Raw genomic sequence first — 57,671 nt, forward strand, 5'->3', positions numbered from 1 at the left:
GAAGACATAACCAAGAATGATGCCGATGACGGTGACTTCGACGAGTCGCGTGTACACGGGATAGATCGGATATTGCGTATGGCTAGCCGCCCAGATCACACTCGGTATCAGGATCGCAATGAAGTTGTTACGGAACAGTTTTTTGAAAAGAATGATGCCTAGAAGTCGGAAGGTAGCCTCCTCCGAAATAGCCGCAACCCATGCCATGAGCGGGAATAATCGAGGTTCAAGCATATTGAGTACCGAATCAGTCGGATCATTGACGGACCACACATCGAATTTTATTTCGCCCGCATAAAATAACACTTGCTGAACGCCGAGAACGAAGAGTGCGAGTAAATAGCCACGCCCCATTCCGTAGTAAACCTCTTGACCGAACCTGTTTTCTTTCCAATCAGGCCATTTATTCTGACCAACGGAGTTCCAAAGTCCAATGCCTGCGACCAAAGAAAGATAGAGCGATATCCCTAGAAGGACTGTGATTACACTCATAAATACAATCGTAAACCATATGGCTATATCACTGTTCATATCGCCGCCCATGGCTCGGAAAGCCGGATACATATTCACATTATTCATGATATAAATGACTAAGAAGATGGTTGTTAAAAGCAGGCCTCTGCTGAATCTGATATGTTTCCTATATATAATGGCAAAAACGATCGCAGCAAGCGTCATCAACAGGCTGAAACCCATGGAAATCCAGGTCATGCGTGAAGCAGAATCGTCTTGTTTGGTAAGCCAATTCAAGTGGGAAGCAGGGAGTTCAAAGCTGACTTGAAAGCCGGTTAGATTCGTTTGGTCGAAATTCACTCGAACCTGAAGCTTAGCTTCACCGATTGGATTGGTGCGTTTTTCGAAGTGAAGCGTCGTTTGTTCTTCGGGTGAATCACTCTCTGCATCGTCTACTAGGCTAAAATCCTCCGGATCAAAGCCCATCTTCCGAAGCTCCAGCTTCGCTAGCGTATCTGCTTTCGTCTTACTTATCGGCGACGATTGCTTTGTCTTTGTGATAGCTAGGTTTTCATGCCAGCCGATGATGTTTGAATTCGTGTAATTCACATCAACTTCAAACTGTCGTTTTGTTGTGGCATCTTGCACACTAACTTGATAATAGTCGATTGGGAACCGTTCCCCGTATTGTTTCGTATAAGCTTCTAGTAACTCTTCCTTTTGAAAATACCCGTTTCGTTCTTTTTTAGACTGATAGACAACATAAGTTTGTGGGTTGTGCAGCTCATAGCGCTGAAGAACGAAGGCTGCCGCACTTTCTGCTGCTTGCTGTTTGGTGATTGTAGGCATGTCCGCTACTGGTGGTTCTTCATCACGTAGTCCATACAACATCGAAACACCGACATAAAGGAGCAGTCCAATACAAGACAAGAAGAGCAGGAAACGATTAAATTTCAGCCTAAGCATAGTCAATTCCCTTCTGAATTCCGGATTCTCGATCATTTCTCAACGTTAACATAGTTTATAAAGAAAGCCAATTTGCTGGTAAAGATTCGGAAACAATTATATAATACCTATCAATTGCTTAGTGACGGAATTTCTACATGATAACGGGGGAACTCTATCGTTATAGCTTGGAGTCCGATTATTTTCTTACATACATGGGAGGCACGATGAGGCACCATGAATAAAAAATGGAATATATGGCAACTAACGCCGCCTCAAATATTGGTTCTTGGCTTCGCTATTATCATTTTCTTAGGAGCGAGTCTCTTGACGCTGCCATTCGCTTCTGCGACAGGACATTCGCTTCCCTTTATAGATGCCTTTTTCACGGCTGTCTCCGCGACCTGTGTTACAGGGCTTGTTGTGGTGGATACGGGAAGTGCTTTTACGATGTTTGGGCAGATTGTCATCGTATCATTGATTCAAGTTGGCGGACTTGGATTTATGACGATGGCGACATTAGTTGCTTTTGCTTTTCGTAAAAAAATCACTTTAAAAGAAAGGCTCGTCTTACAGGAAGCATTCAACCAAGGCAGTATGGAAGGCATTGTCCGTTTGATCCGTAAAGTTATCATCTATTCCTTGTCTATCGAAGCTGTTGCTGCTCTTATCTTTACAATACGGTTTTCATTTGATTTCGGCTTTACTAGAGGCCTCTATTACGGGATCTGGCATGCTGTCTCCATGTTTAACAATGCGGGTTTTGATTTGTTCGGCACCGTGGATGCGCCTTTCGTTTCTCTGACCGGATATGTTGGTGATTTTGTCGTTAATTTTGTTGCGATGATGCTGATTATTCTTGGGGGGATTGGATTCATTGTCATCTCCGATCTGATGGAATTTCGTAATAAGAAGAAGCTTTCTCTGCATTCAAAGGTCGTTCTAAGTATGAGCGGTTTACTTCTTCTAGTAGGTGCACTTGGTATTTTTATATTCGAATTTACAAATATCAGAACTCTAGGTTCCTTAGATTTTGGAGCAAAAGTATTAGGATCCTTTTTTCAATCTGTATCAGCTCGGACAGCAGGGGCTAACACTGTGGACATTGGTGCGCTTCGTCAAGCCTCCCAGTTTCTGCTCATCATCCTTATGTTTATTGGAGCTTCGCCAGGTTCAACCGGTGGCGGGATTAAGACAACTACGTTTACAATTCTGATCAGTGCGATAATCACGATGATTCGTGGAAAAGAAGATATTGTCATTTATCGTTACCGCTTAGCAAAGGATCGTATTCTCAAAGCGATTACGCTAACCATGATGGCTTTATTCTTAGTTATTATCGTCACGATGATTTTATCCACGATACAAGACTCATCATTTATCAAAATATTGTTTGAGGTCACATCCGCATTCGGAACAGTGGGCCTATCAATGGGATTGACGCCAGAATTAACAACGTTTGGGAAAGTGCTTATTTGTATAACGATGTTTGCTGGACGATTAGGGACAATTACACTTGCTTATGCTTTACAGCCGAAACAAGAAAAAGAATTATTTAGATACCCTGAGGGGAAAATTACGATTGGATAGGGGTTAAAGCAAGATGAAGAAGAATCAATACGTGGTAGTAGGACTGGGCAGATTCGGATCAAGTCTCTCTAAAGAGCTTATGAAGCTTGGTCATGAAGTTTTAGGGATTGACCTGGACGAAGAAGTTGTCAACGATATGAGTGATCAGCTGACACATGCGGTTGTCGCGGACGCTACGGATGAAGATGTACTTAAATCTTTGGGTATTCGAAATTTTGATTGTGCAGTCATCGCCATCGGAGATGACATTCAATCCAGCATTTTGACAGCTATTGTGATGAAGGATTTAGGGGTTAACCAGGTTGTTGCCAAAGCGTTATCCGAGCTTCATGGAAAGGTTTTGACGAAATTAGGGGTTGATCGTGTTGTTTATCCGGAGAGAGACATGGGAATTCGTGTGGCACATCAATTGGTAACCCCGAATTTATTGGATTACATTGAAATTTCTAAGGATTATACAATTGTTGAGCTCTCGGTGCCGAAACGCTTGTGTGGCTATACCATTCAGCAGTTGGATCCACGGGCTAAGTACGGCTGCAGTGTTGTGGCGATTAATAAGCATACAGGGGTTATCATCGCACCACAAGCAGGTGACATCGTGAATGAGAACGACATCATGGTTATCATCGGAACCAACAACCAGATTAATGAATTTGAAAGTCAAGTTATCGGCTGATCCCACACCTACCATGTCCTGCAGCGAGTGAAATTTTGATGAAGGTGGACAACGCATGTATAAGGTTCTCATGATCGAAGATGATGCGATGATCGGTGATATGGTCACGATGTATTTGAAGGAAGAGGGATTTCATGTCATCCGTGAGGAGAATGGGAGAAGTGGAATAGCGGCTATCCCGCAATTTCAACCAGATCTGATTTTGTTGGATTGGGTGCTGCCGGATATGGACGGGCTGGCGATTTGTCGTCAGGTTCGAGAAACCTCAAGTATACCGATCATGATTGTTTCGATGAAAAATAAAATCGTGGAACGCGTGAATGCGCTAGGAGCGGGTGCGGATGATTTCATGTGCAAGCCATTCAGTATGCATGAATTGATTGCAAGGGCTCATGCGCTCATACGCCGATCTCACATGTATCCATCCATGAATCAACTTTCAGTGGCACAGTCGAAACACCAAGAAGAGAAAGAAATAAAAGTACCTATATCGGCTGCTTTATCGGCTGTTATGGATAAGCATGACAAAATAACGCTAAATATAAATACACGTTCTATGAGTGTGTATGGTGAGATTGTAGAAACGACCTATTCGGAATTCGAAATTATGAAATGCTTCATTAACAACCCTGGACGTGTGTACAGTCGGGAAGATTTGTTGCAGACTGTTCGCGGCTTTGATTCTTTTGTAACTGACAGGGCCATTGATGTACATATCGCGAATCTTCGCAAGAAGATTGAAGACAACCCCAAAGAGCCGAAATGGATTCGGACTGTCTGGGGCGTTGGTTATAAATTCGTGCGCATGTAAGATGAATTGGGCTCGCGGTGCTTGGCAAAGTATTTGATTGCTTGGGCGACGAACTTCATGGATTCTGCGTTGTCAGCAGAGTGATCGGAGTAGATGAGTGAGGTCGTCCGTTTGGTTTGTTCTAACTCTTGGAGTTCTCTTAAAATTAATTCATTATTCTGAATTAAATCTTCACGTAAATAGGATTTGGGTAATAATGTCGCTGTTTTGCAAGTGGAAACGAGCCGGATGATCGCTTCGAAGGAATCGATCTCCATTTGAACATTAGGGAAAATCGTGAAACGATTGAATAACTCATCCATTAAAATGCGGTACCAAGTCCCTTTGGAAAAAAGGATCATCGGCAATTCATTTAAATCCTTCATCGTAATCTCTGTACGGTCGATAAAGGGATGTCCCGAGGGGAGCACTAAGCAAAGATGATCATCGAACAAAGGCTCACAGTGGAGACTTGTCGCATTAATTTGTGAGGCTACGATGCCGATATCCACTTTATTGTCTTTGACCAAGGAGACGATCTCATGTGTTTTGCCGGTTAGCAGCTTGATGTCAGTGAGTGGAAAGTCCTGCAAGTAATCGGTGATCAGATCTGGCAGTGTAGATTGGAGTGTTGTCAGAGAAGCTCCAATAGTAAGTGACGAGGGGCTTCCCGCGGCTTTATAGCTATGGAGAGCTTGCTTGAACTTTCGCTCAAGATGACGCTTCTCCAAGGCGTGATCATAGCAGATTTGCCCCGCTTTGGTTAACTCCAGTCGTTTCCCCTTCCGGATAAAAAGCTCCACACCAAGCTCATCTTCCAGCTTCATAATTTTTCGCGAAAGTGCAGGTTGTGAAATGTTTAACAATTGTGACGCTTTGTTGAGACTGACTTGTTCGACAACGATGGCGAAAACATCTAAAAGTTCCATACGTTTACCTCGCTTCTATATGTGAAATAGTTATAAGTAGATATAAAAAAACGGCACTTCCATTATAAGTGTGAAAGAGGTACGATGTACATGTCACAAATTATCTATATTTCGTGAACCTTCGTGTATAATCATTGATTGAATTGGCAAAATAGGCGTGGATGATTATGGGTTGACGCTCGTTTGCGGCGAGAGTACAATGATATGTGGCTTGTTTTTGTCAAAACTTGTCGGATGTTAGTTGTGTTTGAATTTTGTTGAGGGGGGAATTGGTTACATTATGAGTAATTCGTATTACTTTCGAAAGATCCACTCGTTACTAGGTGTCATTCCGGTGGGCTTCTTCCTTATTGAGCATTTGCTCACTAACTATGAAGCTACCAAAGGACCTGAAGCCTTCCTGGATCAAATTAACTGGTTGAACGGTTTGCCGTTAAGATTGTTATTGGAAATCGTGGGGATTTGGCTTCCACTTCTTTACCATGCCGTTTATGGACTTTATGTAGCCTATCAATCACGTAATAACGTATCCAGCTACGGGTATTTCCGTAATACGATGTTTATGTTGCAACGTGTGACAGGGGTACTTACTTTCTTGTTCATTGCATGGCATCTATTTGAGACTCGTATTCAGGTTGCGTTAGGCAATGTGGCGCATGAGGCTCTCGGCAACACGATGCACGATATTGCAACGAATCCAGTTGTTTTCACGCTATACCTGATTGGGATTGTGTCCGCAACATTCCATTTCACGAACGGCCTATGGTCATTCTTAGTGAGCTGGGGTATTACGGTTGGACCGCGTGCGCAACGCTTTTCGACAATCATAACAATGGGCTTGTTCGTTCTAATGACAGTGATGTTTATCATGTCATTAACTGCGTTTACAGATACACAATTTTCGGTTCCAGTAGAAGCGCATACGGGGCATTAAGGGAGGGTGAACAGAAGTGGCTAATTCAAAAATCATCGTCGTCGGCGGAGGCCTTGCGGGACTCATGGCGACAATTAAAGCAGCAGAGGCCGGAGTTCATGTACAATTGTTCTCCTTGGTTCCTGTGAAACGTTCCCACTCCGTATGTGCGCAAGGCGGCATTAACGGTGCGGTGAATACGAAGGGTGAAGGTGACTCTACGTGGGAGCACTTTGACGATACAGTATACGGAGGAGATTTCTTAGCGAATCAACCTCCTGTTAAAGCTTTATGTGACGCGGCTCCAGGCATCATTCACTTGATGGACCGTATGGGCGTTATGTTTAACCGTACACCAGAAGGTTTGCTTGATTTCCGTCGTTTCGGTGGTACGAAATATCACCGTACAGCATTTGCTGGTGCAACGACAGGTCAACAGCTTTTGTATGCTTTGGATGAGCAAGTACGTCGTTGGGAAACAGCGGGTCTCGTAACGAAATTCGAACACTGGGAATTCTTGGGTTCGGTTATTGATGACGAAGGCGTATGCCGCGGTATTGCCGCACAAGATTTGCGCAGCATGGAAATTCAAACGTTCCCATCTGATGCGGTTATCTTGGCAACAGGTGGTCCTGGTATCATTTTCGGGAAAACAACGAATTCCGTTATTAACACAGGTACAGCAGCAAGTGCGGTTTACCAACAAGGTGTTAAATACGCGAATGGTGAGATGATTCAAATTCACCCAACAGCGATTCCAGGCGACGACAAACTGCGTTTGATGTCTGAATCTGCTCGTGGTGAAGGCGGACGTATTTGGACGTACAAAGACGGTAAGCCTTGGTATTTCCTTGAAGAGAAATACCCAGCCTACGGTAACCTTGTGCCTCGTGATATTGCAACGCGTGAGATTTTCTCCGTGTGTATTGATCAGAAGCTAGGTATTAACGGCGAGAACATGGTTTACTTGGATCTTTCTCATAAAGACCCGAAAGAGCTTGATATTAAGCTCGGCGGTATTATGGAAATTTACGAGAAGTTCATGGGCGACGACCCGCGTAAAATTCCGATGAAGATTTTCCCTGCGGTTCATTATTCCATGGGCGGCATGTGGGTTGACTATAACATGATGACTAACATTCCTGGTCTATTCGCAGCAGGTGAGTGTGAGTATCAGCATCACGGTGCAAACCGTTTGGGCGCGAACTCCCTCGTATCCGCGATCTATGACGGCATGGTTTCTGGTCCTAAAGCGGTTGAGTACATTCGTGGTTTATCCAAGCATGCGGATGATACGTCATCCATCCTTTATGACCGTGAGAAGAAGCGCCATACGGATCGTTATGAGAGCTTGCTCAAAATGAACAACGGTACGGAGAATGCGTACGTGCTTCATAAAGAGCTTGGCGACATGATGAATGCCAACATGACGGTTGTGCGTTACAACGATCGTTTGACAGAAACGATTGGCAAGATCAAAGACTTGAAAGAGCGTTACAACAACATCAACATCACAGATACAGCGCGTTGGAACAACCAAGGTGTTGCGTTCACACGCCAGCTGTGGAACATGTTCGAGCTTGCTGAAGCCATGACAGTGGGTGCCTTGATGCGTGATGAGAGTCGTGGAGCGCACTACAAGCCAGAATTCCCAGAACGTGATGATGATAACTTCATGAAAACGACAATCGCAGACTGGACGCCAGATGGTCCTAAGATTTCGTATGATGAAATTGATGTGTCGTTGATTAAACCTCGTAAACGTGACTACTCCACGGAGAAGAAAAAGGAGGGATCCTGATCATGGCGGAGACACTAAGCGCAACGAAAACCGTGAAGTTTATCGTGACTCGTCAAGAGAGTCCGGATTCTAAACCGTATACAGAGGAATTTGAAATCCCATACCGTGCGAACATGAACGTGATCAGCGGTTTGATGGAAGTGCAACGTAATCCTAAGAATGCGAAAGGCGACAAAACAACACCGGTATGTTGGGAATCCAACTGTCTGGAAGAAGTTTGCGGCGCTTGTTCGATGGTTATTAACGGGAAGCCGCGTCAAGCTTGTTCTGCACTTGTAGATAAGCTGGAGCAGCCGATTCGTGTAGCGCCAATGAGCACATTCCCTGTTATGCGTGACCTTGTCATCGACCGTGGACGCATGTTCAACGCGTTGAAAAAGGTTAAAGCATGGGTTCCAATCGACGGAACATACGATCTTGGTCCTGGACCGCGTATGGCTGAGTCGAAGCGTCAATGGGCTTATGAGTTGTCCAAATGTATGACATGCGGTGTGTGTTTGGAAGCTTGTCCGAACGTAAACGACAAGAACTCGTTTATCGGGCCTTCTGCACTTTCCCAAGTTCGTCTATTCAATGCTCACCCAACAGGTGAAATGAATAAAGACGAGCGTTTGGATACACTAATGACAGATGGCGGTATTGAAGGCTGTGGAAACTCACAGAACTGCGTACGCTCCTGTCCAAAGGGTATTCCGCTTACGACGTCGATCGCAGCATTGAATGCGGACACGACGAAGCACTTGTTCAAAAAATGGTTAGGCGTGTAAGAAACGCTGAAATGAAGTCCGTCCTCCCAACAATGGGTTGACGGGCTTTTTTATTTTGACGCGAGATTAGCGTGGGACAACAAAAAGACCTGAGTCAGACTCTCAGGTCATCTTGATCGGGTATTGAGGTTAGTTAGCTGCGGGGGATGACGTTGTTACACTTGCTTCATGATTATTTATAGGGGAAATCAAGTGAGGGTACTGGGAAGAATGACGCGGCGACGAGATATCGGCATAGTGTAGGGGAAATCCCTCAGCTGATATAGGGGCCGCGGCGGGTTGAATGTACTTGTTATCTAACATGTGAATGTGGAAATGAATCGAATACATCGCGACACCTCCGTGTTATTGCTTTGTATGTTATATAATATTACGTAAATGGTCGTTTTGACAACCTATTATTTATTTATGTTATATATATTGACATGATCGACCAATCTAAGTATGATATAGACAAAAGTAAGACAACGAAGAAACAACCGCATAGCAAACTTGTTTTCTAGGGTTCCGCAACAGAAGTATTGGCTGTTGGTCAGGTCCAAGAGAAGACACACGATGAGCTTCTCATCGTGCACACGGAGGGATAAAAGCCCGGGAGGATATCAGGATATGATATCATTCCGGGCTTTTCCCCATTTTATACAGAGAGGGAGTTTGGGGAATGAGACAAAAAACAATATTTCTGATGTTGGCGGTATTATTAACTTTTACAGTAATCAGCGGGTGTGGAAGCAAAGAGGCGAGCACGAAAGCAGGAGGCAGCAGTGAGCCGATCAAATTGGCGCTTAGCCCATGGCCGGGCTGGTTCGTTTGGTACCTTGTGAAGGAAAAAGGCTTTTTTGAGAAAAATGGTGTGAATGTAGATCTGGTCTGGTTCCCTGTATACAGTGACTCCTTATCCGCACTCGCTTCAGGGAAAGTGGATGCGAATAGTCAGACATTAAGTGATACGCTGGCACCGGCAAGTAAAGGCATTAAGCTCAAAGCCGTGCTCGTTAACGATAATTCCAATGGCGGCGATGGCGTTGTTGTGAAGCCTAGCATTAATTCTTTGAAAGATTTGAAAGGTAAGAAAGTAGCTACTGAGCTTGGAACCGTCGATCATCTGCTTATGCTGACTGCTCTTGAGAAGGCTGGCTTAGCAGAGAAGGATGTCTCCTACACCAATATGACAGTGAATGATGCTGGACCGGCGTTCATCTCAGGTAACCTGGATGCTGCGGTACTATGGGAACCGTTCCTCAGTAAAGCGATTCAAGAAGGAAAAGGGAAGCTGCTCTTCTCATCCAAGGATACACCGGGACTGATTCCAGATTTGCTCGTGTTTAAAGAAGAAATTACGAAGAATCGGCCAGACGATGTGAAAAAAATCATTCATGCATGGTTCGATGCTTTGGACTACTGGAAAGCGAATCCAGAGGAATCACTGAAAATTATGGCTAAAGCCGCAGAGACGCCGGTTGATGAATATAAAGCTGGTGTGGACAGCGTAAAGATTTTCCAATTGGAGGATAATATCAAAGCTTTCGCAAAAGCGGATGCCTACGAATCCCTAGCCTTTACTTCTGTGAAGACAGCCGAATTTTTAAAAGGCTTGGATATGCTTAGTACAATACCGAAAGCGGAATCCTTCTTGGATGGCCATTTTGTAGAAGAAGTAATGAAGGAACGTAAGAAATAAAGGCTGAACAGGAGGACTGCAGATGGAAACGCTGATGAAAAAAAGACGCAAGTCCACGTTGTTTGCCATACGAGGTGAGATTAGCCGTAAATCTTATATGTCGGGTGTCGTGTTGATCATTGCAGTTGTGCTGCTGTTCTGGAGCGTGATGAGTTACGGCAATTTCGTCAATCGAACCTTTCTTCCAACACCGGATCAGGTGGTCCGGCAGTTCGGGATTCAACTCCAGAACCCCGTGTTCTGGCATAATGTTTGGATTAGTATTTTCCGGGTCGGAGGCGGGTTCTTGCTCGCTTGTTTAATCGGGATACCGCTTGGCATTTTGGCTGGCACGTATCGGTTTGCAGAAGCTATCCTAGTTCCACCTACGGAATTTATTCGGTATATGCCTGCGACAGCATTCATTCCTTTGATTATGGTATGGGCGGGAATTGGTGAATGGGCGAAGGTTCTCGTTATCTTCTTGGGATGCTTCTTCCAGCTGATGCTGATGGTAGCAGACAATACACGGTCGGTATCCAATGATCTATTGCAGACTTCATATACACTGGGCGCAAAACGTTGGCAAGTGATCGAAAAGGTGCTGATTCCAGCACTACTGCCTGATTTGATGAATACACTGCGCTTAATTATTGGGTGGGCATGGACGTACCTGGTTGTAGCGGAATTGGTTGCGGCAAGCAGTGGCCTTGGATTTTCAATTATGAAGGCGCAGAGGTTTTTGAATACAGATCAAATTTTTGTAGGCATTATTGCGATTGGTTTGCTAGGTTTACTGACGGATCGTACATTTGCTTATTGTCATAAGCGATTTTTCCCATGGCTGGAAGGAGGGCGTTAGGATGGAAGCTTTGAACTTGGCAGATAACAACGTGCCCTCTGTAGGGAAAAGTGTAAGTGTACGTAAAATCGATGCTGTCGATGTTACGAAGGTGTACAGTTCGAAGAAGTCGCAGTTCGTAGCATTGGATCGTGTATCCTTTCATGTAAATGCGCACGAGTTCGTCAGCTTTGTCGGCCCTTCGGGCTGCGGGAAGTCTTCGTTGTTACGCATCATTGCGGGTTTAGAGTCCCTGACAATGGGGGATTTAAGTATCAACGGTCATGAGATTGACGGTCCTGGTGCTGATAGAGGCATGGTCTTCCAGAGCTATACATTGTTCCCATGGTTATCTGTGCGAGAGAATATTGAGTTCGGCTTGACGCTGAAGGGTGTTCCATTGTTCGAAAAGAGAGCCATATCCGATCATTTCATGGAGCTTGTCGGTTTGCATAAATTCGCAAGATCATTGCCGAAGGAACTCTCGGGCGGCATGAAGCAACGGGTAGCGATCGCGCGAGCGTTGGCGAATAATCCGGATGTGCTGCTGATGGATGAACCGTTTGGCGCGTTGGATCCACAGACGAAAAACTCCATGCAGGAGCTGTTGCTGCGCATTTGGGAAAAGGAGAAGACCACCGTTGTCTTCATCACGCATGATATTGAGGAAGCGATCTTCCTTTCACAACGGGTGTATGTGATGCAGGCGCATCCTGGAACGATACGCAGTGAGATTGTCATACCGCGCGGGCTGCGGCAGGTGGAGGATGTGAAAGATTCGGAAGCTTTCGTGAAGCTGAAGAAGCAGATCATTTCGTTGATTGGGCATAACGACGAGTAAAGGGTTAAGACAGGGACAACATTAGCAGCGTGATCTGCTGGTGGTGTCCTTTTTGATGAGTTGGTTTGGTTGGGTCTAGTTTGGGAGGGCATGAATAGACGTAGTAGGTTCAACGGAGAAATAGCTGGAAAATATGCAGTTGCGTCGAGGCGAATTCCTTTATTTATTGGAATAAATGGATAATATCCCGCTATTCTAAGACATTTGGCTCGAAAACGGCGAGAAACGAGGAATTAGCTACATGAAATCCATTTAAATCTATTTTTCATCATTAATATGAGAATTTAGCTGGAGGTTTTCCAATTAATCATTTTGACTCCTAACGGAGGAATAGCTACTCTATCCAATCCAGTTCGCTGGGCAGATGCATCGACGGGGAGGAGGAATTTGACGAGTAATATGCTTCTAGCTACAATGAGTTTAAGCGTTTCAAGAATGAGGGCATGAGATGAAAAAAAACAAACAAGCTACCATCGTCGATGTTGCCTCTGAGGCAGGAGTGTCCATTGCGACGGTGTCGAATGTTATTAACCGCAGAAAGGTTCCGATGTCACCGGAAACCATTCGCAAAGTAGATGAGGCAGTTGTACGGCTAGGTTATCGCCGCAACGTCATGGCGACGAATTTAAGTCGGCGGCGCTCGAATGAGTTAGGGCTGATTCTCCCGCATTTTGGCGGGTATTATGGCAGATTTGCTGAGAAGCTGGAGCAGAGATTTCACAGCTATGGCTATCATTTATCTGTGTTTTCAGCAGCAGGGATGGATCCTGAGGTTGAGACCCGGCATATTGAGCATTTATTGCAACGGCGAGTGGACGGTCTGGTTTTGCACGGTTTAGCCATAAGCATGCATTCCACGCAGCAGTTGGTTGGCGAAGGTACGCCGCTCGTCATATTTAACGGCTGGGGTTGGCCGAATGAGATTACGAAGCTTGCGGTAAATCTGGATTTTGCCAAGGCGTCGAGCCAGGCTGTCCAGTATTTCCTTTCACATGGCTGCCGCGCTGTCTTTTATGCAGGTAGACGTAAGGGGATGGGCGCGAATGAGCAGCGGATTGAGGGTTTTCTTGCGGGGTTAGGCGACCAGACTGAGACTACTGTGCATGCGCTTTTGGATGCCGGAGATCTGGGGGTGGCTGGCATCTTGGATGAGGCGCTGCGTGTGAGTGGAGACTTGCGGCCTATCGGCATTTACACGTTCAATGATGCCTTAGCGTTGGAGCTGATTGCTGAATGTCATGCGCGAGGCATCCGAGTTCCCGAGGAAGTACAGCTTATAGGTATGGATAACGAGCATTTCGCCAAGGCGAGTTTCCCTTCAATTACGAGCTTCGAGATGCCGGTCGAGCTGCAAACGAGGTTAGTCGCAGCATTCCTGATGCGGCAGATGGGGGAAGACCTGGATGAGGAGAGCGCTAAGTTGCTTGATTCGTATCTGGCACAGATGAAGGGGCACGAGCTGCTCATCGATATGGAGATGGTTGTGCGTAAATCTACGCACAACGAATAAAACCGTACATCACTTCGGGAGAGGTGATGTACGGTTTGTTTATGATAAAGCTTCGAGTAGCGGAAGCTGGTTAGTGTTAAAGCCATAGCTTAGGCGCCTGAGTGGCTTTGTTGTTTCAACTGCTTTTGCTGTCGCAGAAAGTCCTTTCCATACGCGCCATGCGGATTAATGTCTGCGTGCTCGATTTGAATCGTGGCATGCTCGATGCCGTATTTGCTTTTCAACGTCTCGTTAATAGCGAGAATGACACAGAAGGGCTGAATGTTCGGACTAATAAACACGTGTGCCGTCAGGGAATAGTGGTCGGTCGAAACCGCCCAGAGATGCATTTCATGCACATCTTCTACGCCTTCTACCTTCGCGATCACGGAGCGGATTTCATCCAGATCATACTTTTCAGGGACAGATTCCATCAGGATCATGAAGGATTCTCGAATAATTTTGCTGCCACCTGTAAAAATAATTCCCCCAATCACCATCGAAATCAGAGGATCAAACCAGAGAAGACCTGAGTAATAAATGACAATGGCTGAAATGATGACACCTACCGAGCTTAGTAAGTCACCAAAAAAGTGCCAGAGCGCGCTTTGCACATTGAGATTATCTTCCTCCTTAACGCTGTTATGGAGAACCAATGTGAGTACGAGGTTAACAACGAAGCCAATCGAAGCTATGCCAAGCATGAGTCCCAATTGTATCGGTTGAGGATGGATGGCACGCTGGACACCTTCGACAAAAATACCCAGTGCGATGATACAAAGCGCTAATCCGTTCAGAAACGATGCGATTATCTCAAAGCGCAGAAATCCAAAAGTGAAGCGAGCATTAGGCTGACGCGTAGCTAGCTGTATGGCAACCATGCTCAGGCCTAGTGCAATGACATCTGAAATCATATGGGCAGAATCGGACAATAGAGCTAGGGAATTCGAGAGCACCCCACCGACAATTTCAACAATCGTGAAAAATGCAGTTAGCATGAGGGTGACCCACAGGGTTTTTCTTGACTTACTTTGAACTTTCACATGGTGGAGATGATGATAGTCATACTCGACGCTCATAGGGTTCCTCCTTATTTAGAATTATTCTAATTAACATATACTTAGTATATGCCACATGGGTGAAAGGTGCAACTGAAATTGGTAAAGGAATTTGGCGAGAATAAAGCGTTTTCTATTTTGTAACAGAAATGAAATATTCCTGTTATGGTTCCATAATGTTCACTTGGTAATATAATAAACAAGACCCCCTTTTTAATATAAACTTTTAGAACTCGGCCCCGTTGGCTGGGTTCCTTTTTTTTGTCTATCACCAGAATGCATTGTGTGGTGTCATAATTATTGAGAAAATTTTCATAGTTGTTGAGACTGGATTTTCGGAATTAATGGGAAATGTATAATAATGCATTAGTAGCATTGCTAAGTAGTTGAATAATATAAATAAACAAAAGAAGCCCAGATCAATGCTTAAAATGCAGGTCAGGCCAACGGAGCGCAAAATTCGCGTATACCACTATATAGACCCTTGTTATTCCTTGGAGGATTTGTTAGCTAAGCGCTGTTTGATGCTGCACACCTCCAGTTTTATATTGTTTTTTCGATTACCGAGCGATGGATGCCGTTCGCCATCAGTTGAATTCGATTTGAGACCACAGGGCTAAATATAGACCGAGTAGTTGGCCAGGATGTGTCGGTATAGAGAATAATAGCTTAATAAAGCAAGCTTAATCCGTGAGATCACTTAGGGGTTAAGCTTGCTTTTATTCTCGATCAAGTTAACAGCTTCAATAGCACGACTACATCCTCAGCCCAAATAGCGTGCTTGTAGGTACAAACTTCTTTTGTTCTGGGCGAGCTTAGGAAAACGATTTAGTGTAACGATTTCCCATTGACAATAACGGGAGTATCGTTTTACAGTAAGTTAAGAAATCGATTAACTAATAATACTAACCTCATATGAACTTACTGCAAAGCAATGAATTGCAAACCCGATGTTCCCTCCATCCAGGGCTGCCAACTTGATCTAGGGCAAGTAAATATCCGTCTTTCTTTTTCAGATTTGTAGTTAATAAATAAGGAGGGGACCGATGATGAGAATAGCTCTTGGAAACGATCATTGTGGCTATCCGATGAAACATAAAGTCATAACGTTTTTACAGTCTCTGGGGCATGAGATTACGGATGTTGGCTGTCATTCCGAGAATCCGGTTGATTTCCCAGATATAGCGAAGCTGGTATGCTCGGCTATATTAGATCAGAAAGCGGATCGAGGACTTATGCTCTGTGGTAGCGGAGTTGGGGCAACCATTGCTGCGAATAAAATACCTGGCATACGCGCAGCAGTGTGTCATGACTATCATTCTGCGCACCAATGCGTGGAGCATGACGATGTAAATGTCGCTTTGTATCGGAGCGCAAATCATTGGTTCATGGCTTGCGGAAGACGTGATACGCGCATTTTTATCGGCCGAGTTTCAAACAGAAGAACAATTTAGAAGAAGAGTAAGAAAGTTGAATGAGATGGAGAAATAGCGAGATATCCGTAGATTGACGGTGTATTCCGATATCTGTTATATTTGTTGGATTAATACGTAATTAAGCTGAAACTTATATACGGAATGAAATGAGGAATTTCATTGAAAGTAACCATCGATGATGTGGCTAAAATGGCTGGTGTATCTAAAACAACAGTTTCACGTATACTCAACGGGAATTATTCGCAAGCGACAGAAGAAACGAAAGAAAAGGTTTTAAAGATCATACGCGATTTGAATTATCGTCCAAACCCCATGGCACGGGGATTAAAGCAAATGAGGACGAATATTATCGGTATCGTTCTTTCTAATTTAAGTAATCCATTCTGGTCCCGAGTATTGGAAGGTGTTGAGGATACTTGCCGTCAGTCAGGGTATAGTCTCATGGTATGCAACTCCAATGAAGATTCCGAACGTGAAGCAGAGTTGATTGATGGTTTACAAATGCGCCAGGTTGATGGCATTATTGTTAATCCAACTGTTAATAATAAACCACTGTTTACGGAAATCGTAGAGAAAAAGTATCCACTTCTTGTCATCAATCGCCGAATTTCAGATTTGGAAGTTGATGATGTTGTCGTAGATAACATACAAGGGGCACGACTGGCTGTTGAACATTTTATTCAAATGGGCAGACGTAAACTAGTGAGCTTCGTTTATCAGCCGGAAGGCATCAGTACATGGCAGGAACGTATACTTGGATTTACAGAGGCAATGGGAGAAAACGGTCTTGAAGTGACAGATCAAACGGTCATTCAAGTAGTCAATGCAAGCGGAAAGGTCAAGGCAGCAGTTATCGACTACTTTAAGCAAAAGCCTAATGTTGATGCTGTTTTCTCCACAAATAATATGATGACATTGGAAATCCTGGAAGGCTTTAAAGAGCTTGGTATACAGGTTCCGGGTCAAATTGCCTTAATTGGGTATGACGAGACGGTATGGGCTAAACACCTAAACCCACCATTAACTACGATCGAACAACCGGCTTATGAAATGGGTAGGATTGCAGCTAAAAACCTGATTCAAAGAATTAGTTCTAAAGTGGTCCGCAAGCCCAAGCGTGTCGTGTTAAAACCGAATTTGATTATTAGGCATTCAAGCGGTGCAGCAGATGCTAATCATCCATAAAATAACGATGCGCAGTCATTAACGACTGACGCATTTTTTTTTGCATTTTTTTGTTGAAACCGCTTGCTGGATTGAAATAAACGTGTTAAATTTTACTTGTAAATCGATTTCCTAAATCGATAAACCTTATTCTAAGGAGTGTGCTGTAATGCCCAATCTAGGATTTCGAATTTTGCAAAGGTCTGAGCGCCCATGCCGTACATTGCTAGATCAGTTTCAAGACGTCGTTACTCCACACATTAGTGATAATTTAAATCGCATGCATGCCATTTCTTCAGAGCTGCGTCCTTATCATCAAGCAGGCAGCAAGCTCGTGGGTGCAGCCTTAACCGTCAAGACAAGACCCGGGGACAATCTAATGGTACATAAAGCTATCGATCTGGCAGAGCCAGGGGATGTCATTGTTGTTGATGCAGGCGGGGATATGACCAATTCTATCGTTGGCGAAATTATGCTTCGCTTAGCTCAGAAAAAACAAATTGCTGGATTCATTATCGACGGCGCCATCCGTGATACAGTGGCCTTTACGAATGACACCTTTCCGGTATATGCGCGTGGCATTACCCATCGCGGTCCATACAAGGATGGACCTGGAGAAATCAATGTTCCCGTTTCAATCGGCGGCATGATCGTTGAGCCGGGCGATATCATTGTCGGCGACGAGGATGGTTTGGCTATCGTGCCGCTGAGAGAAGCGGAAGGCTTGTTGAAGCTCATCCGTGAGCAGCAGGTGCGTGAGCAGCATATTTTACAATCCATCGAGAATGGCACGGTGAACCGCGATTGGGTGGATCAGACATTAAGACAGAAGGGCTGTGAAGGGGTATGAGATTGCCGCTTAATTATGATTGGGAGAAACTGCAATCTTTTTGCAAGGAAGTGTTCGTTCGTGCCGGCGTACCAGTGGCGAGCGCATCCACGATTGCGGAGTCATTGGTACAGGCAGATTTGCGCGGAGTTGAATCTCACGGTGTTGTGCGTACTGCCATTTATTTGAAACGTGTAGAAAAAGGAATGATGGACCCGCACGCTGAGCCTATCATAGTGTCAGAGTACGGGAGCACCGCCCTGATCGATGGGAGCAATAATTTTGGAGCTGTGGTGGGGACTTATGCGCTTGAAATGGCGATGGAACGAGCTAAGAAATACGGTGCGTCTGTTGTGGGTGTAAAGGGCTCCAATCACTTCGGCACCGGAGCTTATTATGCTAAGAAAGCGATCGAACAGAACCTGATTCTGCTTGTGATGTCTAACGCATCACAGACAATGCCGCCGACGGGTGGAGTCCGCCCTTTCATCGGCACCAATCCATTATGTATAGGGGTGCCGGCAGGAGAGGAGAACCCTTTTATTCTGGACATGGCAACAAGTGTTGTTGCAAGGGGGAAGATCATCGTCGCAGCACAAAAAGGGGAAGCGATTCCTTTAGGATGGGCGATCGATAAAGAAGGTAATCCGACAACCGACGCAGAGGCTGCATTGGAGGGATCTGTTCTGCCAGTCGGAGGTCCTAAGGGCTATGCCATATCCATGTTTATTGATATATTGTCGGGCGTGTTAACCGGAGCTGGTTATGGACAATATGTCAATAACATGTATGAAAATTGGAATGAGCCGCAAAATGTAGGTCATTTCTTCATAGCTGTGGATATTAGTCGATTTATTCCGCTTGAGTTGTTTAAACAAAGGGTCGATCAGTACATCCGGCAAATCAAAAATGAACCTAAAGCACCCGGAGTGAAGGAAATTTTGGTGCCCGGGGAAATTGAACATAGACAGTCGGTAACACGTAAGCGAGAAGGCATTCAGCTTCCAGCCAAGGTGGTTGAGGAGCTGAATGAAATTGGTTTGAAATTCGGTTTGCAGCTTAGCGAAGCTGCTATCCAAAATGCCCCAGTCATCGAAAGCTCCCAATCATAAATGTGTAAAGACAATGTGGAAAGGGTGGGGAGCAACATGCTGGATCATATCATCCTGCTTAAATTTCAGGAGAGTACGACCAACGAACAATTGCAAGAAGTGATAGAACGTTTTAAATCATTAAAAAATCATTTGTGGGGCGTCTTGGACCTACAGGCCGGTCTCAATTTCTCCAATAAAAATCAGGGATTTCAGGTTGTTCTGACCATTCGATTTGAAAATCCACCTTGTCTATTATTACAGTGATGTATAAATGGAACGAGCTGCTTTGGTCGCTCCTCATTTTATCGAAGAGCAGCATGTTCACCGTGTCTATCGGTGTGGCATCGAGCGGTTTGAAGCTTTAATCTGAATCGCTCTTCGTATACGACTGCCAAATCAATAAAACAAATCCAATGTGGAGGTGACTGACAATGATCGAATTGACAAAAGAAGAGAAACAAAAACTAATGGATGTTTATCGTAAGCTGCGCGTTGCCGATGTGCGTGATGGCATGGACTGGAACATGATGCATTTCGTAGGCAGCATCCATACAGATACGATCAAGCCTTTGTTCCGCACCAACTTCTGCGGCTTTGCCAAAACAGTTCAATTCGTACCGACGAATCGCACAATTCCTACGATGGAGCCAGAAGCGTACACGAAATTCTCAAATCACTGGTATGGCAATATCGCCACCTATCACTGGGGCAAAGAAATCGGCGAAGATGATGTGCTGGTTCTGGACGCAAGCGATACGAACGTTGGTATTATTGGTTCCAATAACGGCTTGGAATATAAAAGCCAAGGCTGCCGTGGCATCATCACAAACGGAGGAGCGCGTGACACAGATGAACTGATCTTGAATCAAGTGCCGGTTTTCTCCCGTCACGTGTCTCAAACGATGGTTCAAGGTCGTGTAGAATTCCAGGCGCAAGATATCCCTGTTAACATTAACGGCCAACTCGTGCGTCCAAATGATATTATCGTAGCTGACGGTGATGGAATCATAGTCGTACCTCTTGAAAAAGCATGGGAAGTAGCAAAATATTCGACACAGGAAATGGAAGCGGATAAGAAGAGCCGCCGCAAGTTGTACGATAAAATGGGCTTGTCCGTCGATGCGTCCGTTGCAGGCTACTAAACCTGGAAATCCCGGTTATACCGGGGTTTTTCCATATTCCACCATTACTTTCACTCAAAAGGGGGAAATCACGATGAATCCGCTAGATATGCGCCAAATTGCTTTTCTTGGGCTGGGCGCAATGGGATTGCCAATGGCCAAAAACTTAGTGAGAGCAGGCTTTAAGCTGCATGTGACTGTTCACAGAGACCCAGGACCGGCCGAAGAGCTTCGCAAACTGGGGGCCGAGGTACACGCTTCCCCTGCGGGAGCGATTGCCTCAGCCGGCGTGATCGTCAGCATTTTGCCGGAGGATCGGCAAATGCAGCAAGTGCTGCTGGCCGACGAGGTGTTGGCTGAAGTGCAGGAAGGACAGCTGCTGCTGGAAATGACATCGGGCTCCCCAGGAGCGATGAAGGATGTTGCGGAGGCATACGCAGCCAAACAAGCGCTTGTCTTGGATGCTCCTGTCAGTGGAGGCACGATTGGTGCAGAGAAAGGGACGCTGACGGTTATGGCCGGAGGCAGCGAAGAGGCGTTGGAGATGGCGCAGCCAATCCTTGAAGCCATGGCACAAACGGTTCATCCTGTCGGAGCTATTGGGGCTGGCAAGGCGGTCAAGGCGATCAACCAGATGCTTGCAGCCGTACATATGCTGGCTGCCTCTGAGGCCGTCGCCTTATCGGAACGGCTTGGCGTTGATTTGGAGGCATTACAGAAAGTCATTGGCAGCAGTTCCGGCGGCTCATGGATGTTTGCGAACAAAGCGCAGGCGATTGCAGAGCGGAATTTCCATCCTGGTTTTAAACTTAATCTGATGAAAAAGGACATCGGTATTGCCCTTCAGGAAGGTAAAGACCAACCGATGCCTGTAACGTCTCTGGCTTTTCAGCTGTATGAAATGGCGGCTAAAGAGAACAGCGAGCTAGATTTTGCAGCCGTGAGCCGTGTAATTAGAGGCTAATCACTTCGTTTTCCAATTAGTGGTAGTCATCAATCTGTGCAAGAATGAAGAGGGAAAGGGGCAGTTTCGTTGAATTCCTTAGTTAGCAAACCAATCGTACGAATACAAGTATCCACTGCAGGAGGGAACAAGAGCATGTTGACAGCATTGATTGTAGATGATGAACCGTTGATGCGGATGGGTATCCAAAAGGCGATTGATTGGAGCAGCTATGGAATCGGCGAAATCAATACGGCCCCTAACGGGAGAGTTGCTCTTCAAATGGTCGAGGAACAGCAACCTGATGTGCTGTTGACAGACGTCCGTATGCCAGGGCTGGACGGTTTGGAACTTTCGAGAATCGTTAAGGAACAATGGCCTTCAATAAAAATTGTCATTATCTCCGGCTACGATGATTTTAGTTATGCCAAAAAGTCCATTGCTTGCGGGGTAACGGACTATCTTTTAAAGCCGATCGATAGTAAATCCTTCAGATTCCGAAATTGATTATTCAGCCGCTAGTGGAAAACGCAATCTTTCATGACATTGAGACGAAGGAAGAACAAGGAATAATTACGATTTGGGCAGCTATCGATGAGCAATCGCTTATACGGAAATGAGTATGGTCTCCAAGTGGACCGTAGGCTTGAAAGAGGCTTTAGCGTGGTAGCTTCGCTTCCAAAGAATATGGAGTGAAATAGAGGGAGGAAACAAGATGATAAACCGGATTTTCCGTTATGAACTGCCAACGATTATCGAGTTCGGCAATGGGGCGGCAAAAACATTGCCTCATCATGTTCTTGAGCTCGGGGGAAGCAAGGTGCTCATCGTCAGTGATCCCGGCGTACTGAAGGCTGGAGGCGTCGACCGACTGACAGCACCGCTGAATGATGAACAGATTCCTTATGTCATTTACTCAGACATTGAACCAGATCCCAATATTGAGTCGGTCGCCGCCGCAACGGAGCTGGCCAAGACTGAGGGGTGCGACCTGGTGGTCGGCATTGGCGGCGGCAGCTCGCTTGATACGGCTAAGGCTGTCGGTTTGATGCTCGGTAATGAGGGCAATATTCGTGATTATGTTGGCATTAATAAAGTGCCGCGGAAAGGAGCGCCAGTCATTGCGATTCCGACGACCGCGGGGACCGGCAGTGAGCTTACCATTTGGTCTGTGCTATCTGACAAAAAGGCAAAGGTCAAGCTCAGCGTTGGCAGCCCATATAATTGTCCGTCGTTGGCCTTATGCGATCCTGAGCTGACGGTATCCTTGCCAGCATCTCTCACTGCATCCACAGGGATGGATGCTTTGACGCACGCATTGGAATCTTACGTCAATAAAGCGACACAGCCGATCTCCGAAGGTATGTCCGTTCAGGCCATGAAGATGATTGCCCGCAGTCTGCGGACTGCCGTCGTTCAAGGGGAGAATTTGCAGGCGCGTCACGACATGCTGCTTGCCAGTCTGATCGCAGCGATGGCATTTAATCCGACTCGCCTTGGGCTTTCGCACGCATTGGCCATCCCCCTAGGAGCACATTTCAAGATTCCGCATGGTATCGTAAATGCGATCCTTTTACCTGAAGTTATGACGTTCAATCTTATTGGGAATTTGGAGAAATTCAAGGAAATAGCCGTCATTTTTGGAGAGAAGACCGACCATCTTTCTTTGCGGGAAGCAGCCGATCTTTCTGTTTCAGCTATACGCCGCTTAAAAGAGGATATTGGCATTACACAGACGCTTTCGGATTACGGCGTAACAGAAAAGGCCCTCGATATGATCGCTGAGGAAGCGATGCAGTCGGGCAACGTGCCTGTCAATCCTGTAAAACCAACGCACGAAGATCTCAAACAGTTATGTCGCGCCGCAATGTCAAAGACCAATGCCATTACTGCAAGGTAACGAAAGGAGCGAATGTGTAATGCCAGACTATGAAATGCTTAATTGGTTACAGGATGCCGGCGGTCAGACCTATGGCAATTACATAAACGGTGAATGGAGGCCTGCAAATGGTGGGCGTACCTTCCAAGTTGTTCATGCCGCAGAGCATGAGAGGGTAATCGGATATTTTGCAGATTCCGACTCCGCTGACGTGAACAGCGCAGTTGAGGCCGCTGATGCTGCTTTCACGAGTTGGTCTGCCTTGCCTGGACCGGAACGGGGGGCGATTCTTCTACGTTTCGCAGACTTGATGGAGCTTGATCGCGACGAGCTGGCTTTCCGGCTATCCGCTGAGCAGGGTAAAACGATTGCCGAATCCCGGGGAGAGGTGGCTCGAGCGGCTAAAGAAGCACGCTTTGCCGCAGGAGAAGCGTCACGTATCTTAGGAGAAACCGTTCCGAGCGAACGCCGGAATGTGCGGAATACGGTTGTTCGTTATCCGATTGGCGTTGTTGCTGCAATAGCGCCGTGGAACTTCCCGGTTGTTACACCTGTTCGAAAGATCGCACCTGCGCTCGCCTACGGCTGTACGATTGTATTCAAGCCGGCTTCTGCCACGCCTTGGGCATCGGCAAGGCTCATGGAACTGTTTACAGAAGCCGGGGTGCCGAATGGGGTTGTGAATATGGTGACGGGCGGAGGATCACGGGTCGGAGACCCGCTTACTAAACATCCGCGGGTGAAGGGGATCAGTTTCACGGGATCAACAGAGCTGGGGTTACGAATCCAACAAACGGCAGCCGTGCGTTTGGCACGTACTCAGCTGGAGCTTGGAGGCAAGAATGCCGCAGTGGTGCTAAACTATTCTGATCTCGGAGGAGCAGCGAAGCAAATTGTCTCTGCTGCATTTGCTTGCTCCGGCCAACGCTGCACGTCCATTAGCCGGGTAGTGGTACTTAAATCACATGCCGAGAAGCTGATAGAGGCTTTACTCCAAGAGATTAAACAACTTCGTGTTGGTCCGTCTTGGGAACCGGGTATTCATATGGGCCCGCTTGTCAATAAAGAGCAATTGGAATCCGTCCAGCGCTATGTTCGTCTAGGCAAAGCTGAGGGTGCAGAGCTGTTGTATGGTGGCGAAGTACTGAGCGGCGGCGCGTATGAAACCGGAGCTTACATGGAGCCTGCTTTATTCGTGAATGTAACTGAAAATATGACCATTGCTCGCGAGGAAATTTTTGGTCCAGTGCTTACAGTTATTGAAGCGAGTACCAAAGAGAATGCATTGCGTATCGCCAATGGAACTAATTATGGTCTTGCAGCATCGATATTTACCGATGAATTGAGTGATGCCAATGAGTTCGCTGCACGCCTTGAAGCCGGTATGGTGCACATTAATCATGGAACTGCAAGTGAAGCGCATATGCCGTTCGGTGGCGTTAAGCAATCAGGATTTGGTGCTTTTTCTATCGGTAGTACGAATCAGCAATTTTATACGGAGCCTAAAGTCATTTATACTTTGTATTAACAAGAGGTGAAAGAATGCACATCGTTGTACTCGATGGTTATACGCTAAATCTCGGAGATTTGAGTTGGGAAGAGCTGGGTAAGCTTGGTACCGTCACTGTCTATGACCGAACGCCGCCACCGCTCGTAAAAGAACGCATACAGGAGTCGGACATCGTGTTGACGAATAAAACGCCACTTTCCAAAGACGCTTACCGGCTTGAACCGGTTGAAATATATCGGGGTTTTGGCAACAGGCTATAATGTCGTTGATGTCAAAGTAGCTTCCAGCCAAGGTATTGTCGTGACCAATGTGCCGACGTATGGTACGGACTCCGTAGCTCAATTTGTTTTTGCCCTGATCTTAGAACTATGCCACAGAATCGGCAAGCATAGCGATAGTGTGCGTGCGGGGGGCTGGGAAGAATCTCCGGACTTTTGCTATACACTTAGCAGACAAATCGCACTGGCAGGCAAAACGTTGGGGATTGTCGGCTATGGCCGAATAGGCAAGCAGGTTAGCCGTTTGGCGCAGGCATTTGGCATGCGCGTGTTAGTCGCAGGTAGAGAGGGACGGGCGTCGGAAACGGGAGGGGAATTCGTGGAACGTGTTCCGCTGGAGCAGTTGCTTGCCGCTTCCGACTTCGTAAGTCTGCACTGCCCGCTCACACCGGATACGGAGGGGCTGTTCAATGAGGAGAGGATCGCTCTCATGAAACCGTCCGCTTTTCTAATCAATACGTCTCGGGGAGGACTGCTGGTCGAGCAGCATGTGGCTAATGCTTTAAATGAGGGGAAAATTGCCGGAGCAGGACTAGATGTACTATCCTTAGAACCGCCCAGTATGGACAATCCACTTTTTCTTGCCAGAAATTGTATCGTAACGCCACACATGGCATGGGCAACCTTCGAGGCTAGAAGTCGGTTGATGGACATTGCTGTTGGAAATGTGGTTGCTTTTTTACAGGGGAAATCTATAAATACGGTTAATCCAGTTTAGACAGAAGAATGGAGCCTTAACAGCTTCCATTCTTCTGTCTAATACGAAAATATGTGCTCAAGAGGCGGTGATGTTTTACATGAAAATCATAATTGCTCCCGATTCTTTCAAAGGAAGCATCCGTACTGCAGATACCGCAATTGCTATTCAGAAAGGTATAAAGCGCTGCCTTAATGGAATATACCGTTGATCACGTTGCTGATCTGCGTCTGGATAATGAAACAGCAGTTCCCTTAGATGCTCAAGTGGAAATGACGAATTTGAAACATTTCGCTGAGGTTATTCAGATCAATACCCAACTAGCTGAACAGATTTCTAAAGTCGTGAGCCAAGATTATTTCCCGCTCATTATCGGCGGAGATCATAGTATTGCTATTGGCACAATTGCGGGACTATCTAATCATTATAAGCAGTTAGGGGTCATTTGGATTGATGCACACTCCGACTTAAATTCAGCAGATACAAGCCCGTCTGGAAACATACACGGCATGTCACTTGCGGTCAGCCTTGGCATCGGGCACCCCTTATTGACCAACATGAAAGGTATAAATCCGAAGGTGAAATCAGAAAATATTGTGCTTATCGGATCTCGATCTCTGGATGAGGGTGAGAAGAAACTAATTCGCTCCCTTGGTATAAAATGCTTTACCATGTACGATATTGACCGCAAAGGCATGGCACATGTGATACAAGAAGCAATTGATTATATTAAATTAAGAACAGATGGCGTTCATCTCAGTTATGATGTTGATTCTGTGGATCCTATTAAGGCACCTGGCACAGGGACTGCCGTCAAAGGTGGACTTCAATTCCGCGAAGCTCATCTCGCCGTCGAAACGCTGCATGAAGCAGGTATTGTGACTTCTGCTGAATTTGTTGAGGTGAACCCGCTACTCGACGATAGCAACAAAACCTCCGAGTTAGCGGTAAGCCTTATCAGTTCCTTCTTCGGTGATCAAATTCTATAATCGACTAAGCAGGAGCCCTTTCAGTTGTTTATTTTATGTAACAATTAATCAGTTCAATAGGTTCATTTTTAGCGTTTCTAATTCGCATCAGATATTTTTCAGTGAGTCTCATTCAACCAATAATTATTGAGGACTTAGAAATAAAAGCAACCCGCCCTAATATGGGAGGGTTGTACTATTTATTAATTAACTTGTAGATCTCATAAAACTTTCTTAAATCTTCCAAGCTTCTAGCTTGTAGTTCATTAAATTGAAAGAACTCAGATCACACAAGCACTTTTTCTATCGTTAGTGGACGAAGCGCATGGCTCTCGTCCACATGCACGAAAGCATCGTACCGCCGAGCCATCACCGAGGGAACGTAGTTCCCTCGCTCTGAAGAGGGGCGGTACACGACCCCGATGGCACGGTGCCCCAGCACCTCGTGCCCGAGCAGCGGATCCTCCTGGCGAAGCAGGAGGATCTGATCATGCGCGCCAGCGCGATGCATGAGCTCCTCCCAGCTGCCACGCTGGGCAGCTGGCACTGGCATCGTCGCCACCGGCGCGCCCCAAGCTTTCGCGGCAATCACGGTGCCGCGGTATGTGCCGAAGCCGATGGCGTATACATCGGCTTCGCCGTACGCTTCGCGCACAAGCTGGCCGACGTTCACCATGCCGTCGGCCAGCATATCTGTTGCACGCGCATCGCCGATGTGCGTGTTGTGCTCCCAGACGATGACCTTGGCGTCTGGGCCGTGGTAGTCTGCGAGGCGGCGCAGCGCCTCGACCATGTGTCGGTCGCGGACGTTCCACGATTCCGCGTCGTGTCTAACCATGGTGCTGTAGTAATCCTCAGCATTCACAGCGGCGAGCGCGTTCAATTCGGCACTAAGGGCAGCTTCGCTGTCCTCGTCATATCGAACGCGTTGTGTGTGAAGCTCCTTCAGCAGCTTCACAACATCATCCTTACAGCTTTCGCCGTAGAAAGCTGCGGAAACGCCGTAATTTTGCCCCTCTTTTTCATAGGAGTCGAAGCACTCAAAGGCTTTGCGGGCCAAAGCCAACTGCTCAGGTGTACCTTTTTCCTGTAAGTATCGTTCGATTTCTTCCAAAGACTCCCATAAACTATAGACGTCGAGTCCATAAAACCCAACGCGCTGCGCCATCGGTTTATCTTCATTGTGCTTTCGCAGCCAATCGATTAATTCTCCAACTTCTTCATTCGCCCACATCCACGTTGGCCATCGATTGAACCCTTCCATCACCTCAATGGAGCTTGGCTTCGCATCCTTATACTGCTTCACGTAGCGGTTAACCTCATAGCAGGAAGGCCAGTCCCCCTCAACAGCAATAAAGGAGAATTCCTTCGTTTCAATTAATTTACGGCTTAATTCCATGCGCAGCTTATAAAATTCGGAAGTACCATGCGTGGCCTCGCCAAGTAAAACATACTTCTTGTCCCCGATCGCTTCGATTAACACATCCAAATCATCAGAGCTGTTCAAGGGCGCAGCCTGCTTCTTAATTTGTTCCACAATGCGTTCATCCATGTTCACTTGTGTTTACTCCTATTCCTAATGATTTTCATACGTAGTATGCACCAAAATAGGAGGATAAAGACGAAAAGACGAATGTTCAGAAGATCGATGATCTACAAAGCATTCGTCCTTGATTTAGATGTACCCAATCTGATAAACCGAAGTTGGCTGCAGACTACGAAGACACAGGTGTTGTTATATGCCTAGCGGTGCTGTCGCGGATGACCAATTCAGGTTTTTTGGGCATTTCGATGGTAATAGGCTTTCCTTCGATTCGCTGCAGGAGAAGATCAACAAGTTTGAAGTTGGACCATGTAATGTCATAACATACGTTCGTTAGGTTCGGGCGGAGGCTGCGGAAAAAATCAGAAGGACCAAAGCCAATGATGGATACATCCTGAGGCACACGGTATCCATAATCAGTAAAGAAGTTCAGGGCTGCGACGGTTGTAATCTCATTGGATATCATAAGGGCAGACGGCTTTTGGGTTTGGAACAATTGATAGATTGCGTTATAGCTTTGTTCCATTTGCCCTGGAAGGGTCACGATCATCTCGTCTCTAAATGGCACGCCGTAATTTTCCAGAGCTTTTTTGAAGCCATTAATTCTGTCGATATTAAAAGATAAGACATTGCCTCGAACAATCCCGACGAGGAACCGAATGTCCGTATGATTTAAATCGAGCAAATATTTGGCAGCCATATATCCGCCTTCAAAATCATCGGAGGATACATAATAGCGATCTTCCGGATTGTCGGAGTATTTCATGTTGAATACATAAGGAATTTCAGCTTCTTCCAGCAAGGCAGTCAACGTGTCATTGTGAGAGGGGCTAAAAATGATGAAGCCATCGGCTACTTGATTTTTACCCCTTTTACGTTTTCAGCCGGCAGATGAATAGAGGCTTCAGCGCTCTCGGTTGGACAGCATCGCTGTGTGTAGAACGGAAGCAGGGAGACCCATTACAGTGTTAGATCCGAATCTGCGGCGGCAGTACCGGCTCTGGATGATATCTGGCGGTGCTGTCGCGGATGACTAATTCTGGTTTTTTCGGCATCTCGAATGTCGGTGACTTGCCTTCGATTCGCTGCAGCAGAAGATCGACGAGCTTGGAGCTGGTCCAGGAAATGTCATAGCTGACGTTCGTTAAATTCGGACGAAGACCGCGGAAAAACTCCGAAGGACCGAAACCAATGACGGATACATCATGGGGCACCCGATAGCCATAGTCAGCGAAGAAGTTCAAGGCGGCAACCGTCGTAATTTCATTGGAAATCATAAGGGCCGTCGGCTTTTGCGTTTGGAACAATTGATAAATATCGTTATAGCTTTGTTCCATTTGACCAAGAATGGTCACAACCATCTCATCTCGGAAAGGTACACCGTATTGCTCCAATGCCTTCTTAAAGCCATTAATTCTAGCGATATTGAAGGACAGTATGCCGCCTTTGACGAGACCTACCAGCAGACGGATGTCCGTATGGTTCAAATCGAGCAGGTACTTGGCTGCGATATATCCGCCTTCGAAATCATCAGAGGATACGTAATAACGCTCTTCGGTATTGTCAGAATATTTCATGTTGAACACGTATGGAATTTCCGCCTCATTTAGCATGGAAGTCAATGTGTCATTATGCGAGGGGCTAAAAATAATAAAACCATCCGCCACCTGATTTTTGATAACCTCAAAATAAGAATGCGAATCTCCATTTGCCGAAGTAATGATTAGAATATTGTACCCCTCAACATGGGCTTTTTCGGTTAAGGCTTTGAATTGAGCCTGAAATCCGGCATTAGACAGGATCTCGCTAATATGCGACTGGCTGATTACGAGGCCAAGGATATAGCTTTTGCCTGACTTGAAGATCCGAGCGGTCTTGTTGGGAATATAGCCTAGGCTTTCAATGACTTCTAGCACCTTTTGCCTTGTGCGCGGTTTGACGAGGTCGGAATCATTCAGTACCCTGGATACGGTGGAAGTCGTGACATTAGCTTTAAGGGCTACGTCGCGGATAGTGGGCTTTTTGATTGGATCGCTCCCCTTAGTGGAAAATGTTAACGATACCATTATAGCATTTATTTGAAAATTTATCATCCATATATTAATTTTATTTATTGAATAAATCAAGTTGACATCTGTGAAAAGCAGGTCTAATATGAATATGTAAGTGCTTTCATTTCTTTGTCGAACAAAATGGCAACGGTACCATTTCTTGAGTCAATTTCATTTGAAGAGAGGGGTATGACATTGCAAAATTCATTTTTAATTTCTGGGAACCAAGCTCATGCATATAATTTTTCCGATAGTGGAACTATCTTCTACAATTTGAGTTATGTATCCCACTATGACACAGCAAACGGACCCAAGATGCTGCAAAGCTTATTTGCGCGTAAAGGTGGAACGCAGAAGGTTAATGAAGCTCAAAGGTCCATCAATCATATGAACACTCAAAAGAGAAAAGAAAGCCTCCCGTCCGATGATCGGAAGGAACATAAGAGCTATGAATACTCATCACTGTTTGAGTTGGAAGAAAGGCTCTGCAGCACGATTATGCGAAGCACGATCAAGAAGCTGCAAGGGACGCTTGACTATATCGAGCTGTCTTTGGAAGACATACAACCAGGTGATACGATCACCGCAAGACGTGTATATCTTCACTTGACCCATGCCATTATCCGAACGATATATAAAGCAGGTTTTACGCTCAGAGATATGATGGGCTGTGATATTGACCCTTGTGCCCACATGGAGCAGTTCGCAACAAAACAAGAAATTCACCGTTATGTGGAAGGGATCTGCCTGCACATCTGCAAGTATATGCTTGGTTTGCGCATTGACAAAAATCAACGCATTGTGTGGGAGATCAAGTCTTTTATTGAAGAACACTTTAATCAGGATCTGGGACTGGAGTATGTGTCTGAGCAGGTGAAATGCTCTTCCACGTATATTAACCGCTTATTGAAGCAATACACGGGCAGCACCTTCTACAACTTGCTGACCGAAAGGCGCATCGTATGCTCCAAGCAATTGCTTTCCTTGAATGATTGGACGGTTTGTCAGATTAGTAATAAAGTAGGCTACAACAATGTACATAGTTTCATCCGTGCATTTAAGCGCAGTGAAGGCATAACACCCGGACAATTTCGCGAATTGCTTGTTTGCAGCACCATGGAAATTGAATAAAAGAGTTTGAACTGTTCGTAAGAGCATGGGCACACGGATCTAGTTGATGAACGAGGAAACTTTCATCTGCATAGATCGCGCGTGCCCTTTTTTTAATTATTTAGGATTTCTGCTGAAGCTTGGAAAAAAGATCCATGTACACAAGGCTGCGATCAATTTCAAAGGCTTCCTTATAAAAATGGCGTGAGTCATCGAAGGAATATGTGAAGTTAGGATTAAGGATCGGACTTCGCCGTACTGCAGAAGGCACCCAGTCCTCATTCAGCACCCAAGCGATCGCTGAAACATCCCAAAGTACTTTGGACCATCCCATGCGATCCTGGCCAAACCGGGTAAACCGACCGCGAATCATATCGCTAAAGTAGGTGCCCAGTTTATTTTTTCCACGCAGGCAGCTATCAATCTCATAAGGCGTTGTTAGCAGATGGGACGCCACGCTGTGACATGGTAGAACGACTAAAGGTACACCGCTGCCAAAAATAAGAGAGGAGGCATGATAATCCTGAGACACATTGAAAATTTTCTGAGTAGGCCACCAGTAGGAATTGGGACCGAGCCATACAACAACCATATTGTGGATGATTTCAGGGCATTTGGCGATGGCCGAAGCAACATTTGTAATGGCACCAATCGCGACTACGTACAGGGGATTGGCGGGTTCGGATGCAAGCGCGAGCTCGATGATTTTATCAGCTGCTTGACTCGGCACAGGCTCGTTTGGACTGCTCATGTATTGAGGAGAGCCTTTGTAGACAGGCGGCGCATTTTCCAACTCCATTAGTTGAAAAATGTTCAATATTTCATTGTAGCTCTTCTCCATTCCGTCCGCCGGACTGATCGAGTTCCAATTGAAAAATGGCGCAGCCGTTACGGCCAATACATCAAGCTTCTCAGGTGAAAGCAACGCGTAGGCGAGAGTGAACTGATCATCTACCTCATTGAAGGTATCGGTATCCAAGATCATTCTAACCCGACCTTCGGGATGTGTAAGTCTTTGCAGCATTGCGCTGTCTGTCAATTTGGGCCATGATGTTTGGTTCAATTGCTACCATCTCCTTATAGTAAAAGTATGAAAGAATCATACGTTGAATTATAGAGAAGCGGGAAGCATTCTGAAATACTCAATTATCTAACGATACCCTGCTTTTAAAATTGCACATTTGTTTGACTCAGCACGAGACCAAGTATGCAGCTATGATTATTTAAGCTGGTTTTCCGAAATCAAGCATTTCAATGTAATCGGTGCCATTTTTTGGTTAAAAAACTAATAAATCAAGTTGACATCTCCCGAAAGTAGTACTAATATTGGAGATGTAAATGCTTTCATTCTCTATTTAACAAAATGGCAACGTTACCATTTTTACTTTCAATAAGGGTTTTTACTACGTTTGAGAGCAGCACATTGCGAACAAGTACTTGAATACATGTTTTCTGGACAAAGACAGGATCAAAGAAAACCGTAAGAGAGGGGTGCGGCAGTGCAAAATGTAGAACAAATTTTTGACAAATCAGTCCCTACCTATCACTATTTTGGCATTGGAACGTCATTTTACAATTGGGATTATTTATCTCGCTCCGACCAACAAAGCGGACAGAAAAAGAGGCTGAACATGATCGCTTTTAAAGGGGGGGTATATAGGGATAATAAAGAGGTCAAAAGGCCAGATAACGCAACGAACACCCAAATGAAGGCAGAAAGCGTTCTCATCGATGATAGAAATGGGCATAAGACTTATGAATATGCTTTTCTGTTTGAGCTGGAAGAAGGGCTCTGCAGTACGATCATGAGAAGTACAACCAAGAAGATTCAAGGGAAGTTCGACGATATCGCATTTGCTTTGGAAAGTATAGAGTCCGATGATACGACTGCCGCACTGCGTGTGTACCTTCACTTGACCCATGCCATTATACGAACCGTATATAAAGCAGGGTTTACGCTCAATGAAATAATGGGTAGTGATGTTGACCCTTGTGTACATATGGATCAATTTGAAACCAAACAAGAAATTCATCATTATGTGGAAGGTATTTGCCTGCATATCTGCAAGTATATGGCTGATATGCGCATAGACAAAAATCAACGTATTGTGTGGGAGGTTAAGTCTTACATCGAAGAGCACTTCAATAAGGATTTCGGGCTGGAGCATCTGTCTGAGATAGTGAAGTGCTCTTCTACGTATATCAATCGTTTATTAAAGCAATACACAGGGAGTACCTTCTACAACCTGCTTACTGAAAAGCGCATTGTGCGCTCCAAGCAACTGCTGTTCTTGAACGATTGGACAGTGAATCAAATCAGCAACGAAGTGGGCTACAACAATGTACACAGCTTCATCCGTGCTTTCAAACGTAATGAAGGTATTACACCCGGGCAATTCCGCGACTCGATCGTCGGCAGCACGATCTGAATTTGGAATGAAATCTATGTTTTGACTAGTTATGATTGCTTCGGTACTTACCGGGTGTTTCTTTCGTCATTTTTTTGAACATTTTAGCGAAGTGATGAATGTCGGAAAAACCGCAATAACTAGCAATTTCTTGTATGGAATAGGCTGTATTCCTTAGGAGCTCTTGGGCGTGATGAATGCGAAGATGGAGTAAATATTGATGTGGAGGCATGCCGAATTGCTCCCGAAAAACCACAGCAAAACGAGAAGGAGACAATTGGGCGCGCTTCGCCATCGATTCCAAAGTAATGGCTTCAGATAAATGAAACGAGAAATAAGAAGTAATCCAGTTGAGTGACTGCGGCTTCTGGTAGTTATTCAGTTGAAAGAGAGGCACCTGCTTCAAGATGCTGATGATGAGCTCGTTCGCCAAATGATGGGCTTCCATTTGGTTCAGCAGATCCCCTTCCAGCCAAAGCCCGATCATACGCAGCATCGTTTCTTTAACAGCGGCAGGATGCTCAGGCTGCAATTACAAAGGGATGTGAATCCCTTGCATGTCATTGAGCCGAGGCTGCAGCAAATGAGAAAATGCACGGATATCGGCTTGTCCAGGACGAGTTGGAAAGCTCCTCTCGCGCTGTTGATTGTAAAATAAATCCAGATGAACATAAGGGGTTATCGTCTTGGTTGTTCCCTCCAGGGAGTTCAGATCACCTGGCTGAAGTAAACAATAATCACCTGCTGAAAAGCTATGCACGACTCCTTCCAAATTAACTTGAAGTACGCCTTCCTGGACATAGATCAACAAATAATCGAGCAATCGTCTTTCTGGAAAAAACAATAAGCTGTGACAAAGTCAACCTTTCAATATTCGTTTATAATCAAGAAAAAATATAAGGATAGGGAGTGAAATTGCATATATGGAAAGAGTCAGAAACAACAATTTGGGCCTAATCCCTCTAGCAGGTACCTGCAGCTACGAAAGGGCATGCGCTGTCGGTTATGATATCGACCATACGGTGAGCTTATTGAAACGGTATGTGTACGTGGAAACCCAACTGACGAAAATATTCGCCGCCCATATTGCCCATGTACCCGAATGGGAAGTGAAGTGTGCCTCTGGCTTGCACATGTGGCTGGATGCGGAGCATTGTGCTATGCTCCGCAAACGGATTACGGAGATGCGCGAGCCTCCGCTTTATTTGGATAAAGTTCCGGATGCTACGATCGAACTATTTTTCCAGGAGCTGATTCGTGCAGAAACGACCCTGGAGCTCATGGTTGGTATTTATGGCGTTGCCAAGAGGGAACTCATCCGTTCGCTGAAAAAGCATTTGGCCGAGACCAATCCGCTTGTCGATCAACCTACCTGCAGGATGATCAAATTCATGCTGATTGAAGAAGAAGAGATGCAGACTTGGGGAGAACAGGCGATTCACGCGCTGATGGTAACCGAGGAGGATCATATCGCGGCATGCAAGTGGCAGGAGCATTTGGAACGCTGCCTGCAAGCTACAGGAGGCTTTTCGGGAGATTTGGAGAAGTCGGCGGACTGGAAGCCTGTCGTCCCACGTACCGAGGTTGGCAAGCCTTATGAAATGAAATCAGAACCTCGCCGGGATGCCCGATTTGTCGATAAATACAATTCAGAGGGGAAAATAGATGACTATTACCTCGAAGAAACACGTCCAGCAGACGAAAGAACGTATGCCTTAATCTATAAACGTTTGAAGGAAATGACGGTGCCGGAATGGATGGGGCCCATCATCTACAAGACGCAGGGCAAGCCGTGGGATTATTATGTGGACATGAGCCGGCAGCTGTGGGATGAAACCCGTCATTCCATGCTTGGTGAAGTTGGATTGTATCAAGACGGAGTCGAATTTTATAAATACCCGATAGACTTTAGAACAAGCTTAACTTTGAATACGCATTTCGAGCCGCTTGATTCGCATATCATTCTTTGGTATTTCGAACAGAGGCAAATGCCTAAAAAGACGGGGAAACGACTAGAGTGGGTCATTGCCAAATCGTCGGATAATAAGCTAGCCCAAACATTCCAGGATTATGATTGGGCTGACGAAGTGCTTCACACGCAAATCGGCAGAAAATGGCTTGTGCCGGAAATTGGCAGCTTGGAAGAGCTGAAGAAGAGAGCGGAAGAGCTGCTTCCAAGTATTGTGGAAGAAAGGGCTAAGTTTGACGAACGATCAAGTCGAAAGCAATGGTGGCCAGAGTTTATCGCCCAGATTCGAGCAGGACGTGACCGGATCCGCAGCACGCAGTTGCAAAATCAATAGGGACCAAAAAGAAAAACTCCGTATGGAGCGACCTGTTTAGGAGAACAGGCGCTTACCCATACGGAGTTTTCAGTCAGTAGGCCTAATAGCCGAGAAAGATGGCTAGAAAATTCGTGCCGTGCTTTCCCTAATGATCAGTTCGGGCTTTTCTGACCTTACAGGGGTCACTGGCTTACCTTCGATCCGCTGGAGAAGAAGATCGACTAGTTTGTCGCTGGACCAGGCGATGTCATAGCTGACATTGGTTAAATTCGGCCGGTGATGTCGGAAAAATTCCGAAGGACCGAAACCAATAACAGACACATCCTGTGGCACACGATATCCATAATCATGAAAATAGTTTAAGGCGGCAACCGTTGTAGTTTCATTGGAAATCATTAGGGCTGTCGGTTTTTGCGTTTGGAATAATTGGTGTATAAGGTTGTAGCTTTCTTCCATTTGTCCGGGAATGGTGACGATCATCTCTTCTTTGAACGCTATGCCGTATTCGTCCAGCGCCTTTTTGAAGCCGTTGATTCTGTCTACATTGAAAGGCATGATAATACCTTTGACGATTCCAAGGATAAAGCGAATATCTGTATGGTTTAAATCAAGCAAATATTTGGCCGCCACATATCCACCTTCAACATCATCCGAGGATATGTAGTAGCTGTCATCAGGATTGTTGGAGTACTTCATGTTGAACACGTAGGGAATTCCCGCATCCTCAAGTAGGCTAGCCAGGGATTCATTGGCGGACGGGCTTAAGATGATAAAACCGTCGGCCACCTGGTTTTTGATCACTTCAAAGTAAGAATTGGATTCAGCATCAGCTGAAGTGAGAATCAGCATATTATAGCCTTCGCTGTGCGCTTTCACCGTCAGCGCTTTAAATCTTTCCTGGAATCCGGCGTTTAAAACGAGCTCGCTAATATGCTGCGTACTAATCACTAGTCCGAGAATATGGCTTTTGCCGGATTTAAACACGCGTGCCGTTTTGTTTGGAATATAACAGAGGCTCTTGACCGCTTCCAGTACACGCTGTCTTGTCCCAGGCTTGACGAGGGTGGAAGCATTCATAACCCTGGATACAGTGGAGGGTGTTACTTTTGCTTTTTCGGCAACGTCATAAATGGTCGTTTTTTTGATTGTAATACCATCCTCTCCCACATGTAGACGAACGTTCATCAATTTTAATGACATCGTTACCATTTCGGTTTTATTATAGGGAAACAGAGGAGGATCTGGAATGTTCAATTATCTAACAAACCTTATTTCATAATTGCACATTTGTTTCATAATTGCACAATCAGGTAAGCTAACTGTATATTTACTTCATACTAAGGAGAGGGCTATGATAGAACTATCAAACGGGAAGGGTTGGAGGTAATGAATCGATGACCAAATAACAACATCATTTCACAGAAAATTCCGAAAATTATAGCACTGTAAATTAATGTATATAGATTGCGAGGTGTATGTATATGAGAGTGAAATCAGGCTCACAGCCTGGGAGGATCGTCAGCTCCACAAATCAGTCGCTGGCGCTGACTAGACTTCTGAAAAACCTCATCAAATATAAGTACTACTATATGATGTTGATCCCGGGCCTCCTGTATATAGCTATCTTTCATTATGCTCCGATGTTCGGGTTGGTTATTGCTTTTCAGGATTATAAAATTTTTAAAGGGGTGCTGGGCAGTAATTTTGTCGGCTTCGACAATTTTATAACCCTGTTTAAATCACCTCAGTTCGTTACCGCCTTGAAAAATACGTTTATTATAAGCGCCTACAAAGTTGTCATAGGTTTTCCGATTCCGATTCTGCTGGCTCTTCTAATTAATGAAGTTCGCGCCTTGATCTTTAAACGCAGCGTACAGACGATCCTCTACCTGCCTCACTTTCTATCATGGATCGTAATGTCCGGTTTGTTGTTTAACTTCCTTTCCGACCAAGGGCCGATCAATAAATTGATTAAGATGACTGGTGAGAAGGCGATTTACTTCTTCAGCGATTCGGTGTACTTCAGAAGCATCTTGGTCATATCCGACATATGGAAAGAGATGGGCTGGAACGCGATTATTTATCTAGCCGCACTGACTGTTGTATCCCAGGAAATGTATGAAGCGGCCAAGATGGATGGAGCTACACGGTTTCAATGCATGCTGAAGATTTCGCTGCCTAGTATTATGCCAGTCATTATGGTGATGCTGCTGCTGAGAATGGGAAGCGTCCTTAACGTAGGGTTTGAACAGGTATTCAACTTGTATAACCCGATGCTTTACAATGTCGGTGACATCATTGACACGTATGTTTACCGGATCGGTGTTCTGGAAAGTAAATTCCATATTTCCGCTGCCGCCGGCATGTTTAAATCCGTGATTGCTTGCATCATGGTAGTTACCACCTACTACTTCCTAGAAAAAGTGGAGGATAAATAATGAAATCGATACTTCCGCACACCTCAAAGCCTCGCCGTCGTAAATTTGTTCTCAACGTTGACAATGCTTTCGGAGTTTTCAACATAGTCCTACTTACAGTTATTACACTGGCAACATTGCTGCCGGTTATAATTGTCCTGCTTAGTTCGGTAACACCGATGAGTGATGTTATCAAACAACCCAAAGCGTTCATCGTTATTCCGACCAGCCTCACACTTGAATACTATGCCTGGTTATTTCGAGGCAGCTCGAAGCTCATCGATGCTTACACGATAACGATTCTCAGAACGCTGATTGGTACAACGGTCAGTCTTGTTATCACCATTCTGACGGCGTATCCGCTTTCCAAGAAGTTTTTGCCGGGGCGTGGTGGCGTTATGACGATCTTCTTCTTCACCATGTTGTTCTCCGGGGGGATTATTCCAACCTTCCTGATCGTAAACAGTTTATATTTGACCAATACATTCTGGGCAATGATTATTCCAAGTGCGTTAAGCGTTTACAATTTGATCATTATGCGGACATTTTTCCAAGCGATTCCGGTTGAATTGGAGGAGTCGGCGATTATTGACGGCGCTTCCGAGATGACGACTCTGCTAAAGATTATTTTGCCGGTATCGTTGCCTTCTCTGGCTACCATTAGCTTGTTTTACGCAGTGGCTCATTGGAATTCATTCTTCGACGCGGTCATGTATATTACCGATCGGCATTTATGGCCGTTGCAGCTGCTGTTGCGTGAAATTTTAGTTGCGAATGATATAGGCGATCTTGCACTCGGCGGCTCGCTGTCGGACACCAGACCGCCGGCCTCGGTGCTCATCAATTCCACTATTGTGGTAGCTGTGTTGCCTATCATGTGCGTCTATCCGTTCTTGCAGCGTTATTTTGTTCAAGGCATGATGGTCGGTTCCATCAAGGGATAAGCAATCGGTACTAGCTATCCCAAACATCGACAAGCCCCGCCAATCGGCAGGTTTGTAATAAGAACATATAAATGGGAGGTTATGGAAAATGGACGGAAAACAGAAGGTCAGCATTGGAATCTCAGCCGCATTGCTTCTATCACTGGTTACCGCTTGTACTAAAAATGATACAGCACCACCAGTTGCAGTTTCAAGCACTGATGCGGGTCCCATCAAGCTATTGTATACAAAGGGTGGTTTTGAGAAAGCTCCGGACAGCAATCCCATCAAAGATGCGATTGAAAAAGCCACGGGCGTGAAATTCGATATGATTTCCCCGCCTTCGGCCAACTTTGCAGATCAAGTGCCGGTTATCCTAGCGTCCAACGACAAGCCGGACGTTTCCATGATGCCTACAAGCCAAGCAGTTTTTGACTATGCTAAGCAAGGCGCGCTGCTGGATTTGACGCCTTACTTGAGCTTGATGCCGGATATTAAGAAGAATATTCCGAAGGAAGCACTGGATTACTTTACTGTAGACGGCAAGTTGTGGGCCATTCCGCTTTGGCTCAGCCCGCAACGTTACAATTTCGTTGTTCGTGCCGACTGGTTAAAAAAGCTTAACCTTGCTGTACCTAAAACACTTGACGAACTGCACGATGTTCTGAAAGCTTTTGTTGAGAAAGATCCTGACGGCAACGGCGCTAAGGACACTTATGGTCTCAGCGGCTTGGGGCTTGATTCTCTTGACGGTATCTTCGGAGCGTTTGGTGTTGTTGCCGGCGACGCGCCATGGGTGAGCACTGCGAAAGCGAGCGTCTATTTCGTTGAAAAGGATGGCAAGCTAATTCCGCAAACTACGCGTCCTGAGGCGAAGGAAGCTTTGCAGGTACTGGCAAATTGGTTTAAAGAAGGTCTGATCGATCCGGAAATGTTTACTCAGACCTCGGCCATAAGAGACGAGAAATATATGAAGAGCCGCTATGGCGTATCGGCGAACTGGTGGACTTGGGAGTCCAACATGGATAACAATGTGAAGAAGACCGACCCTAACTTCGAGTCGATTCGGATTGCTCCACCTATCGGACCTCGCGGTGAGTCGGGCTTACGCGGTCCTGGTATGATTGCTCGTGGCGTAGTTGTTATGAAAGATACTAAGCATCCTTCCGCTGCTGCCAAATTTTTGAACTATTTCAATACAGAAGAGGGCGGATTTACGACTTACACTGGTGTTGAAGGCGTGCAATGGGAGAAGAAGGACAACAAAATCTACACCACAGAGCAATGGAATAAAGATAGCAAATGGATTCAATGGTACTCTTTGTTTGAAAACGAGGCTCCTCTGTTGAAAGTAGAAACTTACGCGGTTCAATCTCGCCGTGACGCCTTCAACTGGAAAGTAATCAAAAATGCTGCCGATATGATGAACGTTCAGGCTGAACTGAAATATCAAGCCGACTTGCGCGGACTGACAGCTGATTATTATGCTCGCTTCATTACTGGCAAAACACCTTTGTCCGAATTCGACAAATATGTTGATGAATTCAACAAACGTGGCGGTAAAGAATGGACTGATGAAGTTAATAAAATCTATCAAGAGAAAAAAGCAAAAAAATAGCTCGCAGATCAGTGGCAGTGAATAAGGAGGGGGCTAGCCAAGGCTTCGGGCATACTGGCCTCTCCACAGTTGGAAGGAATGATCCGGCCGTGGGAATTATGACGAACGCTATCAAAGGAGCGTAAAACATGGTGTTATTACAGAGCAAGGCGTCACCCCGAGCACCCAGAACCTTCACTGGGGATGCAACGGAAGCAGCTTTCCTGTTAGGTGGGATTGGTACAGGTAACGTAACTCTCGGCAGCCGGGGAGAGTTCAGAGACTGGGAACTCTTCAATCATCCCGACAAGGGGCTTCATTTTCCCAATTCTTATTTCGCGATATGGGCGAAGGAAGAAGATGAGCCATCTATTGCCAAGGTATTGCAATCGCAATACAATCCGCCGCACAGCAAGCCGCACGGTTATTCCCCCTATGCAGGTGGAGGTCTTCCTAGAATGCAGGCATCCCGAATGTCAGGGGAGTATCCGATCTGCCGGATCGAATTCGAGGATTCCGAGTTGCCGGTTCGGGTGGAATTGGAGGCCTATACACCCTTCATCCCTTTGAATGCCGAAGATTCCGGTATTCCTGGGACTATTATTACCTACCGGGTGAAGAATGTCTCAGATCGGCCTGTAGATGTGACTGTGGCGGGTTCGCTTATTAATCCCGTAGGCGGAATCAGCTTTAACGCTTTCGGAAGTATGGAACTGACGAATACAGGGCGGAATGTGAATGAGTTTGTGCAGCGTGATGGCATTAGCGGACTTTTCCTTCATTCGCAAAAACATGCCAGCACGGATCTGCTATATGGCAATATGTCATTGGTGACAACGAATCCGAATGTAACGAGCAAGAGAGTGTGGCTACGAGGCGCTCATTTTGATTATCTTCAGGAATTTTGGGATGATTTCGCAGAGGACGGTCGTTTGACCGATCTAGGTTACGACACACCGTCCGATGAGCGCAAAACGGATACCGGTTCTCTGGGTATATATGAAACGTTGGCCCCAGGCGAAACGAAGCAATTTCAGTTTATTATGTCCTGGTACTTCCCGAATCGAATCAATGGCTGGGGCGAGCAATTCCGGGTCAGAGACGAAGGCAGGGAATTTACGCAAAACTACTACGCCAACCGTTTTGATAGCTCATGGTCGGCAGCAGCGTACATCGTACAGCATTTCGAAAGGCTGGAAAGGGAAACTTATTTGTTCCGTGACGCCTTATTCCGTACGACTTTGCCTGATTATGTGCTGGATGCGATGTCTGCGAACATTACGGTCCTTCGAAGTACAACCTGCTTTTGGTTGAAGGATGGCAAGTTTTTCGGCTTTGAAGGCTGCTTGAATCAACTGGGCAGTTGTGACGGAACTTGTACCCATGTATGGAACTACGCGCAAACAGTTGCTTTTTTATTCCCTTCGTTGGAACGAAACATGAGACGTACGGAGTTTTTGCTGGAATTGCACGAGGATGGCAAAATGAATTACCGCGCTACGAGAGTGTTTGAGTCGGTATTCGTATGGCCTGGCAATATTATAGCGCCGGGCGCTGCAGACGGACAGATGGGCGCCATCATGCGGGTATTCAGAGAATGGAAGCTTAGCGGGGACGATGTTTTTGTGAAGGAGCTGTGGCCTTCCGTTCAGAAGGCTTTACAATACGGCTTGACGCACTGGGATACAGACGGTGACTATGTATTTGATGGGCAGCAGCATAATACCTATGATATTGATTTCCATGGCCCTAACCCGTTGACGGGAACGTTATTCCTAGGCGCCCTGCGAGCGGCTGAGGAAATAGCGTCATATTTGGGAGAAGCCGACAAAGCACGGAGGTATCGGGAAATATATGAACAAAGCTTAATTCGACTTGATGAATTATTGTGGAATGGTGAGTACTATGTCCAGAAGATAGATGATGTCGATCACCACAAGCACCAGCTTGGATTAGGGTGCCTGTCCGACCAGATGCTGGGCCAGCAATTTGCCCACTTGTATGGGCTTGGATATTTGCTTCCGCCAGACAAGGTGAAGAGCGCATTAACTGCCGTGTATAAGCATAATTTTAGAGACAACTTTAACAAGCATGCCAACTGTCAGCGTGTATATGCGCTGGGCGATGAACAAGGCCTGCTGCTTTGCTCCTGGCCGAAGGGCGGTCGACCGAAGCTGCCTTTTGTATACTCGGATGAAGTTTGGACTGGAATTGAATACCAGGTAGCAACACATATGATTTATGAAGGCTTTCTTGATGAAGGCTTGAAGCTAGTGAAAACGGTCCGAGATCGGCATGATGGCATTCGACGCAATCCATGGAATGAAGTAGAGTGCGGCCATCATTATGTGCGATCCATGGCCAGCTGGGGTTTGCTCATCGCGCTAAGCGGGTTCAAATACGATATGGTTAAGGGCAGGATGGAATTTACACCCGTTATGAATCAAGACAGCTTTTCTTCATTTTGGAGCACAGGCAAGGCATGGGGAACGTACTCCCAGCAGTTCAATCAGGCGGGAGAATATGAGGTAGAAGTTAAAGTGCTTTACGGCGATGTTTCGGGAGTTAAAGTATATGCTTGCGGCAAGGAATTTACAATTTAAGTAAATCGTGCTTTTATATTATGGCAACGATACCATTTAAAAGTTCGAATGCAATGAATTCCTTGAAAGGGGTGATGTCTTCAAGCTTATCCGTTTTGAGCAGGCATCATTATTAACAGGCAAGTAAAATCATATTCCATAGAACAAATTGAGGAGAGAATAATCCATGAGCGAACAAGCGAGCTTAAGAGACAAATTTTACGGATGTATTGCAGGAGTACATATCGGTTCAGCGATGGGGGCGCCTGTAGAGGGCTGGGATTTTGAGCGAACCGAAGAAACATATGGAATTTTGGATAAATTGGTATCTTACGAGCATTTCAACAACGGCTGGGTGCGCGAGGCTGGTACGACGGAAGATGGTGTGGAGAGACAAAAGTTGATGATTTCCGCCATTATCGAAAAGCAAGACCGAGTTACCGCAGAGGAAGTACGCAGACAATGGATAGCGAAAATTAAGCCGGAGTCGGCGGGCATGATCTCGGAGCCATTCGAAGCGGTATTGCTCGCTATGGCGAAAAGTGGAATCCCGGCCAGAGATATAGGTAAATATTGTGATTATGCCGGATTGAACAGCTTCTCCCGTTCTTGCCACCCAATCGGGCTAATTAACGCCGGGGATATTGAAAACGCGATCAACGATGTGAATGAAGTTGGACAGCTGTACCAAACGTCCAATGGACGCGGGTTAAAATGGGCTTCTGTCACAGCAACGGCGATTGCGGCAGCCACCAAAGCGAACGCAACGGTTGACAGTGTAATCGCAGCCATCTACAACCACTGCGATCCGGATGTGGTTGTTAAGGAGATTGACCGTGAGCTCAAACGTACGCAAAATATCACTGATATTCGCGAATTGCGCAAAACATTATATGAATCCTACTGCATCAGAGGTATTCCTTACGAAGTGAGCTATGCGAATGAAGTTGTAACGAAAGCGATTTGTATATTCAGAATGGTCAATGCCAATGTGAAGGAAGCTTTGATCACAGCTGTTAATATGGGTCGAGATACAGACTGCGTTACAGCGGTTGCTGCAGGGATTTCAGGTGCGTTAAGTGGAACGAAATCGATTCCTGAGGAATGGATCAAGCAAGTAGATTACGCAACTTCGCTGCATGTTGTAAGTAATTCGCATAGAACGATGAAAGAGCATGCGGAAGGCTTGTATCAAGCTTATCAATCCAGATTGCTGAAATTGAAAGCTTATTCGGAGCAAATGTCTGCAATCTAAAAATAGAGCATAAATCTAACTATGTGAGGAGAGTTCAACAATGAGTGAGAAAGTTAGTCTTAAGGATAAATTTTATGGTTGCATAGCGGGAGTTCATGTTGGTGCTGCGATGGGAGCTCCTGTCAAAGGCTTGAGCCATCAGGAGATTGGAGCCAAATACGGTGTTTTGGACAAATTTTTGCCATATGAGCGCTATAACAGCGGCTGGACGCGCGAAGCGGGTACAACGGAAGATGGCGTAGAAAGACATAAACTGATGGCTACGGCTATCATTGAAAAGCAAGAACGTGTGAATGCAGAAGATATTCGATCCATCTGGGTTAGAGACATTAAGCCGGAAGCTGCCGGTAAGATCGCGGAGCCGTTTGAAACGTCCTTGCTGACGGTTGCCAAAAGTGGTATCCCAGCCCGGGATCTTGGTAAATATTGCGATTACGCGGGACTAAGCAGTGCTTCTGGCTCATGCCAACCGATTGGCTTGATTAACGCAGGTGATGTTAAAAATGCCGTTGCCGACGCCTTTGAAATCGGACAGTTGTTCCAAACATCTAAAAGCTACGCGGTACGTTGGGCAGGGGTTTCCGCTGCGGCGATTGCTTCGGCCACCAAGCCAGGCGCAACCGTGGACAGCATAATCGGCGACATTTTCAGATATTGCGACTATACCGATCTTGCGCTTAAAATTGATGGCAACAAATATGGTTACCTTCGCGATAACGTGATCCAAGAGCTCGATTCCGGTTTGAAACGCACAGCACATTGCAAAGACTTCCGCGAATTGAGAGAGGCGTTTGATAAAATTTATTACGGCTGCGGAGTTCCGTATTGCGACAGCTATGCGAACGAAGCTTTGACGAAAGCAGTTTGTATTCTTAGATTGACAAACGGAAACGTGTATGACTCAATCCTTGCCGGCGTTAATATGGGAAGAGATGCGGATTCCGTAGCTGCAATTGCTGGCGGACTTGCTGGTGCGCTGAGAGGCTCGGCATCGCTGCCTGCGGAACTTATCAAGCAAGTAGATCAAGCAACTAGCTTGAATAAGTTCACGAATAACCAAAGAACGATTCAAGAGCAAGCAGACGGCTTGTACCGGGCGTTCCACGCAAGACTGCAAAAAATCAATACGTTTACTGAAGCCATGCTGGCTGTTTAAAAAAGCTGAATCTTTTGGGAAGTGCAGAAAGCGCGGATACGTTGCCGCCAACTGACGATTTGCCTGCAGTTGGGGGCACGCCCATGCTTATTCCTTTTCATGTAACTCAGGGGCGAATTGCGGAAGTGAAGACTCAGGGGGGAAAGTTACCGTGTCCAAATTAAAAATAGGTATAATCGGTCTAGGCGAAGTGGCCCAAATTATCCATTTGCCTGTCTTAGAAAGCTTATATGACAGGTTTGAGGTCACCGCGATCTGCGATATTTCGCCTAAGCTATTGGAAGTCATAGGGGACAGATATCAGGTGCCTAACCGTTTTCTGGATGCCGGTGAATTAACTAAGCTTCCGGAATTGGATGCCGTGCTTATTTGCAACAGCGACGAATACCATGCGGAATGTGTTATATCTGCCCTTCAGAACAAAAAACATGTGTTAATTGAAAAACCGATGTGTTTAACGATGCAGGAAGCAGACGACATTATCCGTATCCGAGATGAGATGGGCGTTAAGGTCATGGTTGGGTACATGCGAAGGTATGCTCCTGCATTTGTGCAACTGGTTGAGGAAGTCAAGAAGCTCGAGACCATCAACTACGTGAGAGTGCGCGACATTATCGGAGGAAATCACTTATTTATTGACCAATCCAGCCAAGTGTTTCGGTTCGATGATATTCCGGAGCATGCCAAAGCAGACCGTGTTGAACGGGCAGCCCGATTAGTCCATGAGGCTATTGGTGACGCTCCTGCAGACCTTGTGTCAGCTTACCGCTTACTTTGCGGATTAGGCAGTCACGATTTATCTGCGATGCGGGAAGTGATCGGATTTCCAAAACGTGTAGTTTCGGCAAGACAATGGAATAAAGGCAGATTTATGAGCGCGATCCTGGAATATGATGGATTTCATGTTACCTATGAAACTGGGATTGACCAGATTCGCCGGTTTGATGCACATATTGAAGTGTATGGCAGTAATAAATCACTGAAGGTTCAGTATAATACGCCGTATATGCGGCACCTTCCAACAACGTTACAGGTGAATGAAACAGTTGGAGAAGCCTATTATGAAACAGTGGTTCGTCCTACTTTTAAAGATGCGTACGTCTGTCAATTTGAATATTTGTACGATGTGATTGTAAAGGACCTAACTCCGAAAACAACACCGGAAGATGCGAAAGAAGATTTGAAGCTGTTCCGCATGTTGATCGATGCGATGAGAGAAGACGAGTAAAAGGAGGAACAGCATTTGAAAATTGCATTGGGAAGCGATCATTGTGGGTATGAAATGAAGGTGGCCTTGCTGCCGCTATTTACCAAGTTGGGCGTTGAAGTGACCGATTTTGGCTGCCATTCCACTGATCCGGTTGATTTTCCAGACGTGGCTAGAACGGTTTGTGATGCCGTACGCGGAGGGGAATATCAGCGAGGAATTATGGTTTGCGGTACGGGTGTCGGTGCGTCAATTGCCGCCAACAAGATCCCGGGTATCCGCGCTTCCGTGTGCCATGACATTCATTCGGCGCATCAATGTGTGGAGCACGATGACGTGAATATGATGTGTATGGGTGCACAGATCATCGGTCCTTGGCTCGCTGAGGATTTAGTCCGCTCCTTTTTGCAAGCTGAATTCAGCACAGAAGAACATTTCCGCAGACGTGTCGCTAAACTTCACTTGTTGGAATTGGCAGGCGCAAGGGAACTGATGGATGGGAAATAAAGTAAAGCAATCGCTGTCCCTTGCTTCTATAGAGGGCGGCGATTATTCATTTACAGCAAAAGGAGATTGACGAATATGAAGCCAAACATCGTCGTAGTCGGCAGTTTGAATATGGATATCGTCATTCATGTAGGCGATTTCCCCCAAGAAGGGGAGACACTGATAGGAAGCGGGATGACAGAATCAGCAGGGGGCAAAGGAGCCAATCAGGCTGTAGCGATGGGGAAGCTGGGAACAGCGGTGAGCATGATCGGCAAGGTCGGGAAGGATACCAACGCCTTAAAGCTGTTAAGCTCTCTTCAACAAGCTCATGTAGGTACGACTTATATGTTGTCAGCTGACTGCCCAACAGGCACGGCTTTCGTTACGGTCAATCGGTCTGGTCATAATCATATTGTCGTTATACCTGGCGCCAATTATGATCTGTCGGTGGATGATATTGAAAATCAGAGACGGGCCATTGAGCAATGTGAAATCGTGGTGCTGCAGCTTGAAATTCCACAGCAAACGGTTGAACATACCCTTCGCATGGCTAAAGCTTTGGGTAAAACAACGATATTGAATCCGGCACCTGCGCAAGTGCTTAGTGAGGAAATATTGAAGTTCGTGGATTTTTTAATCCCGAATGAGCACGAGCTCCAGAACTTAACAGGGATACAGATTACCGATCTATCTTCTCTCCAAAAGGCAGCCCAGCGTATGTTAGATAAAGGGGTTCGAGCTTTGCTGATCACATTGGGTGATAAAGGCTGCTGCTATGTGGATAATCACTTTACGAAGATATATTCAGCTCATAAAGTCGTAGCGAAGGATACCACGGCTGCCGGTGACAGTTTTATTGCGGGCTTTGCAGCTGATTATTTGAAGCATCGCAACGTGGATCAAGCCATCACATTCGCGCAGAAAGTAGCCGCCATAACAGTCACGAGGCATGGTGCACAGAGCTCGCTACCGACATTGGAAGAGGTTGAACAGTTTGGTTAGGGTGTGAGGAATCGGATCGGAGTGGAAAAACGTTTCACTAAAACTATGTACCAGGAGGTAATTGAATATCTATGCGACCCCTACATGTCGGGCTAATTGGTTTTGGATTTTCAGGGCGAATCTTTCACGCTCCCTTCCTTGAGGCAGACGCTCGGTTCAAGCTGCATCGGATTTGCGATAGAACCGGAAAGGGGCAAGCGTCAGGCGCATACCCGGACGCAGGTTGGACTGCTGACTGGGAAGAAGTACTCCTTGACGCTCAAGTTGACCTCGTAATCATCGCAATGCCCAATATCATACATTATGAAATTGCTGCCAAAGCACTGCAAGCGGGCAAACACGTAGTCGTCGAGAAGCCTTTTACAGTCAATTCAATAGAAGGCGAGAAGCTGATTCGCCTCTCGGAAGATGTTAAGAAAGTCCTTTCCGTTTATCACAATCGGAGATGGGATGGCGATTTTATTACCGTACAGCGGGTTCTGCAAAGTGGATGCTTAGGCGAAGCGGTTGAGTACGAGTCCCATTACGATCGATTTCAGCCGAATCCAAATCCACATTCATGGAGACAATCTTCACCGTTTGCCTCTGGGACCTTATTTGACCTAGGCTCACATTTAATCGATCAAGCTGTCGTATTATTCGGGATGCCCCATTCCTTAACAGCGGATCTTCGAACACAGCGCAAAGGGATACAGGCTGTTGATTATTTCGACATCACCCTTCATTATGATCAGATGAAAGCAACATTGAAATCCAGTATGCTCGCCAAACAACCGCGACCCCGTTTTTTGATTCATGGAACCTCCGGTTCTTATGTGAAATTCGGCATGGATCCGCAGGAACAGGCGTTGTTGCAGGGCTTCTCACCGACTTCTCCAAATTGGGGGAAGGATGAAGCGTCGGAGTGGGGGCGGCTGCACACCACTTTGCAAGGATTGGAATTTGAAGGTCATATTCAAACGAGTGCTGGCAATTATGGTGCCTTTTATACCCAATTATATGAGGCTATCGTCCATGGAGCTAAGCCACCTGTTTATCCACAAGAAGCCAATGAGACCATTAAGCTTATTGAATTGGCTATTGAAAGTCATAAACAACAACGATCGCTCCATGTCAAGTGAGAACAAAGAAAAGCCCAATTGATGGGCTTTTTTTTAATATTTGAGCAATTTTTATGAGAGTTTCCATCTGAATGGCATAAGGAATTACGGTTAGATGTAAATGCGGTGCATTGTTTTAATATAAAGAGGACAAAAATCGACATATATTATCCAAAAGCATGATTTATTTGGCGCCAAATTAACGGAAAACAAAGCATTCTTTGTACATTAAACAGCGGTGACTTGTATGAAATACCAATAATAGCAGTGAACTAATTCGTGATAGTAACAGCGAAGGAAGCGTTTTCAATGGGCCAAATGAATGCCGGAAAATGTCGCAAAACTTTGGCGCAAATATTTGGATAAAGTATTGACATGTTCATGGCAAAACCAGTATGATGAAAACAAGAAATAAATAACAAATGAATGCGTTACCGATGATACATAATCTTGCCCCAAATATTTGGAGTGGAAGAGGAGTTAAATGATTTGATAAAGTTAAAGGATGTTGCTGAACACGTCGGAGTCTCCATTTCTACCGTTTCAAGAGTTGTGAACAACGATTCGAGTAGAGCGATCAATCAAGAAACTCGCAAAAAAATTTGGGATGCGATAAATGAGCTCGGCTATCATCAAAATCGTATTATGAAAAAAGTCGCTAAAGGTGCAAAAGAACAAAGTCAGCATGCTCATACTGTTGGTTGCATTGTGACGGGGCCGTTAAATAAATATAATCACCCGTACTACTCCTTCATTCTGGAGGGAATCGAGAAAGGCCTTTCGGAGATTGGCTGTGTATTGTCCTTTATTCATACGTCGGAGGATGCGGCTAATCCCGCAATTTTCCATAAAATCATTCACGAAAGCGGCATTGACGGTTTAATCTTGGTCGAGGGAGTTCATGATCAGAAAACATATGAGTATATGAAGAAGAATGTACCTCACATTGTTGGTGTGGATATATCGGATCATGAAATACCGTGTTTAGGTTATGACCGTATTGCTGCCGCCAAATATGCCGTTGAGCATTTGATCGAACAAGGTCACAAGCAAATCGGTTTTATCGGCGGTCCTGGGCTCGAGGGCAAAATGGAGCTTGAAAAAAGATTCCGTGGTTATAAAAATGCATTGTTAGAGGCTGAGTTGGCATATAACCCAGATTGGGTATGTGATTCGAATTGGGTTATAGAACGGTCTTATGACTTTATGGAGCATCTCATTCAGAACCATAAGTCCCATATGCCTACGGCTATGTTTGTGGCAAGTGATATGATGGCGATCAGTGCGATGAAGGCTGTAACGAGTGCTGGTTTGAAGGTGCCGGAGGATATTGCTTTCGTTGGGCTTGATAATATTGAATTTGCTCAGTATTCATCTCCTCCATTAACGACCATCCACATACCGAAATTTGAAATTGGGCAGATAGCTGCGAAACTATTAGTTGATTATATTGAAGGGAAGTATAATATCCCCCTCAAAGTTACAGTGCCTTTCGAATTAATGATTAGGGAGTCATCGACTTCAATTAAAAAATAGAATACGGCTTCTTGGGTTCATATCCAAGAGTGTTCTTTTGATAGAAAAGAAAACGCTTACATATGATCCTTTCTTTTTCTATGCCTAAAGGGAAAATAATTGGCGCAAAAAGAAAGTGATTTGGATAAAATTTCATGCTAGCTTAGCAATTACTGGAGGCGTTACGATGGAAAAAGTTGAAATTGCTGTTATCGGAGCAGGAGCTAGAGCGTACTTATGCTATGCGCCATATGCGAAGCAGTTCCCCCATGAAGTGAAAATCGTGGCTGTCGCTGAGCCAAATGTGCAGCGGAGAGACACCTTCGCAAGAGAATACGACATCCCGGAGGAGAATGTCTTTACCTCATGGCAGGAATTGTTGGCTAAGCCCAAATTTTGTGATGCCGTACTCATTTGCACACAAGATCAGTTACATTATGAACCCGCCCTTGAAGCCATAAATAAGAACTACCATATTTTGCTCGAAAAACCGATGTCCCCAGACCCGTACGAATGTATCCACTTAGCACAGCTGGCGGAACAGAAAAACTTGCTTTTATCCATCTGTTATGTGTCCAGGTATACGCCATTCTGGTCCACCTTGAAGCAAATGATACAACAAGGCGATATTGGGGACATTGTTTCCATCCAGCATAATGAGAATGTCGGCTATATGCACTATTCCCACAGCTTTGTAAGAGGGAACTGGCGAAATTCAGACCTATCAAGCCCGATGATTTTACAAAAATCTTGCCACGATATGGATCTAATTCGCTGGCTAGTCGATGCTGAGTGCGAGAAAATCAGTTCCTTCGGTTCCCTCACTCACTTCACAGAACAGAATGCTCCAGAGGGTTCAACGGATCGATGCACAAATGGCTGTCTAGTGGAGCATAGTTGTCCTTATTCTGCTTCTCGCTATTACATGCAAGATCTCGAAGATAATCCATTTGCCCGTATTATCGCCGACCCGCCTACATTGGATAACCGGTTGAAAGCGATAGTGGAAGGACCTTACGGAAGATGCGTATATCGATGTGACAATAACGTGGTTGATCATCAGGTAGTTAATATGGAATTTGCCAACGGTGCAACCGTCATGTTCAGTATGAGCGCTTTTACGCGTGATATAAACCGAATTGTTCAGATTATGGGTACGAAAGGTGAAATTCGCGGTGATTTTGAAAAAGGCGAGATTGATATGTTCCAATTTTCCAACCGTAAAAAGACGCTTGTTCAAGTTGATGCTCCCGCACATCACCATGGTGGAGGAGATGAAGGCATCATGAGACAATTTATTGCCGATGTGAGACTAGGAAGAACTCAAGGTAATTTGACTTCGGCAGAAGGATCTGTTGAGGGGCATCTCATGGCATTTGCAGCAGAGCACTCACGAAAGCATCAAGGCAAGGTAATTGAAATGAAGGCATACTATAATCGCATTTTGATGCAGAAGCAGCAACAAGAATTGCAGCATGAGCTCGAATTAGCTCAGCAAAGCGTGTCATCGAGCGTTGAGTAGCGGAGGAGATTAGGAATGTTGGCCTCGAAACCCAAAGAAGAACTGAAGTTTTTATTGTTCATTTCGCCCTGGATCGTCGGATTTTTAGCTTTTTTTGTGGGGCCAGCTATCGTCAGTATTGTATTCAGCTTTGCCGATTACAATACGATTACGAAGCCTGAATGGATCGGATTCGATAATTACACTCAATTGCTGCATGATAAAATTTTCATCAAAGCTTTCACGAATACGCTGTATTTTGTAGGTATTGCGGTGCCCGTAACGGTCGTTTTTCAAATTCTGACAGCAGTTATTCTCAATTTTGAGGTCAAGGGCATTCGCGTCTTCCGTACCTTGTATTACTTGCCGTATCTGGTTCCGCCAGTGGCCACAGTTATCATATGGCAGTTGTTGTTTGGCATGGACAATGGGTTTATCAATGAGCTCCTCTCTGTATTCGGTGTCAATAAAATCGACTGGTTCGGAACAGAGGGATTAATTAAGCCATTGGTTGTTTCCATCGGGATATGGATGTCAGGCGGTCCGGTCCTCGTCTACTTGGCAGCGCTTAAGAACATTCCTAGCCATCTGTATGAGGCGGCTAAAATTGACGGTGCAGGTCCGTTTCGAGGCTTCTTCAACATCACGCTTCCGATGCTTACACCATCTATTCTTTTCGCCTTGGTCATGCAAATTATTTTCTACTTCCAAATGTTCACCGAAGCGAAGCTGCTGACAGACGGCGGTCCAAACTACGCTTCCAGAACCTATGTCATGAATATTTATCAATCGGCCTTTCAAGATATGAAATTCGGATACGCGATGGCGCAATCCTGGGTGTTGTTTATTATCATTCTCGTTTTGACCCTTTTGGTGATGAAAACTTCGAACCGTTGGGTATTTTATGAGTCGGAGAAAGGAAGCGGATCATGACGAGCACATCTGCATTTACAGCAAAATTCGCGAAATACACACTGCTTCTCATCGGTTTGGCTGTATTTATGGGACCCTTGCTGTGGCTTATATCCACCATGCTGAAGACACAGGAGCAATCCTTTAAGTTCCCGCCTGAGTTCTTGCCGCATCCGATCAGCTTTGGAGCGTTCACGCGATTATTTGATACGATGCCTCTTATGGGACGATGGATTTTCAATTCGTTTGCAATTTCCGGTATGGTAGGCGTTGGAACTGTATTGTGCGCTGCTTTAATTGCCTTTGGTTTTGCTAGAACAAAGGCGAAGTCACGCAAATTCTTATTCGGTATTGTGCTCGCGACATTGATGATCCCATCTCAGATCACTTTAATCCCGTTGTATATCCTGTACAAAAATATAGGATGGTACAACACATGGCTGCCGCTCATTGTTCCGAAAATGCTCGCCAATCCGTATTTTATCTTCATGTTCCGCCAGTTTATGATGACAATTCCGATGGAGTTAGACGAAGCTACCCATATGGATGGTGGCGGTTATTGGACCATATTCCGTAAAGTGATCATGCCGCTTTGTCGACCAATACTTGTTACCGCTTTCATATTTGCTTTCGTTTTCTCTTGGACTGATTTTTTCACGCCATTGATTTTTATACAGTCGGAAAAACTACAAATGCTGAGCGTAGGCTTGCAAATGATTATGGGGCAAACCTCACATGATTTCCCTGTTCTAGCTGCAGGTTCATTCATCGCTCTGTTACCAATTGGCATTATTTATTTCTTTGCACAACGATATTTCATTGAGGGGGTGGTCATGACTGGCTTGAAGTAAGTTGGGTCATGCAGATTGGATCAACATCTTGTCTATAGAATTAGCATGTAACGAATGTATAAATCTAAGGAGGGTTTTCCATGAAAAGAAAAAAATGGCTCACTGGCACGGCAACCGTAATTGTAGGTGCATCAACACTTCTTACAGCCTGTAGTTCAAACACAACGCAATCATCGCCAACACCGGCAGCCACAGCAGGTGCGGCTGCAACAACAGCAGCCGCACAAACACAGGCTCCTGCGGCAACGGCGGAAGTAATTTCTGGTAAAGTGACGTATTCACAGTGGGGAACGAATGTAGAGACAGAGCAAACGAAAGAATTGCTGAAAGAATTTAATAAAAAATATCCAAAGATTGAAGTGGAAGTTGTAAGTAAAGATTGGGGTACATACTGGACGTCATTAACTGCACAGGCTGCCTCGAAGGATCTGCCTGACGTTTATAAAATGAGCTTCGCTTATGTCGATAAATACGCAAAACTTGGCGCCATGAAAGATTTGACGAGTCTAATTGCATCGACGAATTTTAATAAAGGTGATTTTGAACCAGGTGTACTTGCGGCGCACCAAGTTGGCGGCAAACAAATGGCTCTTCCACGGGATGCGAATACGATCGTCATGTATTACAACAAGGGGCTATTCGGTAACAGTAAAACGAATCCAGCCGGAGCGACAGCACCGAAAAAAGAAATGACATGGGACGAAGCACTAGACATCGCTAAGAAAATGACGATTGATAAAAACGGTAAAACAGCAGCAGATGCTGGGTTTGACGTTAATAATGTCGTGCAATGGGGTCTGACTGTGGATGCAGCAGGATCTGCAGATTCCGTATTGGAGCCGCAAGTTTTGTCTAATGGCGGTAAGATCGTGAACGACGACCAATCGTTGGCATTGTCTTCTCCAGAAGCAAAGCAAGTGCTTGACTTCTATCGTGATCTTGTTACGAAATACCATGTGACACCAACGACGAGCCAAAGTCAATCGCTCTCCAAAGAGCCGTTCCTGGCGCTTACAACGGGCAAAGTGGCTATGAGCTTCGCAGGCTCCTGGTCTGCGCCTGAATTCAAAAAAGCCAATATCCAATTCGATACCGTGTTACCTCCAAAATTCAAAGATACCAAAACAGTCGTTCAAGTCGCGGGCAATGCGATGAGCCCGAATTCGAAAAACGAGAAAGCTGCCTGGGCATTACTGAGCTGGCTTGCTGGACCTGAAGGTCAAATTGCGCTTGCTAAACAAGGTCAATCCATTCCTGCTAACAAAGCTGCGGCTGCGGCATACCTTGGCATCGATGAAGGCTACAATAAACAAACCTTTATTGATTCCCAAAAGTATGCGATCCCTGTGCCGTTTTTCGATGGAAAGGATAAGCTTCTTTGGGAAATCATTCCTCAGAAGTTAGCGCAGCCTCTTTCTGGCAAAGGTGAAATTGACGCCGCGATCAAAGATATAAAAACACTTTACGGCAAATGATTTTAGGGGTAAGGCTTGTTTAGATGACATCAAGTGAAGACAGCGGGACAATGGAAAAATTTTTGATAACACGTCAAAGAAATTTTCTTCCTGCTGTCTTTTTGTTGTCTTTTTTTTGAACTATATTCTTCCAAAAAGAGGTGTATTTAGTGTTTAAAAGGAAAATATCAACCGCAAAGAAACGCAGTTATATGACGACTTTGCTCGCTTCACTCTTCGTGTCGACAATTTCGCCATTTGCAGCAGTGCCAGCAAGCGCAGCAGCGCCGTCTACGGTTCATTTTACCGGGCAGCCGGCTGAGTGGGCATCAGTTACTCACGATTCAGTCACTGCAGCGAGTTCGTTGCAAATGATTAAAGCGATTCAAAGCGGCGGAAAGCTCCATTTACTGGTGAAAGGCACTAACGTCAGCAATCAGGGAACTTTCTATATCGATGCAGATAACAATCCTGCAACAGGTGAAAAAGTAACGGGCTGGAGTAATTCAAGTGGGATTGATTACAAGATTACAGGCAATCTGTTGTATCAATTTACAAGCGGGGCTTGGACGCAAATAGGAACTGTTTTGTATGCCAATATGGGTGCTGTTGCTGAAGCTGAGGTAGAAATTACCCAGATGGGACTCAGTGCATCAGGACCCATGAAGGTCTCTTATAGTCAAAGCGGTTTCAACGCGTTCTTGCCGGATGCCGGTAAAGAGATGCTAGGCGTTGACACGGAAGTGCCTGCATTCGGACCGGATGCGAACATAACAGTAGATGCTAATACGAGTGATTGGGCAGGACTGCAGCCGATCGCCACATCTGCTGGTTCAGTAACTACATCCGTTTATGCGGTTATGAATAATGAAAAACTTAACGTCCTGGTGACAGGCAAAGTCGGCGATTGGAACGATATTTTTGTCGATACGGATAATAACAAAGATACTGGCTTTTTTGCACCACATCTTTGGCCAAAACAAGGCTTTGACTATTTGATTGAGAATGGCGCAGATGGAGCTGTTTATAAAAGCCTTGGTGCCGGCTGGGCCTGGGATAAGGTTGCTGATTTGACAGACCCGAGGGTTCAGTATGCGGAATCCGGCACAAATGAGAACAAAACGATCGAAGCATCCATCCCGATTTCATTAATCGGATTAACGACACCGCGTACCCTCTTTATCGGCTTCGATGGCGGTAACAGCGGTCAAAGGGCACCTGAAGTCCCTGGAGCAGCAGCGAAAGTCATTCCTGCTCTGCCTAAAGTGACAGTTGACGGCAATGATGCAGATTGGGCAGGCATCGCGCCACTTGCAGCTGGAACAGGCAGTATTGTTGACTTTAGTGCTTTGGTCAAAGACAAAAAGGTGTACGCATTTGCTCATAATCATGGTGATGTGTCAACTCAACCTTTTAGAAATCTGTTCATTGACTCAGACAATTCCACGTCAACCGGTTTTCAGGTATTCGGGCAAAATCCAGCAACAGGTTCGGACTATATGGTTCAGAACGGCAAGCTCTATCAATATAGTGGAGCAAATGGAGCATGGGGATGGACTTCAATCGGCACTGCACCTGTACAAACGGTCATGTCAGCCACATACGCACCGGCTGGTTTCAGTAATTTCGAGCTGGCTGTGG

The 57,671-nt window shown here is 45.6% G+C and carries 51 protein-coding genes, 2 pseudogenes and 1 riboswitch (2 of these 54 only partly in view); of the genes and pseudogenes, 43 read left to right on the forward strand and 10 right to left on the reverse strand.

Going from position 1 to position 57,671, the window contains the following annotated elements:
* A protein-coding gene (locus AC58QG_RS28505; RefSeq protein ID WP_497365450.1) for a CPBP family intramembrane glutamic endopeptidase crosses the window boundary here: on the reverse strand, positions 1–1,419 show its 5' portion. The gene continues 222 nt to the left of window position 1, outside the view; 1,419 of the gene's 1,641 nt are visible here — the first part of the coding sequence; the start codon lies at positions 1,417–1,419; its stop codon lies beyond the left edge, outside the window.
* Positions 1,420–1,635: 216 nt separating this feature from the next.
* Here AC58QG_RS28505 and AC58QG_RS28510 point away from each other — a divergent pair, with 216 nt between their 5' ends.
* The 3 genes from AC58QG_RS28510 to AC58QG_RS28520 are packed head-to-tail and all read left to right on the forward strand — an operon-like array spanning position 1,636 to position 4,475.
* Positions 1,636–2,988 carry a TrkH family potassium uptake protein gene (locus tag AC58QG_RS28510; RefSeq protein ID WP_497365451.1) on the forward strand — a complete coding sequence of 451 codons (1,353 nt, stop codon included), beginning with the start codon at positions 1,636–1,638 and terminating at the stop codon, positions 2,986–2,988.
* 13 nt (positions 2,989–3,001) lie between these two features.
* Positions 3,002–3,664 carry a potassium channel family protein gene (locus AC58QG_RS28515; RefSeq protein ID WP_497365452.1) on the forward strand — a complete coding sequence of 221 codons (663 nt, stop codon included), beginning with the start codon at positions 3,002–3,004 and terminating at the stop codon, positions 3,662–3,664.
* Between the two features lie 55 nt (positions 3,665–3,719).
* Complete coding sequence (locus AC58QG_RS28520) at positions 3,720–4,475, forward strand: response regulator transcription factor (protein WP_497365453.1); 756 nt, start codon at positions 3,720–3,722, stop codon at positions 4,473–4,475.
* Here the strand turns inward: AC58QG_RS28520 and AC58QG_RS28525 are convergent.
* Complete coding sequence (locus AC58QG_RS28525) at positions 4,454–5,383, reverse strand: LysR family transcriptional regulator (protein ID WP_497365454.1); 930 nt, start codon at positions 5,381–5,383, stop codon at positions 4,454–4,456. The two genes, AC58QG_RS28520 and AC58QG_RS28525, sit on opposite strands and share 22 nt — an antisense overlap.
* A 277-nt stretch (positions 5,384–5,660) precedes the next feature.
* Between AC58QG_RS28525 and AC58QG_RS28530 the strand changes: the two genes are divergently transcribed.
* The 7 genes from AC58QG_RS28530 (at position 5,661) to AC58QG_RS28560 (ending at position 13,716) form a co-directional block, all read left to right on the forward strand.
* Positions 5,661–6,317, forward strand: coding sequence for a succinate dehydrogenase cytochrome b558 subunit (locus AC58QG_RS28530; RefSeq protein ID WP_497365550.1), 657 nt, complete (start codon positions 5,661–5,663; stop codon positions 6,315–6,317).
* Positions 6,318–6,333: 16 nt separating this feature from the next.
* Entirely contained in the window at positions 6,334–8,097 is a 1,764-nt protein-coding gene (sdhA, locus tag AC58QG_RS28535; RefSeq protein ID WP_497365455.1) for a succinate dehydrogenase flavoprotein subunit, read from the forward strand.
* Positions 8,098–8,099: 2 nt separating this feature from the next.
* The gene (gene sdhB, locus AC58QG_RS28540; protein WP_497257999.1) at positions 8,100–8,864 is read left to right on the forward strand and encodes a succinate dehydrogenase iron-sulfur subunit; all 765 of its coding nucleotides are present in this window, start codon (positions 8,100–8,102) and stop codon (positions 8,862–8,864) included.
* Positions 8,865–9,352: 488 nt separating this feature from the next.
* A riboswitch (guanidine-I (ykkC/yxkD leader) is annotated at positions 9,353–9,464 on the forward strand.
* A gap of 61 nt (positions 9,465–9,525) precedes the next feature.
* Positions 9,526–10,545 (forward strand): ABC transporter substrate-binding protein, encoded by a 1,020-nt coding sequence (locus AC58QG_RS28545; protein WP_497365456.1) that lies wholly within the window; start codon positions 9,526–9,528, stop codon positions 10,543–10,545.
* A 22-nt stretch (positions 10,546–10,567) separates the two neighbouring features.
* Entirely contained in the window at positions 10,568–11,386 is an 819-nt protein-coding gene (locus AC58QG_RS28550; RefSeq protein ID WP_497365457.1) for an ABC transporter permease, read from the forward strand.
* Between the two features lies 1 nt (position 11,387).
* Positions 11,388–12,206, forward strand: coding sequence for an ABC transporter ATP-binding protein (locus AC58QG_RS28555; RefSeq protein WP_497365458.1), 819 nt, complete (start codon positions 11,388–11,390; stop codon positions 12,204–12,206).
* 448 nt (positions 12,207–12,654) lie between these two features.
* Positions 12,655–13,716 (forward strand): LacI family DNA-binding transcriptional regulator, encoded by a 1,062-nt coding sequence (locus AC58QG_RS28560; protein WP_497365459.1) that lies wholly within the window; start codon positions 12,655–12,657, stop codon positions 13,714–13,716.
* Between the two features lie 89 nt (positions 13,717–13,805).
* On the opposite strand, the gene AC58QG_RS28565 is transcribed toward AC58QG_RS28560, so the two are convergent.
* Complete coding sequence (locus AC58QG_RS28565; RefSeq protein WP_497365460.1) at positions 13,806–14,774, reverse strand: cation diffusion facilitator family transporter; 969 nt, start codon at positions 14,772–14,774, stop codon at positions 13,806–13,808.
* Positions 14,775–15,841: 1,067 nt separating this feature from the next.
* On the opposite strand from AC58QG_RS28565, the pseudogene AC58QG_RS28570 reads away from it, so the two are divergent.
* From AC58QG_RS28570 to rocF, 14 genes and pseudogenes are all read left to right on the forward strand, one after another.
* Positions 15,842–16,054: pseudogene (locus AC58QG_RS28570) on the forward strand (RpiB/LacA/LacB family sugar-phosphate isomerase); the annotation flags it as partial.
* A 52-nt stretch (positions 16,055–16,106) separates the two neighbouring features.
* Positions 16,107–16,244 (forward strand): RpiB/LacA/LacB family sugar-phosphate isomerase, encoded by a 138-nt coding sequence (locus AC58QG_RS28575; protein ID WP_497365461.1) that lies wholly within the window; start codon positions 16,107–16,109, stop codon positions 16,242–16,244.
* A gap of 104 nt (positions 16,245–16,348) precedes the next feature.
* The gene (locus AC58QG_RS28580) at positions 16,349–17,374 is read left to right on the forward strand and encodes a LacI family DNA-binding transcriptional regulator (protein WP_497365462.1); all 1,026 of its coding nucleotides are present in this window, start codon (positions 16,349–16,351) and stop codon (positions 17,372–17,374) included.
* 148 nt (positions 17,375–17,522) lie between these two features.
* Positions 17,523–18,203 (forward strand): RraA family protein, encoded by a 681-nt coding sequence (locus AC58QG_RS28585; RefSeq protein ID WP_497365463.1) that lies wholly within the window; start codon positions 17,523–17,525, stop codon positions 18,201–18,203.
* The gene (locus AC58QG_RS28590; RefSeq protein WP_497365464.1) at positions 18,200–19,294 is read left to right on the forward strand and encodes an Ldh family oxidoreductase; all 1,095 of its coding nucleotides are present in this window, start codon (positions 18,200–18,202) and stop codon (positions 19,292–19,294) included. The genes AC58QG_RS28585 and AC58QG_RS28590 overlap by 4 nt, the downstream gene beginning before the upstream one ends.
* Before the next feature lie 36 nt (positions 19,295–19,330).
* On the forward strand, positions 19,331–19,540 hold the full coding sequence (locus AC58QG_RS28595; protein ID WP_497365465.1) for a Dabb family protein: 210 nt from the start codon (positions 19,331–19,333) through the stop codon (positions 19,538–19,540).
* Between the two features lie 167 nt (positions 19,541–19,707).
* Positions 19,708–20,418 (forward strand): RraA family protein, encoded by a 711-nt coding sequence (locus AC58QG_RS28600; RefSeq protein ID WP_497365466.1) that lies wholly within the window; start codon positions 19,708–19,710, stop codon positions 20,416–20,418.
* Positions 20,419–20,491: 73 nt separating this feature from the next.
* Complete coding sequence (locus AC58QG_RS28605; protein WP_497365467.1) at positions 20,492–21,361, forward strand: NAD(P)-dependent oxidoreductase; 870 nt, start codon at positions 20,492–20,494, stop codon at positions 21,359–21,361.
* Positions 21,362–21,496: 135 nt separating this feature from the next.
* Positions 21,497–21,847, forward strand: a complete 351-nt coding sequence (locus tag AC58QG_RS28610; RefSeq protein WP_497365468.1) for a response regulator — start codon at positions 21,497–21,499, stop codon at positions 21,845–21,847.
* A 208-nt stretch (positions 21,848–22,055) separates the two neighbouring features.
* The gene (locus AC58QG_RS28615; protein ID WP_497365469.1) at positions 22,056–23,240 is read left to right on the forward strand and encodes an iron-containing alcohol dehydrogenase; all 1,185 of its coding nucleotides are present in this window, start codon (positions 22,056–22,058) and stop codon (positions 23,238–23,240) included.
* A gap of 19 nt (positions 23,241–23,259) precedes the next feature.
* On the forward strand, positions 23,260–24,747 hold the full coding sequence (locus AC58QG_RS28620) for an aldehyde dehydrogenase family protein (protein WP_497365470.1): 1,488 nt from the start codon (positions 23,260–23,262) through the stop codon (positions 24,745–24,747).
* Positions 24,748–24,761: 14 nt separating this feature from the next.
* Positions 24,762–24,989 (forward strand): hypothetical protein, encoded by a 228-nt coding sequence (locus tag AC58QG_RS28625; RefSeq protein WP_497365471.1) that lies wholly within the window; start codon positions 24,762–24,764, stop codon positions 24,987–24,989.
* Positions 24,946–25,725: a D-2-hydroxyacid dehydrogenase gene (locus tag AC58QG_RS28630; RefSeq protein WP_497365472.1), complete on the forward strand. Its 780-nt coding sequence runs from the start codon at positions 24,946–24,948 to the stop codon at positions 25,723–25,725. The genes AC58QG_RS28625 and AC58QG_RS28630 overlap by 44 nt, the downstream gene beginning before the upstream one ends.
* Positions 25,726–25,898: 173 nt before the next feature.
* Complete coding sequence (gene rocF, locus AC58QG_RS28635; protein ID WP_497365473.1) at positions 25,899–26,693, forward strand: arginase; 795 nt, start codon at positions 25,899–25,901, stop codon at positions 26,691–26,693.
* 265 nt (positions 26,694–26,958) lie between these two features.
* On the opposite strand, the gene AC58QG_RS28640 is transcribed toward rocF, so the two are convergent.
* From AC58QG_RS28640 to AC58QG_RS28650, 3 genes and pseudogenes are all read right to left on the reverse strand, one after another.
* On the reverse strand, positions 26,959–28,224 hold the full coding sequence (locus AC58QG_RS28640; protein ID WP_497365551.1) for an erythromycin esterase family protein: 1,266 nt from the start codon (positions 28,222–28,224) through the stop codon (positions 26,959–26,961).
* 163 nt (positions 28,225–28,387) lie between these two features.
* Positions 28,388–29,068: pseudogene (locus AC58QG_RS28645) on the reverse strand (LacI family DNA-binding transcriptional regulator); the annotation flags it as partial.
* Positions 29,069–29,183: 115 nt separating this feature from the next.
* Positions 29,184–30,281 carry a LacI family DNA-binding transcriptional regulator gene (locus AC58QG_RS28650; RefSeq protein WP_497365474.1) on the reverse strand — a complete coding sequence of 366 codons (1,098 nt, stop codon included), beginning with the start codon at positions 30,279–30,281 and terminating at the stop codon, positions 29,184–29,186.
* A 258-nt stretch (positions 30,282–30,539) separates the two neighbouring features.
* Here AC58QG_RS28650 and AC58QG_RS28655 point away from each other — a divergent pair, with 258 nt between their 5' ends.
* Complete coding sequence (locus AC58QG_RS28655; RefSeq protein WP_497365475.1) at positions 30,540–31,397, forward strand: helix-turn-helix transcriptional regulator; 858 nt, start codon at positions 30,540–30,542, stop codon at positions 31,395–31,397.
* 100 nt (positions 31,398–31,497) lie between these two features.
* On the opposite strand, the gene AC58QG_RS28660 is transcribed toward AC58QG_RS28655, so the two are convergent.
* Positions 31,498–32,439, reverse strand: a complete 942-nt coding sequence (locus tag AC58QG_RS28660) for a nucleoside hydrolase (RefSeq protein WP_497365476.1) — start codon at positions 32,437–32,439, stop codon at positions 31,498–31,500.
* A gap of 436 nt (positions 32,440–32,875) precedes the next feature.
* On the opposite strand from AC58QG_RS28660, the gene AC58QG_RS28665 reads away from it, so the two are divergent.
* Entirely contained in the window at positions 32,876–33,805 is a 930-nt protein-coding gene (locus AC58QG_RS28665; RefSeq protein ID WP_497365477.1) for a helix-turn-helix domain-containing protein, read from the forward strand.
* A gap of 25 nt (positions 33,806–33,830) precedes the next feature.
* Here the strand turns inward: AC58QG_RS28665 and AC58QG_RS28670 are convergent, their stop codons facing one another.
* Both AC58QG_RS28670 and AC58QG_RS28675 read right to left on the reverse strand, forming a co-directional pair.
* Positions 33,831–34,316: a helix-turn-helix domain-containing protein gene (locus AC58QG_RS28670; protein WP_497365478.1), complete on the reverse strand. Its 486-nt coding sequence runs from the start codon at positions 34,314–34,316 to the stop codon at positions 33,831–33,833.
* Positions 34,317–34,628, reverse strand: coding sequence for an AraC family ligand binding domain-containing protein (locus tag AC58QG_RS28675; RefSeq protein WP_497365479.1), 312 nt, complete (start codon positions 34,626–34,628; stop codon positions 34,317–34,319). It lies immediately after the preceding gene.
* A 79-nt stretch (positions 34,629–34,707) separates the two neighbouring features.
* On the opposite strand from AC58QG_RS28675, the gene AC58QG_RS28680 reads away from it, so the two are divergent.
* Complete coding sequence (locus AC58QG_RS28680; RefSeq protein ID WP_497365480.1) at positions 34,708–36,087, forward strand: hypothetical protein; 1,380 nt, start codon at positions 34,708–34,710, stop codon at positions 36,085–36,087.
* Positions 36,088–36,189: 102 nt separating this feature from the next.
* Here AC58QG_RS28680 and AC58QG_RS28685 read toward each other — a convergent pair whose 3' ends face one another.
* Positions 36,190–37,323, reverse strand: a complete 1,134-nt coding sequence (locus AC58QG_RS28685) for a LacI family DNA-binding transcriptional regulator (RefSeq protein WP_497365481.1) — start codon at positions 37,321–37,323, stop codon at positions 36,190–36,192.
* Between the two features lie 227 nt (positions 37,324–37,550).
* Between AC58QG_RS28685 and AC58QG_RS28690 the strand changes: the two genes are divergently transcribed.
* From AC58QG_RS28690 to AC58QG_RS28765, 16 genes are all read left to right on the forward strand, one after another.
* Positions 37,551–38,507, forward strand: coding sequence for an ABC transporter permease (locus AC58QG_RS28690; RefSeq protein WP_497365482.1), 957 nt, complete (start codon positions 37,551–37,553; stop codon positions 38,505–38,507).
* Entirely contained in the window at positions 38,507–39,430 is a 924-nt protein-coding gene (locus AC58QG_RS28695) for a carbohydrate ABC transporter permease (protein WP_497365483.1), read from the forward strand. The genes AC58QG_RS28690 and AC58QG_RS28695 overlap by 1 nt, the downstream gene beginning before the upstream one ends.
* Before the next feature lie 88 nt (positions 39,431–39,518).
* The gene (locus AC58QG_RS28700) at positions 39,519–41,027 is read left to right on the forward strand and encodes an extracellular solute-binding protein (protein WP_497365484.1); all 1,509 of its coding nucleotides are present in this window, start codon (positions 39,519–39,521) and stop codon (positions 41,025–41,027) included.
* A gap of 128 nt (positions 41,028–41,155) precedes the next feature.
* Entirely contained in the window at positions 41,156–43,609 is a 2,454-nt protein-coding gene (locus tag AC58QG_RS28705) for a GH116 family glycosyl-hydrolase (protein WP_497365485.1), read from the forward strand.
* Positions 43,610–43,775: 166 nt separating this feature from the next.
* On the forward strand, positions 43,776–44,843 hold the full coding sequence (locus tag AC58QG_RS28710) for an ADP-ribosylglycohydrolase family protein (protein ID WP_497365486.1): 1,068 nt from the start codon (positions 43,776–43,778) through the stop codon (positions 44,841–44,843).
* Positions 44,844–44,883: 40 nt separating this feature from the next.
* Positions 44,884–45,999 (forward strand): ADP-ribosylglycohydrolase family protein, encoded by a 1,116-nt coding sequence (locus AC58QG_RS28715; protein WP_497365487.1) that lies wholly within the window; start codon positions 44,884–44,886, stop codon positions 45,997–45,999.
* 151 nt (positions 46,000–46,150) lie between these two features.
* On the forward strand, positions 46,151–47,227 hold the full coding sequence (locus tag AC58QG_RS28720) for a Gfo/Idh/MocA family protein (protein ID WP_497365488.1): 1,077 nt from the start codon (positions 46,151–46,153) through the stop codon (positions 47,225–47,227).
* Between the two features lie 15 nt (positions 47,228–47,242).
* Positions 47,243–47,713 carry an RpiB/LacA/LacB family sugar-phosphate isomerase gene (locus AC58QG_RS28725; protein ID WP_497365489.1) on the forward strand — a complete coding sequence of 157 codons (471 nt, stop codon included), beginning with the start codon at positions 47,243–47,245 and terminating at the stop codon, positions 47,711–47,713.
* A 75-nt stretch (positions 47,714–47,788) separates the two neighbouring features.
* Positions 47,789–48,697, forward strand: coding sequence for a ribokinase (rbsK, locus tag AC58QG_RS28730; RefSeq protein WP_497365490.1), 909 nt, complete (start codon positions 47,789–47,791; stop codon positions 48,695–48,697).
* A gap of 71 nt (positions 48,698–48,768) precedes the next feature.
* Complete coding sequence (locus AC58QG_RS28735; protein WP_497365491.1) at positions 48,769–49,818, forward strand: Gfo/Idh/MocA family oxidoreductase; 1,050 nt, start codon at positions 48,769–48,771, stop codon at positions 49,816–49,818.
* Between the two features lie 468 nt (positions 49,819–50,286).
* Positions 50,287–51,333: a LacI family DNA-binding transcriptional regulator gene (locus tag AC58QG_RS28740; protein ID WP_497365492.1), complete on the forward strand. Its 1,047-nt coding sequence runs from the start codon at positions 50,287–50,289 to the stop codon at positions 51,331–51,333.
* A 166-nt stretch (positions 51,334–51,499) separates the two neighbouring features.
* On the forward strand, positions 51,500–52,834 hold the full coding sequence (locus AC58QG_RS28745; RefSeq protein WP_497365493.1) for a Gfo/Idh/MocA family protein: 1,335 nt from the start codon (positions 51,500–51,502) through the stop codon (positions 52,832–52,834).
* A 15-nt stretch (positions 52,835–52,849) separates the two neighbouring features.
* A complete protein-coding gene (locus AC58QG_RS28750; protein ID WP_497365494.1) occupies positions 52,850–53,746 on the forward strand; it encodes a carbohydrate ABC transporter permease in 897 nt (298 codons plus the stop codon).
* Positions 53,743–54,576, forward strand: a complete 834-nt coding sequence (locus tag AC58QG_RS28755) for a carbohydrate ABC transporter permease (RefSeq protein ID WP_497365495.1) — start codon at positions 53,743–53,745, stop codon at positions 54,574–54,576. Before AC58QG_RS28750 ends, AC58QG_RS28755 begins: the two co-directional genes overlap by 4 nt.
* 80 nt (positions 54,577–54,656) lie before the next feature.
* A complete protein-coding gene (locus AC58QG_RS28760; protein ID WP_497365496.1) occupies positions 54,657–56,051 on the forward strand; it encodes an ABC transporter substrate-binding protein in 1,395 nt (464 codons plus the stop codon).
* Positions 56,052–56,200: 149 nt separating this feature from the next.
* A protein-coding gene (locus AC58QG_RS28765) for a DUF4832 domain-containing protein (RefSeq protein WP_497365497.1) crosses the window boundary here: on the forward strand, positions 56,201–57,671 show its beginning. 2,837 nt of this gene lie beyond the right edge of the window; only the first 1,471 of its 4,308 coding nucleotides appear in the window; it begins with the start codon at positions 56,201–56,203; the stop codon falls past the right edge of the window.

It is taken from the genome of Paenibacillus sp. J22P169 (genome assembly GCF_059691995.1).

What these genes read in the sequence shown, in the direction of transcription:
- AC58QG_RS28640 (WP_497365551.1), bottom strand. Translation starts at nt 28,224, where the DNA reads ATGGATGAACGCATTGTGGAACAAATTAAGAAGCAGGCTGCGCCCTTG.
- AC58QG_RS28510 (WP_497365451.1), top strand. Translation starts at nt 1,636, where the DNA reads ATGAATAAAAAATGGAATATATGGCAACTAACGCCGCCTCAAATATTG.
- rbsK (WP_497365490.1), top strand. Translation starts at nt 47,789, where the DNA reads ATGAAGCCAAACATCGTCGTAGTCGGCAGTTTGAATATGGATATCGTC.
- AC58QG_RS28545 (WP_497365456.1), top strand. Translation starts at nt 9,526, where the DNA reads ATGAGACAAAAAACAATATTTCTGATGTTGGCGGTATTATTAACTTTT.
- AC58QG_RS28525 (WP_497365454.1), bottom strand. Translation starts at nt 5,383, where the DNA reads ATGGAACTTTTAGATGTTTTCGCCATCGTTGTCGAACAAGTCAGTCTC.
- AC58QG_RS28615 (WP_497365469.1), top strand. Translation starts at nt 22,056, where the DNA reads ATGATAAACCGGATTTTCCGTTATGAACTGCCAACGATTATCGAGTTC.
- AC58QG_RS28520 (WP_497365453.1), top strand. Translation starts at nt 3,720, where the DNA reads ATGTATAAGGTTCTCATGATCGAAGATGATGCGATGATCGGTGATATG.
- AC58QG_RS28550 (WP_497365457.1), top strand. Translation starts at nt 10,568, where the DNA reads ATGGAAACGCTGATGAAAAAAAGACGCAAGTCCACGTTGTTTGCCATA.
- AC58QG_RS28575 (WP_497365461.1), top strand. Translation starts at nt 16,107, where the DNA reads ATGTCGCTTTGTATCGGAGCGCAAATCATTGGTTCATGGCTTGCGGAA.
- AC58QG_RS28595 (WP_497365465.1), top strand. Translation starts at nt 19,331, where the DNA reads ATGCTGGATCATATCATCCTGCTTAAATTTCAGGAGAGTACGACCAAC.
- AC58QG_RS28680 (WP_497365480.1), top strand. Translation starts at nt 34,708, where the DNA reads ATGGAAAGAGTCAGAAACAACAATTTGGGCCTAATCCCTCTAGCAGGT.
- AC58QG_RS28650 (WP_497365474.1), bottom strand. Translation starts at nt 30,281, where the DNA reads ATGGTATCGTTAACATTTTCCACTAAGGGGAGCGATCCAATCAAAAAG.
- AC58QG_RS28515 (WP_497365452.1), top strand. Translation starts at nt 3,002, where the DNA reads ATGAAGAAGAATCAATACGTGGTAGTAGGACTGGGCAGATTCGGATCA.
- AC58QG_RS28565 (WP_497365460.1), bottom strand. Translation starts at nt 14,774, where the DNA reads ATGAGCGTCGAGTATGACTATCATCATCTCCACCATGTGAAAGTTCAA.
- AC58QG_RS28625 (WP_497365471.1), top strand. Translation starts at nt 24,762, where the DNA reads ATGCACATCGTTGTACTCGATGGTTATACGCTAAATCTCGGAGATTTG.
- AC58QG_RS28605 (WP_497365467.1), top strand. Translation starts at nt 20,492, where the DNA reads ATGAATCCGCTAGATATGCGCCAAATTGCTTTTCTTGGGCTGGGCGCA.
- AC58QG_RS28620 (WP_497365470.1), top strand. Translation starts at nt 23,260, where the DNA reads ATGCCAGACTATGAAATGCTTAATTGGTTACAGGATGCCGGCGGTCAG.
- AC58QG_RS28745 (WP_497365493.1), top strand. Translation starts at nt 51,500, where the DNA reads ATGGAAAAAGTTGAAATTGCTGTTATCGGAGCAGGAGCTAGAGCGTAC.
- AC58QG_RS28760 (WP_497365496.1), top strand. Translation starts at nt 54,657, where the DNA reads ATGAAAAGAAAAAAATGGCTCACTGGCACGGCAACCGTAATTGTAGGT.
- AC58QG_RS28585 (WP_497365463.1), top strand. Translation starts at nt 17,523, where the DNA reads ATGCCCAATCTAGGATTTCGAATTTTGCAAAGGTCTGAGCGCCCATGC.
- AC58QG_RS28695 (WP_497365483.1), top strand. Translation starts at nt 38,507, where the DNA reads ATGAAATCGATACTTCCGCACACCTCAAAGCCTCGCCGTCGTAAATTT.
- AC58QG_RS28555 (WP_497365458.1), top strand. Translation starts at nt 11,388, where the DNA reads ATGGAAGCTTTGAACTTGGCAGATAACAACGTGCCCTCTGTAGGGAAA.
- rocF (WP_497365473.1), top strand. Translation starts at nt 25,899, where the DNA reads ATGGAATATACCGTTGATCACGTTGCTGATCTGCGTCTGGATAATGAA.
- AC58QG_RS28705 (WP_497365485.1), top strand. Translation starts at nt 41,156, where the DNA reads ATGGTGTTATTACAGAGCAAGGCGTCACCCCGAGCACCCAGAACCTTC.
- AC58QG_RS28560 (WP_497365459.1), top strand. Translation starts at nt 12,655, where the DNA reads ATGAAAAAAAACAAACAAGCTACCATCGTCGATGTTGCCTCTGAGGCA.
- AC58QG_RS28710 (WP_497365486.1), top strand. Translation starts at nt 43,776, where the DNA reads ATGAGCGAACAAGCGAGCTTAAGAGACAAATTTTACGGATGTATTGCA.
- AC58QG_RS28700 (WP_497365484.1), top strand. Translation starts at nt 39,519, where the DNA reads ATGGACGGAAAACAGAAGGTCAGCATTGGAATCTCAGCCGCATTGCTT.
- AC58QG_RS28735 (WP_497365491.1), top strand. Translation starts at nt 48,769, where the DNA reads ATGCGACCCCTACATGTCGGGCTAATTGGTTTTGGATTTTCAGGGCGA.
- AC58QG_RS28590 (WP_497365464.1), top strand. Translation starts at nt 18,200, where the DNA reads ATGAGATTGCCGCTTAATTATGATTGGGAGAAACTGCAATCTTTTTGC.
- AC58QG_RS28610 (WP_497365468.1), top strand. Translation starts at nt 21,497, where the DNA reads ATGTTGACAGCATTGATTGTAGATGATGAACCGTTGATGCGGATGGGT.
- AC58QG_RS28600 (WP_497365466.1), top strand. Translation starts at nt 19,708, where the DNA reads ATGATCGAATTGACAAAAGAAGAGAAACAAAAACTAATGGATGTTTAT.
- AC58QG_RS28750 (WP_497365494.1), top strand. Translation starts at nt 52,850, where the DNA reads ATGTTGGCCTCGAAACCCAAAGAAGAACTGAAGTTTTTATTGTTCATT.
- AC58QG_RS28690 (WP_497365482.1), top strand. Translation starts at nt 37,551, where the DNA reads ATGAGAGTGAAATCAGGCTCACAGCCTGGGAGGATCGTCAGCTCCACA.
- AC58QG_RS28755 (WP_497365495.1), top strand. Translation starts at nt 53,743, where the DNA reads ATGACGAGCACATCTGCATTTACAGCAAAATTCGCGAAATACACACTG.
- sdhB (WP_497257999.1), top strand. Translation starts at nt 8,100, where the DNA reads ATGGCGGAGACACTAAGCGCAACGAAAACCGTGAAGTTTATCGTGACT.
- AC58QG_RS28715 (WP_497365487.1), top strand. Translation starts at nt 44,884, where the DNA reads ATGAGTGAGAAAGTTAGTCTTAAGGATAAATTTTATGGTTGCATAGCG.